General features: G+C 35.0%; 56 protein-coding genes and 1 pseudogene (1 of these 57 cut by a window edge). 17 read left to right on the top strand and 40 right to left on the bottom strand.

Annotation, left to right across the window (positions count from 1 at the left end; translation table 11 throughout):
• Positions 1-90: 90 nt before the first annotated feature.
• From I7X29_RS13025 to I7X29_RS15720, 11 genes and pseudogenes are all read left to right on the top strand, one after another.
• Complete coding sequence (locus tag I7X29_RS13025) at positions 91-426, top strand: hypothetical protein (protein WP_016421157.1); 336 nt, start codon at positions 91-93, stop codon at positions 424-426.
• Positions 427-451: 25 nt separating this feature from the next.
• Positions 452-886: a single-stranded DNA-binding protein gene (locus tag I7X29_RS13020; protein ID WP_198475246.1), complete on the top strand. Its 435-nt coding sequence runs from the start codon at positions 452-454 to the stop codon at positions 884-886.
• A 29-nt stretch (positions 887-915) separates the two neighbouring features.
• Positions 916-1,362 (top strand): hypothetical protein, encoded by a 447-nt coding sequence (locus I7X29_RS13015; protein WP_198475244.1) that lies wholly within the window; start codon positions 916-918, stop codon positions 1,360-1,362.
• Positions 1,359-1,565, top strand: coding sequence for a hypothetical protein (locus I7X29_RS13010; protein ID WP_198475242.1), 207 nt, complete (start codon positions 1,359-1,361; stop codon positions 1,563-1,565). Before I7X29_RS13015 ends, I7X29_RS13010 begins: the two co-directional genes overlap by 4 nt.
• Before the next feature lie 6 nt (positions 1,566-1,571).
• Complete coding sequence (locus I7X29_RS13005) at positions 1,572-1,805, top strand: hypothetical protein (RefSeq protein WP_016421161.1); 234 nt, start codon at positions 1,572-1,574, stop codon at positions 1,803-1,805.
• A 19-nt stretch (positions 1,806-1,824) separates the two neighbouring features.
• Complete coding sequence (locus I7X29_RS13000) at positions 1,825-2,040, top strand: hypothetical protein (protein ID WP_009750742.1); 216 nt, start codon at positions 1,825-1,827, stop codon at positions 2,038-2,040.
• Positions 2,041-2,089: 49 nt separating this feature from the next.
• On the top strand, positions 2,090-2,587 hold the full coding sequence (locus tag I7X29_RS12995; RefSeq protein ID WP_009744764.1) for a PRTRC system protein E: 498 nt from the start codon (positions 2,090-2,092) through the stop codon (positions 2,585-2,587).
• Between the two features lie 26 nt (positions 2,588-2,613).
• Positions 2,614-2,832 carry a PRTRC system protein C gene (locus I7X29_RS12990; protein ID WP_198475239.1) on the top strand — a complete coding sequence of 73 codons (219 nt, stop codon included), beginning with the start codon at positions 2,614-2,616 and terminating at the stop codon, positions 2,830-2,832.
• A gap of 100 nt (positions 2,833-2,932) precedes the next feature.
• The gene (locus I7X29_RS12985; RefSeq protein WP_198475238.1) at positions 2,933-4,096 is read left to right on the top strand and encodes a hypothetical protein; all 1,164 of its coding nucleotides are present in this window, start codon (positions 2,933-2,935) and stop codon (positions 4,094-4,096) included.
• A gap of 1 nt (position 4,097) precedes the next feature.
• Positions 4,098-4,820 (top strand): PRTRC system protein B, encoded by a 723-nt coding sequence (locus I7X29_RS12980; RefSeq protein WP_198475236.1) that lies wholly within the window; start codon positions 4,098-4,100, stop codon positions 4,818-4,820.
• 2 nt (positions 4,821-4,822) lie between these two features.
• Positions 4,823-5,098, top strand: a pseudogene (locus I7X29_RS15720) (ThiF family adenylyltransferase); the annotation flags it as partial.
• Positions 5,099-5,188: 90 nt separating this feature from the next.
• Here I7X29_RS15720 and I7X29_RS15715 read toward each other — a convergent pair.
• Positions 5,189-5,527, bottom strand: coding sequence for a DUF4138 domain-containing protein (locus I7X29_RS15715; protein ID WP_198475258.1), 339 nt, complete (start codon positions 5,525-5,527; stop codon positions 5,189-5,191).
• Between the two features lie 120 nt (positions 5,528-5,647).
• The gene (locus I7X29_RS12965; protein ID WP_198475234.1) at positions 5,648-6,085 is read right to left on the bottom strand and encodes a hypothetical protein; all 438 of its coding nucleotides are present in this window, start codon (positions 6,083-6,085) and stop codon (positions 5,648-5,650) included.
• 384 nt (positions 6,086-6,469) lie between these two features.
• Here I7X29_RS12965 and I7X29_RS12960 point away from each other — a divergent pair, with 384 nt between their 5' ends.
• A complete protein-coding gene (locus I7X29_RS12960; RefSeq protein WP_198475232.1) occupies positions 6,470-7,360 on the top strand; it encodes an IS1595 family transposase in 891 nt (296 codons plus the stop codon).
• 18 nt (positions 7,361-7,378) lie between these two features.
• Here the strand turns inward: I7X29_RS12960 and I7X29_RS12955 are convergent, their stop codons facing one another.
• The 22 genes from I7X29_RS12955 to I7X29_RS12850 all read right to left on the bottom strand — a co-directional run bounded on the left by I7X29_RS12955 (position 7,379) and on the right by I7X29_RS12850 (position 23,658).
• Positions 7,379-7,921: a hypothetical protein gene (locus I7X29_RS12955; protein ID WP_198475230.1), complete on the bottom strand. Its 543-nt coding sequence runs from the start codon at positions 7,919-7,921 to the stop codon at positions 7,379-7,381.
• Positions 7,922-8,098: 177 nt separating this feature from the next.
• Positions 8,099-8,647, bottom strand: coding sequence for a hypothetical protein (locus I7X29_RS12950; protein ID WP_198475229.1), 549 nt, complete (start codon positions 8,645-8,647; stop codon positions 8,099-8,101).
• Positions 8,622-9,401 carry a hypothetical protein gene (locus tag I7X29_RS12945; protein ID WP_198475227.1) on the bottom strand — a complete coding sequence of 260 codons (780 nt, stop codon included), beginning with the start codon at positions 9,399-9,401 and terminating at the stop codon, positions 8,622-8,624. Before I7X29_RS12945 ends, I7X29_RS12950 begins: the two co-directional genes overlap by 26 nt.
• Positions 9,402-9,492: 91 nt before the next feature.
• On the bottom strand, positions 9,493-10,032 hold the full coding sequence (locus I7X29_RS12940) for a hypothetical protein (protein ID WP_198475225.1): 540 nt from the start codon (positions 10,030-10,032) through the stop codon (positions 9,493-9,495).
• Positions 10,033-10,038: 6 nt separating this feature from the next.
• On the bottom strand, positions 10,039-10,629 hold the full coding sequence (locus I7X29_RS12935) for a hypothetical protein (RefSeq protein WP_225883753.1): 591 nt from the start codon (positions 10,627-10,629) through the stop codon (positions 10,039-10,041).
• 8 nt (positions 10,630-10,637) lie between these two features.
• Entirely contained in the window at positions 10,638-11,168 is a 531-nt protein-coding gene (locus I7X29_RS12930; protein ID WP_009413475.1) for a hypothetical protein, read from the bottom strand.
• 6 nt (positions 11,169-11,174) lie between these two features.
• Positions 11,175-11,720, bottom strand: coding sequence for a hypothetical protein (locus tag I7X29_RS12925; protein ID WP_095898473.1), 546 nt, complete (start codon positions 11,718-11,720; stop codon positions 11,175-11,177).
• Between the two features lie 7 nt (positions 11,721-11,727).
• Positions 11,728-12,321 carry a hypothetical protein gene (locus tag I7X29_RS12920; protein ID WP_095899474.1) on the bottom strand — a complete coding sequence of 198 codons (594 nt, stop codon included), beginning with the start codon at positions 12,319-12,321 and terminating at the stop codon, positions 11,728-11,730.
• A gap of 7 nt (positions 12,322-12,328) precedes the next feature.
• Positions 12,329-12,874 carry a hypothetical protein gene (locus I7X29_RS12915; RefSeq protein WP_009414516.1) on the bottom strand — a complete coding sequence of 182 codons (546 nt, stop codon included), beginning with the start codon at positions 12,872-12,874 and terminating at the stop codon, positions 12,329-12,331.
• Between the two features lie 9 nt (positions 12,875-12,883).
• Complete coding sequence (locus I7X29_RS12910) at positions 12,884-13,663, bottom strand: hypothetical protein (RefSeq protein ID WP_198475221.1); 780 nt, start codon at positions 13,661-13,663, stop codon at positions 12,884-12,886.
• A gap of 5 nt (positions 13,664-13,668) precedes the next feature.
• Positions 13,669-14,400, bottom strand: coding sequence for a DUF4280 domain-containing protein (locus tag I7X29_RS12905; RefSeq protein WP_198475219.1), 732 nt, complete (start codon positions 14,398-14,400; stop codon positions 13,669-13,671).
• 114 nt (positions 14,401-14,514) lie between these two features.
• On the bottom strand, positions 14,515-14,937 hold the full coding sequence (locus tag I7X29_RS12900) for a TraQ conjugal transfer family protein (protein WP_198475217.1): 423 nt from the start codon (positions 14,935-14,937) through the stop codon (positions 14,515-14,517).
• 19 nt (positions 14,938-14,956) lie between these two features.
• Positions 14,957-15,526 carry a conjugal transfer protein TraO gene (locus tag I7X29_RS12895; protein ID WP_225883752.1) on the bottom strand — a complete coding sequence of 190 codons (570 nt, stop codon included), beginning with the start codon at positions 15,524-15,526 and terminating at the stop codon, positions 14,957-14,959.
• 5 nt (positions 15,527-15,531) lie between these two features.
• Positions 15,532-16,443: a conjugative transposon protein TraN gene (gene traN, locus I7X29_RS12890; protein WP_198475213.1), complete on the bottom strand. Its 912-nt coding sequence runs from the start codon at positions 16,441-16,443 to the stop codon at positions 15,532-15,534.
• An 88-nt stretch (positions 16,444-16,531) separates the two neighbouring features.
• Entirely contained in the window at positions 16,532-17,938 is a 1,407-nt protein-coding gene (gene traM, locus I7X29_RS12885) for a conjugative transposon protein TraM (protein WP_198475211.1), read from the bottom strand.
• The gene (locus I7X29_RS12880; RefSeq protein ID WP_009389096.1) at positions 17,901-18,206 is read right to left on the bottom strand and encodes a hypothetical protein; all 306 of its coding nucleotides are present in this window, start codon (positions 18,204-18,206) and stop codon (positions 17,901-17,903) included. The genes traM and I7X29_RS12880 overlap by 38 nt, the downstream gene beginning before the upstream one ends.
• Entirely contained in the window at positions 18,203-18,826 is a 624-nt protein-coding gene (gene traK / locus I7X29_RS12875) for a conjugative transposon protein TraK (protein WP_009389087.1), read from the bottom strand. Before traK ends, I7X29_RS12880 begins: the two co-directional genes overlap by 4 nt.
• 28 nt (positions 18,827-18,854) lie before the next feature.
• Positions 18,855-19,841 (bottom strand): conjugative transposon protein TraJ, encoded by a 987-nt coding sequence (traJ, locus tag I7X29_RS12870; RefSeq protein ID WP_009389084.1) that lies wholly within the window; start codon positions 19,839-19,841, stop codon positions 18,855-18,857.
• 10 nt (positions 19,842-19,851) lie between these two features.
• Positions 19,852-20,481: a DUF4141 domain-containing protein gene (locus tag I7X29_RS12865; protein ID WP_198475209.1), complete on the bottom strand. Its 630-nt coding sequence runs from the start codon at positions 20,479-20,481 to the stop codon at positions 19,852-19,854.
• A 40-nt stretch (positions 20,482-20,521) separates the two neighbouring features.
• Positions 20,522-23,011, bottom strand: a complete 2,490-nt coding sequence (locus tag I7X29_RS12860; protein ID WP_198475207.1) for a TraG family conjugative transposon ATPase — start codon at positions 23,009-23,011, stop codon at positions 20,522-20,524.
• Positions 23,001-23,351, bottom strand: coding sequence for a DUF4133 domain-containing protein (locus I7X29_RS12855; RefSeq protein WP_198475205.1), 351 nt, complete (start codon positions 23,349-23,351; stop codon positions 23,001-23,003). Before I7X29_RS12855 ends, I7X29_RS12860 begins: the two co-directional genes overlap by 11 nt.
• A gap of 4 nt (positions 23,352-23,355) precedes the next feature.
• Entirely contained in the window at positions 23,356-23,658 is a 303-nt protein-coding gene (locus I7X29_RS12850; protein WP_198475203.1) for a DUF4134 domain-containing protein, read from the bottom strand.
• Positions 23,659-23,737: 79 nt separating this feature from the next.
• On the opposite strand from I7X29_RS12850, the gene I7X29_RS12845 reads away from it, so the two are divergent.
• The gene (locus I7X29_RS12845; RefSeq protein WP_225883751.1) at positions 23,738-27,607 is read left to right on the top strand and encodes a hypothetical protein; all 3,870 of its coding nucleotides are present in this window, start codon (positions 23,738-23,740) and stop codon (positions 27,605-27,607) included.
• A 4-nt stretch (positions 27,608-27,611) separates the two neighbouring features.
• Here the strand turns inward: I7X29_RS12845 and I7X29_RS12840 are convergent, their stop codons facing one another.
• The 4 genes from I7X29_RS12840 to I7X29_RS15505 all read right to left on the bottom strand — a co-directional run bounded on the left by I7X29_RS12840 (position 27,612) and on the right by I7X29_RS15505 (position 29,879).
• Positions 27,612-28,163: a hypothetical protein gene (locus I7X29_RS12840; RefSeq protein ID WP_198475199.1), complete on the bottom strand. Its 552-nt coding sequence runs from the start codon at positions 28,161-28,163 to the stop codon at positions 27,612-27,614.
• Between the two features lie 2 nt (positions 28,164-28,165).
• Positions 28,166-28,549 (bottom strand): DUF3408 domain-containing protein, encoded by a 384-nt coding sequence (locus tag I7X29_RS12835; RefSeq protein WP_198475197.1) that lies wholly within the window; start codon positions 28,547-28,549, stop codon positions 28,166-28,168.
• An 11-nt stretch (positions 28,550-28,560) separates the two neighbouring features.
• Positions 28,561-29,319 (bottom strand): ParA family protein, encoded by a 759-nt coding sequence (locus tag I7X29_RS12830; protein ID WP_198475195.1) that lies wholly within the window; start codon positions 29,317-29,319, stop codon positions 28,561-28,563.
• Between the two features lie 386 nt (positions 29,320-29,705).
• Positions 29,706-29,879 carry a hypothetical protein gene (locus I7X29_RS15505; RefSeq protein ID WP_225883750.1) on the bottom strand — a complete coding sequence of 58 codons (174 nt, stop codon included), beginning with the start codon at positions 29,877-29,879 and terminating at the stop codon, positions 29,706-29,708.
• 9 nt (positions 29,880-29,888) lie between these two features.
• Between I7X29_RS15505 and mobA the strand changes: the two genes are divergently transcribed.
• From mobA to mobC, 3 genes are all read left to right on the top strand, one after another.
• The gene (mobA, locus tag I7X29_RS12825) at positions 29,889-30,314 is read left to right on the top strand and encodes a conjugal transfer protein MobA (protein ID WP_009750760.1); all 426 of its coding nucleotides are present in this window, start codon (positions 29,889-29,891) and stop codon (positions 30,312-30,314) included.
• A 24-nt stretch (positions 30,315-30,338) separates the two neighbouring features.
• On the top strand, positions 30,339-31,676 hold the full coding sequence (gene mobB, locus I7X29_RS12820) for a conjugal transfer protein MobB (protein ID WP_198475193.1): 1,338 nt from the start codon (positions 30,339-30,341) through the stop codon (positions 31,674-31,676).
• Between the two features lie 65 nt (positions 31,677-31,741).
• Positions 31,742-33,754 (top strand): conjugal transfer protein MobC, encoded by a 2,013-nt coding sequence (gene mobC, locus I7X29_RS12815; protein ID WP_198475190.1) that lies wholly within the window; start codon positions 31,742-31,744, stop codon positions 33,752-33,754.
• 44 nt (positions 33,755-33,798) lie between these two features.
• On the opposite strand, the gene I7X29_RS12810 is transcribed toward mobC, so the two are convergent.
• Positions 33,799-34,347 carry a toxin-antitoxin system YwqK family antitoxin gene (locus tag I7X29_RS12810; RefSeq protein ID WP_198475188.1) on the bottom strand — a complete coding sequence of 183 codons (549 nt, stop codon included), beginning with the start codon at positions 34,345-34,347 and terminating at the stop codon, positions 33,799-33,801.
• Between the two features lie 272 nt (positions 34,348-34,619).
• On the opposite strand from I7X29_RS12810, the gene I7X29_RS12805 reads away from it, so the two are divergent.
• Positions 34,620-35,150, top strand: a complete 531-nt coding sequence (locus tag I7X29_RS12805; RefSeq protein ID WP_198475186.1) for a transposase — start codon at positions 34,620-34,622, stop codon at positions 35,148-35,150.
• Positions 35,151-35,507: 357 nt separating this feature from the next.
• On the opposite strand, the gene I7X29_RS12800 is transcribed toward I7X29_RS12805, so the two are convergent.
• The 11 genes from I7X29_RS12800 to I7X29_RS12750 form a co-directional block, all read right to left on the bottom strand.
• Complete coding sequence (locus I7X29_RS12800; RefSeq protein ID WP_198475184.1) at positions 35,508-35,975, bottom strand: hypothetical protein; 468 nt, start codon at positions 35,973-35,975, stop codon at positions 35,508-35,510.
• On the bottom strand, positions 35,972-37,000 hold the full coding sequence (locus I7X29_RS12795; protein ID WP_198475182.1) for a DUF3289 family protein: 1,029 nt from the start codon (positions 36,998-37,000) through the stop codon (positions 35,972-35,974). Before I7X29_RS12795 ends, I7X29_RS12800 begins: the two co-directional genes overlap by 4 nt.
• An 11-nt stretch (positions 37,001-37,011) precedes the next feature.
• Positions 37,012-37,542, bottom strand: coding sequence for a hypothetical protein (locus I7X29_RS12790; RefSeq protein ID WP_317191539.1), 531 nt, complete (start codon positions 37,540-37,542; stop codon positions 37,012-37,014).
• A 10-nt stretch (positions 37,543-37,552) separates the two neighbouring features.
• The gene (locus tag I7X29_RS12785; RefSeq protein WP_198475180.1) at positions 37,553-38,278 is read right to left on the bottom strand and encodes a toxin-antitoxin system YwqK family antitoxin; all 726 of its coding nucleotides are present in this window, start codon (positions 38,276-38,278) and stop codon (positions 37,553-37,555) included.
• Positions 38,259-39,827, bottom strand: a complete 1,569-nt coding sequence (locus I7X29_RS12780) for a hypothetical protein (RefSeq protein WP_198475179.1) — start codon at positions 39,825-39,827, stop codon at positions 38,259-38,261. The genes I7X29_RS12785 and I7X29_RS12780 overlap by 20 nt, the downstream gene beginning before the upstream one ends.
• Positions 39,828-39,838: 11 nt before the next feature.
• Positions 39,839-40,369 carry a hypothetical protein gene (locus I7X29_RS12775; protein ID WP_317191538.1) on the bottom strand — a complete coding sequence of 177 codons (531 nt, stop codon included), beginning with the start codon at positions 40,367-40,369 and terminating at the stop codon, positions 39,839-39,841.
• 300 nt (positions 40,370-40,669) lie between these two features.
• Complete coding sequence (locus tag I7X29_RS12770) at positions 40,670-41,428, bottom strand: hypothetical protein (protein WP_198475177.1); 759 nt, start codon at positions 41,426-41,428, stop codon at positions 40,670-40,672.
• Positions 41,425-41,703 (bottom strand): zinc metalloprotease, encoded by a 279-nt coding sequence (locus I7X29_RS12765; protein ID WP_225883749.1) that lies wholly within the window; start codon positions 41,701-41,703, stop codon positions 41,425-41,427. The genes I7X29_RS12770 and I7X29_RS12765 overlap by 4 nt, the downstream gene beginning before the upstream one ends.
• Positions 41,669-42,451, bottom strand: a complete 783-nt coding sequence (locus I7X29_RS12760) for a hypothetical protein (protein ID WP_198475175.1) — start codon at positions 42,449-42,451, stop codon at positions 41,669-41,671. The genes I7X29_RS12765 and I7X29_RS12760 overlap by 35 nt, the downstream gene beginning before the upstream one ends.
• The gene (locus I7X29_RS15500; RefSeq protein ID WP_225883748.1) at positions 42,448-43,902 is read right to left on the bottom strand and encodes a zinc metalloprotease; all 1,455 of its coding nucleotides are present in this window, start codon (positions 43,900-43,902) and stop codon (positions 42,448-42,450) included. The genes I7X29_RS12760 and I7X29_RS15500 overlap by 4 nt, the downstream gene beginning before the upstream one ends.
• An 11-nt stretch (positions 43,903-43,913) precedes the next feature.
• On the bottom strand, positions 43,914-45,159 hold the 3' portion of the coding sequence (locus tag I7X29_RS12750; RefSeq protein ID WP_225883747.1) for a type VI secretion system Vgr family protein. Its footprint extends 599 nt past the window's final position; only the last 1,246 of its 1,845 coding nucleotides appear in the window; its start codon lies beyond the right edge, outside the window; its stop codon occupies positions 43,914-43,916.

The following is a 45,159-nucleotide window of genomic DNA, read 5'->3' as shown; positions in this document are numbered from 1 at the left end:
ATTTCAAAAAGACAACCCAAAAGCCGAAAATCGTGCGTATCGTGTCTAAACAAGCCGTAAAGCAGCATAAAACTCCTAAAATGTAACAAGATGAAAAAAGAACCCTGTATCGCAACCAAATTCGTGTCTCACGAAATAAGTCCCTTAGAGCATCTGAAAGACTGCCAAGTCTATCAGCTCCGTGTAAAGCTCAATAGCGGTGAGAAACTCACCCGAACAGAGAAAAATTGGATTACCCAAGCGGTCAATAGTAACTGCTTTTTCAGAAATGCTATCCCCTTATTGGGCTACCGATTTGATTTTTCCGATGTACTGAGAAAGTTCATTGTAAAGCAGTATAATACTTGGTATGAATACTATGCTATCGACCGCACCAGCCTCCGTGCCTATCTTTATGGGCGCATAGACCAAATAGTAGAAATTTAGTAACCTAATAACAAATAGAACGTTTATGAATATCGTAGGAAGACTTACCGAAAATGCACAAGTGCAAACCCTATCAAATGGCAAACAAGTAGTTAATTTCTCTGTAGCAGTGAACGACAACTACCGAAACAAAGCAGGTGAAAACGTACAGCAAACCTCCTTTTTTGACTGTGCTTATTGGCTCAGTACGGGGGTTGCTCCGTACCTTACCAAAGGCACATTGGTTGAATTGGAAGGACGAGTATCGGCACGAGCGTTGCTCAATCGTGAGGGAGAACCTCAAGCAGGCTTGAACTTTCACACCTCCAAAATCAAATTCCACTTTAGCAAGAAAGCAGAAGTAACACCTAATACCTCTGCAAGTGAGACAAATAACGCAAATGCCATAACACCTTTACCAAAGCCCCAAGTCACAACAGGGCAAGTAGCAGAGGAAGACGAGGACGATTTGCCTTTCTAAATGTATAACCCTTTAAAATTGAACAGAAAATGAATATCAGCAAAACACCTACAACACACCTATTGGTGCGTGCCTATACCAATAGCGAATGGGATAGTTGCGACTTTGCCCTTATCACCCTTACCGAGCAATGGCTTGAGAAAGTGAAAAAAGTAGCCCAACAAGTGGCTACCCTAAAGAGCGACCCCGATTTTGTGAACCTTAGTTTCTATGAGGCAAGAACCGACTTTTATACCCTCAGCGATGAGGAACAGCCCGATTTATCCTTTTTGGAAGAACGTACTTGGACTTTTGTGGAACTCACTGAGGAAGAATTAGCCTCTTTCAATACGCCTGAAAGCCGTTTAGAAATCTACCGAAGCATATTTACCCGATACGATGATTTCTATATAAAAGCCTATGGAAAATACTCCTCCGATGAGTATTGGACGGACGACATCCGTTTTGAAGAACTTTTTAAAACCTTTGAAAAATGATAATAACAGACCTCAATGGTGCTCCTATAGAGGTAACCGACCTTGATAAAGCCTTAGCGCAAGCCGATAGCTTTAGAGACTATAAGCATACTGACAACACTCACAAGGCGTTAGACAAGAGGCTAAAAGCCTATTGGCAGGACTTATATATTAAACTAAAGCAACTCAAAGAAGCCCAAAACTCAACCCTTAATAAAACCTAACAGCCTATGGAAAGCGTTTACTTAGTCTATAAAACCGACAGCTGGCACTATATGAGTAGCCGTGTCCTTATGCAAGTATGCACAAGCAAGTACAAAGCAATCGAAGTGATAAAAGCCTATTGCAAGCGGTACAAGCTACCCTTTACTCAAGACGACCTAACCAACTTGCAATGGTACAACCAAACCCAATGTAGCAAAAGAAGCATTGAGTTTGAGATAGAACCCCAAGAAGTAGTTTAACCTAAAAAAGTGTATCTCAATGAAACCACTCAAACAGCCCTTAGCAACCGACACCCAAGCCCTATCCTATATAGGGATAATTATCCGAACTTTTGAACCACTGCACTTTATGAACCTTAGCGACCAAGACCGAGAGGCAACCCTTAAAGCCCGACAAGCCTTAGAAGCTATCGTAAAGGCAAACGGCTACATAGTGAGTTATCACACTGAAAACACTATTAAAAAAGCCCCTTAAAAGATAAGTATATAAAAACAGAAGTATCAATTTAAAAACGAAGTATCCAATGGAAACCCATTTTTTCAATCAAATTGCTCAGTTAGCCATACAAGGCAAACTGCACTTAGTCATAACCCAAGAAGCAAATAGCCAGCTTGTTGTATCGGTATTGCTTGAGAATGAACAATGTTCAGACCCTGCCAAGCACCTTTTGCCTCCCTTAGTACTTAGAGGCACTGCCGAAGAATTAGATGCAGGTTTTTTTCAAAGCATCACCCAACCCTTAGAAGAAACCTCCTCTCTGCTTGTGAATATGGAGCAGTACATCGAGGCGCAAAAGCAAGCTCAAAGGCAATCAGCTATGGAGAAAGAAAAAGCCGAGAAACAACAAAAGAAATACGATGAGGCTATGAAAAAAGTAGCTGATTTAGAAGCGCAGGGCAAGTACCGAGAAGCGTGGTCAAAACTACCTCCTCCCGATGAGTTCCCTAACTATGCTGATAAAATCCGCAAAAAAAGGTCAGAACTATCCACACACTTTGCCCCTACCTTGTTTGAAGAATAAGTATTAACCCCTAAAAAAGTATTGTTATGCTCATAGCTACCCAACTGAAAAGAATGTTTGTCTTTGAAGAAAACCGACAAACTATTCATCTTGCCGACCCTAATCCATTGTGGTCAGTAGAGCAAGTCAAGAATTTTTACAGCACCCATTACCCCCTGCTCACCAATGCCAAAGCAGGCACACCTTACGTAGAGGGAGACAGCGTTGTCTATCCCCTACAAATCACAATGGGTACAAAAGGCTAAATCTCTATTAATTCTAAAGCTATGAGCCTTGTAAAACAGCTTAAAACAAGGCTTGTAGCTAAAATTAAAAACGTTATCAAAAACTAAAAACAAACTAAAAATGTATGCAACAGCAATCCCAACAAAACCTCGCACCCATACAAAGCGAAGCACAGAGAGAACTCTATTGCAGGTTAAGAGAGTTTTCCAAAGCAGTCCAACGCTCCAAAGACCGCTCACAGATACGTCAAGAACAGCAACAAGTAGCCCCGAAAACTCTTTTGCCAATGGTTTTTTAAAGACGACCTTCCCTCCTAAAGTGTATCATTCAAGCAAGCACATCATTTTTAGTGGAGAGGAGCAAGCACAGCTAAAAACCACTCTCAAGTGTTCCCTTGCTCAAATGGCAGACCATTACGGCTTTACTCCCTTTCCCATAGAGCAGTACGACCTTTCTTGTGGGATTGCCTTAGCCCTTTCTTACAGCCAAGAGCAAATCAAAAAGAGAGATACCAAAAGCACTTTCTTTGAACTAAAAGTATTGAAAGCCCCCAATAGCGATGCTTTTTTCTCTTGCGAAGAACGTTTTTATTTGCCTAACGAAGTGTTTTTTGTCCCTCTGCAACCGCTTTATAGACTTCTGAAAGTACATAAAAACAAACCACTTTATGAACTATTTTTATCGGTATATGCCTACCTGAACCAACGTGCTTTTATAGTAAACTATGTACAAGAAGATTGTTTTGTGGCTTATGCCTATGAAATGTTGCAGGATTGTATTAGCCAAGACTATGAAGAAATAGCAGAAAGAGACCACCTCCTACACCTTTTAAAGCAGGCACAACAAATAGGTACTATTCTTTCCAAAAAGATACGCAACCCTTGCCATTTAGACTTTTTTCAAAGGCGTATAGACCGATTTATTCCTAAGAATGATTTAGAAGCCGAATGCCTTGCCCTCTCTCAAGCCTTTTATACCTTGTGGCAGGATTTTCCTAACCACTCTATCTATACCCATTTGCACAGAGCAGAGGACTATGAGCAAGGTGAAGAGGAACTTTTTGAAGTAGAGAAATACCTATCTTTTGTCTATGAAGACCAAAGCGACCTATTCCATACCTATCTTTTAGATTGGCTCAATGGAGAATACTCCCAATGCAGTGAGATAGAACTCCCTACCATTTACAAACATTTCAACAGCACAACACCCCTTGCTAACTTTGATTTTGAACAGCGTTTCTTTCCTCTCTTAACCGAATTTATAACCCTTTTAAACCGCATTTAAAATGAAATATAGAGACCTCACCCCAGAAGTAGGGGAAGTATATCGCCCTACATCAGCACTTGTTTTTTACGAAGATAGTAACCGCTACAACCCACAGAGTTATGTAGAGTACTTACACCTTGATAGCAATGGTAACCCTACAAGCGCACAACCGCTTACCCTCGACCAAGCGCAAGCACTTGCCAAAACGCTCACCTGCCAAAAAGAGCAAGCACAAGCCTTTCTAATCCCTAAAGGTATTATCCCCCGCAGGGTGCTCCATCTATCCCATAAAGGCGAGGGGCAGGCTGTTTGGTACTCTAAAGCACAAAAAAAACAGTTGTTTTTTGCCTCCTCCCTCGCTATAGAAAACAAAGAAGTAAGTTTACCTCCTCTGTTGTGGAAAGCTACCCCCAAGAGCCTTTGGATATATGCCTTAGCCAAAAACCAAAAGCCACACCTTAATACACCTCTGTGCTATGCGCCTTTTTTTAACGTCTATGAAAATGGCAATGTGTGTATGGGGTCAGTGCAGGTAAATGAGCGTAAAACCTCTTGCTTAGAAGACTTTATCACCCAATGGGAAGATTATTTTTTCAATAGCTATTTTTCTCATCAATTAGGCTCATATCCTATAACCAAAATACCCTTAATAAGCCTTTGGCAGGAACTCACTCATAGTAATAAGCCTTTCCCTTGCGAACTGCTCAATCCCAATCATCTCACCTTACAACAAATCCTATAACAATGAAACAAACCCTAAACACCTCAAACAGCCTCAACCCTTTCAACACCTCAGTCCAAGCACACAAAGAGCGGGTACATTTTACTGATACAGCTTTGCTCAACGCTACCAATCCTATTAAAGTACATCTGATAGGAGCAGGAGGCACAGGCTCGCAAGTAGCCACTGCTTTAGCACGTATCAACCACGCTTTGGTTGCTTTAGGACACGCAGGGTTATCGGTAACCCTTTGGGATAATGACCTTGTAAGCCCTGCCAATCTCGGCAGACAACTCTTTTCAGCTTGTGAGTTAGGAATGTACAAATCCACTGCTCTAATAAGCCGTATCAATCGCTTTTTTGGTACAGATTGGAGAGCGCAAATACAGCTATTCAGCACTGAGACCTTTTCCTCTGAAGAAGAAACAATGAGAGGAAGTATTTACCTTTCGTGTGTAGATACCGCGCAGCTCGCTTTGGAGCGTGCCGTTTCGTGCGCCTATGTGGCGCAAAAGATGGCGTTCCTGTTTATAGATGGACTGCATCATCAGATTGATAACAGCAGGCGAATCGCCACGGGTATCGGCAAAGAGGATGTCGGTTTGGGGAGCGCGATGAAAGTCGGTGGGGGACTGAGCAAGTAAGATCCTGCTGATGTCAAAGCTCAGATGTATAGGAGCGGGATTATAGACGATGTCAAAGTTGTAGAAACGTCCGTCCTCGGTGATGACAGAGCGGTTGGTAGCGGTGGTAAAGTTAGTAGTGGCAGCTTAAAAAGAAAAACAGCAAGCGCGGGGCTTACTGTTTTTTAATTGATTTGGTATTCTTAGGCGAATTATACTGATAATTTACTTTTTAGTTGGGTTATACCAGCGAATGGGCATATCCCAATAGAAAGATTTAAAGACTTCTTGCATTTTCACTAAATTAAAATAACCATCGTCCTCTTTTTTAAATGCAAAGAGGTAACCTGAGTAACGAGGTCCATCAAAAGAAAATTCAAAATAGAAAAAATTATTTCTATAGAGTGCGTTTGTATCCTCATCAATATAGTTAATGCATTTTCCTCTACATTTAACAATAACTTGAACATCATTTGCTAACCAACTGTTTTCTTTTTTTAGAAACGAGATGAGAACATTTTCTGTAAGGTCTCCATCTTTATCCTTAAGGAAGTCAGAGTGGAGTACGACATTTGCTCTTAACTTATTATTATATTTTGACAGCACAAATGTTTTATAAAAACCATTTTCTTTTGGGAAATTTCTCAAGTGTTCTTTAGACAATTTCTGAGCAAAAGATAACGTGCTTATTAGAATGAAACAAATACTAATTATTTTTGTGAAATTTATCATATCCTATAGCTTCCTTAACTTTATTAGTAAATTGTTCTCTTTCCTTCAAGGCTAATCTTGCTGGCCCATTGATACATTCTGTTACCATTCCACAATCATCTTTATCTGCATATATGTTTATATTCTCATTTTTAGCATTTACACCACCAAAAGATTTGAATTTATTGAAATTATTTGACCAATACCAACCAGCGGAATCTACTGCAAAATAGAGATTATGCTTTAATAATAATTTAAAAATATGTAGCTTATCTTTTAATCTTTTTGAGGTGTCAAAATATTTTCATACATTTGCATACTGAAAATTAATGTATTATGGAATTATTCAAAGGACAAAGTCTCTTAGAGTTTACTGAACGTTTTAAAACAGACTTAGATTGCGAAGAATACTTAGCTTCCATAAAATGGGAAAAAGGGTATTGTTGCCGTAAATGCGGACATACAAAATACCAAGTTCGCAAAGATTTTTCACGCACTTGCAATATCTGTTCAGATACAGAAAGTCCTACAACTGGGACTTTGTTTCACAAGCTAAAATTTGGACTTCTCAAAGCATTTTATATATGTTTTGAGATGTCAACAACTACAAAAAGTCTATCAGCATCACAAGTTGCTCGCCGTTATGATATTAGTCGACAGACAGCACATTATTTTATGCACAAGGTTCGTGAAGCTATGAAATCCAGTGAGTCACAGAAAATGGATGGCAAAGTGCAAGTCGATGAATTTACCATAGGAGGAAAAGAAGAAGGAAAACAAGGTAGAAGTTATGACGCAAAGAAAAAGAAAGTTCTTTGTGCGATACAACTTAGTAACCAAGGTAAAGTTAAACGTTTTTATGCATTTAAAATTCCTGACTATTCTTCAAAATCACTACGAACAATATTTGATAAACACATTGATAAGACAGCCTATATAACCACTGATGAATGGAAAGGCTATAGACCTATAAAAGACTATAATATAACTCAAAAACCGAGTAATGACGGAAAGAATTTTCCTACATTACACAAAGTAATACACCAAGTAAAATCTTGGATAAGAGGTATATATTCTTGGGTTTCAGAGTTTAATATAGACCGCTATTTAGCTGAGTATAGTTTTAGAATCAATCGCTCACAAAGCAAAGAGACTATCTTTAACAATCTAATAAAAAGATTGATTGAAAGAAAACCTATTTTCCAATCTCAGTTGGTATGCCCTTAACTTGACACCTCAAATTAATTATTTTTTATAAAGAGTTTTCAATTCATTACCGTTTATCGTATCATTGTTTATAATATAGTCTCTTACTAAGTAGAAAATATTCCATTCCTTAGACTGAGGGTTATAACTATAATGTATATGTTTTTTATTTTTAAAGTAGTTAAATGATAAATATACGTATTGGTCAGGCATAGGTATCTCACTTTTATAAGAAAAAGCTTCCTTATTTTGTAAAATAGAGTCAACTTTATTAAATAAAATACCTAAGCTATCAACTATCATATTATCTTTCACTATTACTAATGAAGGTTTTTCATAAAGTTTTTTTTCTTCCTTTCTATTTTTATCTTCATTTGGAGTTATTTCTACATCTTCAATAGTTAATACTTCATTAGTGATGTTATGTATCCATATAGTTTTGTCTTTAAAGTTTAATGTTATAGAATGTGGATATACGTGTTTATAAGAATAAATATTAAAAATGATATATCTATCATCTACTAAATTTTCCTTAGTTTTACAAGAGATTAATAATAATATAAAAATATAAATTCTTTTCATTGGTGATACTGCTATTTTAATCTGTATTTTTTTATTCTTTCATATAAATCAGAAATATTTTTTATAATTCTTATATTTTCTTTAGTAATTTTATTTTAAATTTGTTATCAAGATCAGAATAACCAGTACTTTTATTATGACTCATTTATTTCATATAAATTCTTTCAACTTTCACTTTCATTTTTTTTGAAATTGTGGGTAATATTTTCCATATATAATTGGTATTACAGTTGTTGAGTTTACCTTTTTGTCATAAATATTAGGAGTGATTTTCTTCATTTTCTTCAACATTTTCATCACTCGTTCTCTGCATTCTATACATCCTTTAGGAGAGAGAATAACCCGACTATCTAATATTTTTCCTTTTTTAGACACTAATATTCTTATAAAAAAATACCCTTGAAAAGTCATTTGAGATTCTTGAAAGTTATTTTCATATAGGAAATATTCAAATTCTTTACTTGTTTTAAATAATTGTATCTTTTCAGTTGGAAATAATTGAAATTCATATTTCTTACCATCTCTAATATGCCATAAAGATTTTATATATTTTTTGTTCTTAATGAAATCTTCTGAAATCAAAACACTATCAATATCATAGTTTTTTACAATTAATAGATCTTCTTCTTGTAAAAACACTTCATAAGGAGCTATAGTATGATAAAATTTTTTATCATATTGTAATTTTTGAGCAGAACTTTTATAAAAACTTAGAGTAAGTATCATAATGCTCATCAAAATGCTTAATTGCTTCATTACTTCTATCAATTATTTGTTCTTCAAGTTCATCATTTCTACCAGGAAACCCTTTTCTTCTTTCAGTAGTGTGAGAGTGTTTTTTATTTAATATCTTAAAATACATATGTCCATACGCCTCGTGAGCAAAAGTATACAACATTTGAATAAAAAAACTTTTTTGCTTTTCCCTTCCTTCAAGAAATGATTTATTTATAACTATTTGGTGATGTTCATTCGTAGTTTTCCCCATACCAGATTCCTCATCTGAATATAAAGTTATTCCAAAAAGCCCTTCCCACATACCTTCTAATCCATCATGAAATTGTTCAAAGAACTCTTTTTTAGACAAGTCACCTCCTATTGCTTTATAATCTTCATAATGATCATTAGCCTCTTTATATCTAACAATCCCCATATCAAAGGTTCCTTTGCTTGTTTCATAATGATCATCAATTTTAATCTCAATGATGGTATCACTTTCAGAAAGTTTTAAAAGGCATTTGAAATTCTCACTTAACTTAGGGAGTTCTTTTTCTGCTTTCAGTAATGTTTTTCTATCAATAAAACCATCAGGTGTTTTTACTACATATTTACTTTCTACTTTTATAAGTGTCCATATTACAATATAGTAAGAAAATTCATCGCAAAGAACAATTACATTTCTATCTTTTGGCGGAGCTGCTTTGAGAGTCGTTGTTACGGATTTACCTGTTTCTCTAAGTGTGATTGTTATTGTTGCCATAGGTGTTATTTTTTAGTGTTTATAATAACTGTTAGGGGTATTTGTTCTTTGGTATCGTTTATAAAGACGTAATCTTTTAATGTATCATTTTTTATTTATCATAAAATAACTTCCATTTATCAGCGTTTACAGTGTCGTTAGTAAGAATAAAATCTCTTACTAAATTGAAAATATCTAATTCTTTTTGTGTAGGTCTAAAGCAAGAATAAATTAACTGATTATCTTTAAAATATGTAAAAGATATATAGACATATTCATCTGGCATAGGCGGGTGATTGGAACAAGAAAAGGGCTGTCCATCATTCAAAATGTTATTTATTTTTATAAATAACTTATCTGTTTTTTGAGATATTTTGTTATCTATTACCTTTCCTTTAGGATAAATACTATAAGCGGAAGTCCATTTGATATTATAACTTGGTGGTGGAGGTGGAGGGTTGAATTCAAATATTCCTTCATCTGCAATATTATGAATAAAAATTGATTTATCTTTAAAATCTAAGGTAATACTATGGGAAGGTACTTTTTTTGAAGTATATAGATTAAAGATAATATACCTATCATCAATGACTTCTTTTTTACCACTACAAGCAGCAAGTAACAAAAGTATTATAAGAATATATTTTTGCATACTTAATTATTTAGGTCCTCCTATATTAAAGAATGATAGCCATTTATCTCTATTTATAGTGTCATTTTTCATATTGAAATCTCTCACTAAATAAAAAATATCCCATTCTTTTCCCGTAGGATTAAAACAGTAATACACCCGCTTATTACCTTCAAAATAATTAAATGACATATAAACATATTCATCAGGAGCAGGTTGAGACCTTTTACAAGAAAAAGGAGACCCATTTTGAAGGATAGAATCTATTTTTTCAAATAAGACATTTGTATCAGTGGTCATCTTATTATCAGCTATGAATCCTAACTCATAAATAGTATTATAATCAATTCTATCATTCTTCTGTTTAATAGCTTCTTTAGGTAAAGTCCCTTCTACTACTTCTACTTCATCTTCCACAAATCGGTCAAAGTTAGCTTCATTTATTATATTATGAACAAATACAGATTTGTCCTTAAAATCTAATGTTATAGAATGTGAAGCTAAATTCTTCCCTATATATAAGTTAAAAACTATATATCTATCATCAATAGGTTCACTCTTCTTTTTCTCCTGACAAGCAATAAAAGATAAAAGTATTATAAAAATATATTTTTGCATAATTATTTTCATTTATCATAGAATAACTTCCATTTATCAGCATTTACTGTGTCGTTTTTTATAATATAATCCTGTGTTAAATTAAGAATATGCCATTCCTTGCCGCTCTCGGGGAGAAAAGAATGATAAATTTGTTTATTATCTTTAAGAAGATAAAATGACATAGAAATATAGTCAGCATATATAATTTCATTTTCAGAGTAATTGTTTTTTATATTATTAATATCTATTGTCTTCAAAATAGAATCTATTTCTGAAAATAGATGCGCTGTATTTTTAGTCAATATACAATCTTTTAGAGCATCTTCTCTATTGAGAATATATTGATTATTGTTATTATGTAAGGATTTTCTATCATCTTTTATATTATGTAAAAATATGGATTGATCCTTAAAATTTAAAATAATAGAAAAAGGAGTAACCTTTCCATTAGCTACAAACATATTAAATACAATAATCCTATTATCAATGTATTTTTGAGGTACTTCTCCTTTACAAGAAATAAGAAAGAGAAGAATTATAAAAATATATTTTCGCATAATTAATTATTTTTTATAAAGAGTTTTCAATTCATTACCGTTTATCGTATCATTGTTTATAATATAGTCTCTTACTAAGTAGAAAATATTCCATTCCTTAGACTGAGGGTTATAACTATAATGTATATGTTTTTTATTTTTAAAGTAGTTAAATGATAAATATACGTATTGGTCAGGCATAGGTATCTCACTTTTATAAGAAAAAGGTTCTTTATTTTGTAAAATAGAGTCAACTTTATTAAATAAAATACCCAAGCTATCAACTATCATATTATCTTTCACTATTGCTAATGGAGGTTTTTTATAAAGTTTTTTTTCTTCTATTCTATTTTCATCTTCATTTGAAGTTATTTCTATATCTTCAATAGTTGATATTTCATTAGTTATGTTATGTATGCATATAGTTTTATCCTTAAAGTTTAATATTATAGAATGTGGACATACATATTTATAAGAATAAACATTAAAAACTATATATCTATCATCAATGATTTCTTTTTTACCACTACAAGCAGCAAGTAGCAAAAGTATTATAAGAATATATTTTTGCATAATTTAATTATTTAGATTTTCCTATATTAAAGAATGATACCCATTTATCTCTGTTTATAGTGTCGTTTTTCATATTGAAATCTCTTACTAAGTAAAAGATATCCCATTCTTTTCCTGTGGGATTGAAGCAGTAATACATACACTTATTTCCTTTAAAATAGTTAAATGACATATAAACATATTGATCTGGGGCAGGCATTGCTTTTTCGCACGAAAATGGTGTTCCATCTTGCAGAATAGAATCTATTTTCTCAAATAAAACGTCTGTATCAGTGGTCATTTTATTATCAGCTATAAATCCTAACTCATAAATAGTATTATAATCAATTCTATCATTCTTCTGTTTAATAGCTTCTTCAGGTAAAGTCCCTTCTACCACTTCTACTTCATCTTCTACAAATCGGTCAAAGTTAGCTTCATTTATTATATTATGAACAAATACAGATTTGTCCTTAAAATCTAATGTTATAGAGTGAGACCCTAGTTTTTTTCCTATATATAAATTGAAAATGAGTTGTCTATCATCAATGGGTTCATTTTTCTTCTTCTCCTGACAAGCAACAAGAGGTAAGAGAAGTATTATAAAAATATATCTTTGCATAATTATTTCATTTATTATAGAATAACTTCCATTTATCAGCATTTATTGTATCATTTTTTATAATAAAATCTTGTGCTAAATAAAATATATCCCATTCATATTGTGTAGGTCTAAAACAAGAATAAATAAGCTGATTATCTTTAAAATATGTAAAAGACATATAGGCATCCTCATCTGGCATAGGGGGATGATTAATACAAGAAAAAGGAAATTTCTCTTGTAAAATATTATTTATTTTTACAAATAAGCTATCTGTTTTTTGAGTTATTTTATTGTCTATTATCATCCCTTTGGGATAAATACTATAAATAGAAGTCCACTTGATATTATAACTTGGTGGTGGAGGCGGAGGGTTAAATTCAAACATTCCTTCATTTGCAATATTATGAATAAAAACTGATTTATCTTTAAAATCTAAGGTAATACTATAAGAAGGCACTTTTTTTGAAGTATATAGATTAAAAACTATATACCTATCATCAATTACTTCTTTCTTACCTTTTTCACCACAAGCAGTAAGAGATAAAAGAATTAATAAAATGTATTTTTTCATAATTATTTTCTAATATTGTATTGGTATTACATTCTTATATAAATCGTGATAAGTCTGGATCTTCATTTTAGTGCCATAAAGAAAATTTTTCCAAGCATCATATTGAAACTTATAAGGAGGCTTCTCTGCGTGAGGACGATATATTACAAATGCAGGCATTCTTTTTATTCTTTTTTTATAGAATAAATTCACATAGTGTATAGCCATAGGAACATCTCCCCTACTACTACCTGCCCCTGATGCTACATCATCTTTCCCTTTAGCAGTACCTGGATGGCTATGAAAATGAATTTTTAAATCAAGGTCAGTATAATTTTCAGGTGGAGGAAGAACTCCTGGAGATTCTGAGTAATTAAGTGTAGCTAAAACATACAAAGATTTTTTAGTAGTTCTTTTTTCATAATTTAATAAAGCCCACTCTGCTTCAATAGAAGCATCACATACAAATTTAAACAATTTATAAGCATCATCTTTATTAGAGATTGTTATATAAACCCCGTCTTTTATTCCCCAATAAGTGGTATCGCTTTTGTATGGGTTCTTCCTTTCAGCCAACTCTTCTATCACCTTCCCTTCATTAAGTGTAATAAACATATTCTTCACACCCTTATCCCAATTAGCCTTTGTATGTAGTCTATACATATTATGTCCATTAGTTTCAGAAACTTTTGTAATATACCCTTCTTCATCTACTACAAAATCTTTTATTTTTGGAGGCGGTGCAGCTGCTTTAAGAGTAGCCGTTACGGATTGTCCTGTTTCTCTAAGTGTGATTGTTATTGTTGCCATAGGTGTTATTTTTTAGTGTTTATAATAACTGTTAGGGGTATTTGTTCTTTGGTATCGTTTATAAAGACGTAATCTTTTAATGTATCATTTTCTAAGATGTTGCCCTTGTATTTGAAGTCAAGATCTTTATTATCGAGGTTGAAATCCATTGTTAGTCCTGATAAATTCTCGCCTTCAATCACTAAGTAAACGTCTTGCTCATCCTCTCCCAGGTCTATTTTATTACCTTGTAAGTCTGTGAAATAGGCTTCTATAATATCTGGTTTTGTAAATATATCATTTACGAACTTACTAAAATCCATAAAAGGATTGATAGTATCCATTTTAATAGAATCTGCATTAAGGAGATTGCGGTTTGTTATCTCAGCCACCTGCCCGTGGTTGATGATGCTGATACAGTCTTTACCACCTATGGGGCAGGTGGCTTTGCTGTCCTCTAAAAGGGGGTGTCCGTTGTTTTCCTCATAAGTAACGTTCTCATAAGCACCGCTCCACTGAGTTACCATTGCCTGACAGGGTTTATAGCCCCCACCTGGCAGTGGTTGCATCTGACATAGTCCAAAGGTGTTTTTCTCAAAAGTAGCTCCTATATCGGCAGTTGTGGCTACCAATTTCTCTTGTGGCTCTTCCTCATTGATAAAGGCTTTGGTCTGGGTAAGTACCTTTAACTTATCGGGAGCATTGCCAAATTGACATTGGCAGGTTGCTCCTTGGCATACTAAATGTTTCTGTGTCATATACATTGTTTTTATTAATGCTGCAAATGTAAGCATTATTTTTGAATTGGCAATGAAACAAAAAATATCCCTACAAGAATCTTCGTCTTATAGGGATATGTAATAACGTTTTCATTACTTCTGCACTTGCAAGGAGCATTCTATTTTCTTTTCGTTGCCGAAGCTGTCGGTGAGCCAGAGGGTAAAGGCGTGAGATCCGATGCTGTAGGCGGTGTAATAGAGTCTGAAAACCTTTTGAGCAATGGGATAGCTGTCGTTGGGGATAAAAGGCGCACCTTTCTCAAATCTTAAATCCCCTTTGCCTTCAAAGGAGAAGTACCGCAGAGCGTAGGCGTTCTCGGCATATACCTTTGTGGGGTGTATCTCCAAACGCAGTTCAGCAGTACCACCGAGAGGTAGCTGTTTAGGGATGGGCAATACCTTTACCTCAAAAGGAAAATTTTGTTGTACGTCCAACTCTTTTTTACAAGAGGTGAATAGGCTCACACATAGCATTGCAATGAGTCCTATTACAATTTTCTGATTTATTTTCTTCATCGTATTGTCTTTTTAAAGGTTAAAACATATAGCGCAGTCCTACAGTAGCACAAGGACGCAGTAGCTCAAAGGAACTTCCCCACAGAGCTGCTACCTTGCCAGAGCAAAGCACTAAAAAGTGATCACTTAGGTAAGTCTCTACCTGCAAGCCAATTTGTGAGCCATAGAGAAAATGGTTTTCATTCTTTAGCAAAGCCCCATCAGGAAGGAGGCTTTTGCTGTGATTGACTACCTCATAGCCCAAAAGAGCTTCTGCTCCTAAGTTCAAAGCCACCGTTTTACTGCTGTCACTGATCAAGGCAAAGCTATAACCTCCTGCACCTATATACCTCTCAACGGGTATATTCAGACTCTTGTAAGGGTACAATCGCCTTTGATATTCAAGGGAAAAATGCTTGTAGTTACCCCTTTTAGCATTGATACTATAGCCCAACTGCACCCCAAAATCATCAGAAAAAGAGGAAGTAAAAGCCTCTGCAGGTGCAACCCAAGAGAGCGAGATACCTTTTTGCTTGGGTAACAATCGCTGTGCTTGGGCAATGGAGCCTCCTAAAAAGCACAGACAAATACAAGTGATAATTCTTAGCATTGGCATTAGAATTTAAGGTTAAACTGTTCAATAGGGCGAGCGGCTATAATCTCCTCGTTGGTGATAAGGAACGATTGGTAACGAGAGCCGTTTTTTTCAAAGATTTCTACCCGCAAAACCTTGTCATCAGAGAGGGTGAGTTGGTCTAACATATACACCGAGCGGGCTTCTTTATGAGCCTTTAGTAGCGATATAGGTTGGTATACACGCAAGGGATCAACAGGCACTTCCTGTACAATGCTCTTTTTGGTAGTCTTCTTATCAATGATTTTAAAAGTGATAAAATCTACTTCAAAAGGCAGGTTAGAACGATTGGACAATTGCACATCTACATAGAGTTTGCTATTGTGTACATAGATGCCTTTTAGTAGCCATTGTATACCTGCATTCTCCGAACCTATATGCTTGATATAATTCTTTTTCTGATGGTAGATAGACGACATAATAATCTGTGCTACCGCAGGTGATTCCCAGCCTGTATCAGAGAAGAGAATATCCGATTTCACATTGTTGCCTTGGGGCATTCCTCTACCAAAATCAATGGTAAGAGGTTGTGGCGTGGAGTGATAACTTACCTCAAAGCTATAAAAGCCTCCGTCTTGAGTGATGACCGATAGGTTGGTGCTATCGGTAAAGTCTGTTTTAGCTGCCTTCACCCTTAGTACATTCTCGGCATCTTTCACCTTGTCAGCTACTAAGTTTTCACTGCCTAAATCCACATAGCGGATAGAAGCAGGAAAGATAAGATGGGTTGTTTGGTCATAAGCCACCTGCAAAGGATATGGCACTACCTTTCCTGATTGAGCTAAAAGTTCCTTTTTCTCAGTACTGAGGGCTGTGTTTTCCTTTGCCTCATTCTGGGCTTGCATGGTAACAGTAAGCATTGTTACCGATAATAATAAGTGTAATTTACGCATAAATAAATGATATTAAGTGTGTTTAATAGGTTGAAAAATAAATAATTGTGTTGTTTTGTGCTTTGTGTTTATGGGTTTGTCTGAAAGGCTATTTCTTAGAGATGAGTAGGAGCTGATAACCTGCTTTAACCCTTATGGAAGGTTGTGCAATTTTTTTAGAAAGATAAGACGTACCTCCTTGTACGACCCCTTTGCTCAGCTCAGAGACAATTTGGTCTTTGGCGGAAGAGCTAAAGGTAAAGCTACTCCCTGAACTTTTGCTCATTCCTGCTGCTATTTCTCTAAAGGCATTGGCATCGGAAGAAGCGGGCAGGTATAACCCTTGTTGCCCATCGATGTCGTAGGCAGCTATAGAGACAGGAATCACTTTACCCTTGTATTCTAGGGATTTTACGGTGAGTAACAATCTATCACCACTCACTTTAGCAGAGGCTGTAAGCAGTTCTCCTTTAGGAATGAGTACGCCTGCTACTCGTATAGGCTCTAAAAGTCTTAGCTGCACCCTTGAGTTTTCTCCTAATAGCTGTTCGATATGTGTACAAGCGCGAATGCTATTCTTTAGGATACTACCTTGTGGCTTAAAGCTCTCGCCATTGAAAAAAGAGGTCTGTTGCTCCTTTACCCATTCTTGCAGAGCCTCCTTCTCGGACTGCTTGCGGGGCAAACGACTGACTACCTTTTCCTCTGGAGTATAGACAGGAGCAATGTTTTTACTCTGTTCTGCATTATCAGCTTCGCTACTATTGTTTCCCTCGCCCTCTTGCGAGCCTGCACCCCCCATCATTGAAGGTTTCTGTTGTCCTTTGGGCAAATATCTTGAAGCCATTTCATAAGACTTTTCCATCAATGCCATTTGGGCATCTATAGAGGTAGGATCTTGCTTATTGGAGAGTTGAGACTTAAGAGAGGCTATCTCTTCTTTGAGTCGTTGTTGCTCCTCGTAAGCACTATTGTCTTGGTAGAAACTGCCTAAAGTCTGGTGAATATCGCGATAAGACTGAGCGGAACGCTCAAAGGCATTAGGGGTAGCCTTGCGATAACGCGGAGTGGGTTCTTCTTCCTCCTCGATAGCTTCAGGATATTCCTCGCCTTCGTCTTCTTGCCAATAATCAGACAGTGCATTGAGAGAGGCTTTTTTATCAGCTTCTTTTTCTTCTAAGAGGGCTTCTTCGTAGGCTTTTTCCTTGTCAGAAGGCAAGAGAGTTTCGGTAGCTTGTGGTATTGCCTCATTGATACCTACTTGTGTTTGCTCTTGCTCACTTCCGCCACCAAAAAGCAGATACATACAAGCGAGGAAGATTATCCCCATTAGGGCATAGATGACAATTTTCTTGAGTTGTTGTTTTTTAGCAAGGGCTTTTTCCTCATTGCGCTCTTGGAGGGCTTTTTCCTCTTCTTCACTGACCAAGAAACTTGGTGTAGAAGAAGGAGCGTTAGCCTTATCTGAGGCAGGGGTATTACCGTTTTGCTCTGGAAGGGGTGTGTTCTTTTCCATTATTAAGTTGTTTAAAAATTAACGAATCCTTTTTTGGGGTATTCCCCTCAGTAGGTACAATAGCCTTGTTGTCAATATGCTGTATGGCAGGGGCTTCGCCTTGGTGGTACTCTTGGTAAGCGTGCCATAGTATAAAAAGAGTAAGTAGCGAGTAGACTGCAAAAGCTAAGAGTACCAAGCGTTTTCTTTGTGAGGGTGAAAGTCCCTGACAATAGCTTTGGGTTTGCTTTTTTAGAGAATGTATCTCTCTTTGGATCTTGGCTATCATCTCTCTACGGTTCTAAGGTCTTTGTTTTCTATTACATTGAACTGTTCGATGATAAATCCTTGAGGGTTGTTATCAGAACGCACGGAGTTAATCAACCTGCAAGAGGTAATAAGACTCCTTTCGGTGATGTTGCTGGCGCGGGTGATGAACTGTTTGGCAAAGGTTTCCACCTGATAAGGATAGCTATTAAAGTTACAGCGCACGCTATCGATGACTACCCTTTGGAGGATATTGCCAGAGATGATGCGGTTGTAATAGCCTTTTTCAGCCAAATCTTTATAGTAGTTAAAGGCAGATTTATCAGCCATAAAGAAGGCACGTTTGGTATTGTCTTCAATTGCTTTTTTATCGGGGGCTAAGTTGAAGAAGAGTTCGTGAAACCTGCGCACGTGTTCTTTAGCTTCGACAGGGCGATTGATTTTCTCATCTTGAGAGAGTGCCAGCATTAGTGATTTACCATTGTCTAACACATAGATTTTCTCGCGCTGTTTTTCGGCAAAGTAATAGGCATAGCCTACAGCGAAGATACTCACGCCTGAGCAAAGCACTGCAAAGGCTATGGCATACATACGGATTTGCTTGAATCCGTTTTCGATGTTTCTAAAGATTTTAAATTCCATTAATTTTAGTATTCAATTAGACTTGTTTTTACTTCATTAACCTACCTGTAATATTACCTGAAAGAGAGCCAGCTCCTGCACCTGCTATATTACCCGCATTAGAGGTAGCTTGGTTTACATTTCTACCATAATTACCCATACCTCCTGCTTGTATAATCCAACCTGCCACAGTAGGAATGGTAAAATAGCCTATAATACCAATGACCATAAAGATAATGTAGGCTGTGTTGGTAGTATCAGGAATGAAACTCGGGTCGGAGAGTTGTTCGATGTCTCGTTGTAAAATAAGGGATTGGATACGTGCTAAAATAGCACTGAACAAATCGGATACAGGAAGCCATAGATAGACACTTACATAGCGGGTAACCCATTGTAGTAAGGTAGATTGAAATCCATCCCATACCGAAATGGCAAAGGCTATAGGTCCTAAAATAGACATCACCACAAGAAAGAAAGTGCGTATGGTGTCAATCACTAAAGCGGCTGCTTGAAAGAGCATTTCGAGTAGCTCACGAAACCACGATCGGATGCTTTGCTTGAGGTCATACATCCCTCTTTCAATATACATTCCTGCCATTACAGCCATATCTTCGGGCATCCAACCTAATTCATCAATCTTTTTGTCAAACTCTTCATCCGAGACGAGATAGGCAGTTTCGGGGTTGCGCAATTGTGCTTCTCGCTCTAATCGGTCTTTTTGCTCTTGTAGTTTGTGCAAATCGAGTGTTTGTCCTTCTAAGATGCTATGGGTACCTGTTACCACAGGGCTTAACACTGTATTCATTGTTCCTAACACCAGAGTAGGGAAAAATATCACACACAGCCCTATGGCAAAGGGACGGAGCAAGGGATACACATCCACAGGTTCGGCACGGGCTAAGGCTTGCCATATACGCATTGCCACATAGAACAGTGCTCCTAAGCCTGCCAAGCCTTTGGCTATGGCAGACATCTGAGCTGTTAGGGGCATCATCTCGTCGTATAAAGTACGAAGTATTTGGTGTAGATTTTCCATTTATCAGTTTTTACCAGTATTTGAGTTCTGTTCCATAGAGTGAGAGTACCTTTTGCGCATCGTTTTGCTTCTTAGCACGTAGGTAGCTTACTGAGATGTTTTTCTGGGTGTAGTAGCGTACTAAGTTATAGTACTCTTTCACTTCCTTATGCACCTTGTCGATAATGTCCATACGCTCTTTGTCGTTCATAGAGAGTGAGGAGCTATTGACAATTTGTTGCAGGTCTTTGAGTAGCTTAGAACTTTCACCCAAGAGCTTGGAGTAGCCATTGGCAATAGCCGACAATTCTTGAGAGGAGAAGTTAGGGTCTTGGCTCATCTTCTTGAAGTTGGTTACATACATCTTGGAGATGTCGCCCACCAGTAGCACCGTTTCTTGTACTTTGCGGGCATCTTTTACCAAGTTATTTACCTTTTTTAGAGCATCATAATACTCCTTACCTTGGGTGTAGAGCTTTTCTACCTCTCGGAAGTTGTTGAGCATATTCTTAGCTGTTGAGGAGGTTTGCACTATCTGTTGGGTAGTGTTGATAATGCTCTGAGCAAAATTAGTCGGGTCAGTTACTACCCATTGTGCGCTTAGTTTGGGGCTTGCCAGCATAGCTATAGCAAAAAGCCCCGTTAATAACATTTTCTTCATTGACTTTAATTATTATGATTTACGTATGATTATTAATTTATTACAGTCCATTAGCCATTTGTACGATAGCTTTTTCCAAATTGCCGTCTAACTTCTCGGAGAGTTCCATCACTTGGTGTTTTTCGCTCTCTTCAGTGGTGTAGGCAAAGTATTCTTCTCGGCTTACTTCTGTAGCATATACCGCAGAGTGTGTGCCTCCTAAGCCTATCCACACTTCTTTGTATTTGCGACGAGAGTCGTTAGAGAGATTGATAGATAGGATTTGCGATTTCTCTTTCTCGGTAAGTCCTAACATCGCTTGGATAGCATCGAACTTGTTCATATACTTGCGCTGGTCAAGCAATATCTTGCAATCGGAGTTGTTGATGATAGATTCCTTCACGATAGGTGAATGGATAATATCATCTACCTCTTGGGTTACAATCACTGCCTCACCAAAGAACTTACGCACGGTTTTGAATAGGTACTTGATGTACTCCGCCATTCCTTCTTTGGCAATCGCTTTCCACGCTTCTTCGATGAGAATCATCTTGCGAATACCCTTCAGGCGCCTCATCTTGTTGATAAACACCTCCATAATGATGATAGTAACCACAGGAAAGAGTATGGGGTGGTCTTTAATCGCATCAATTTCAAAAACGATAAAGCGTTTGGAAAGCAGGTCTAACTCCTTGTCAGAATTGAGCAGATAGTCGTATTCACCTCCTTTGTAATAAGGCTCTAACACGTTGAGGAAGTTAGCCAAGTCAAAGTCCTTTTCTCTTACCTGCTTCTCTTGTAATATAGCTCGGTAGTCATTCTTGATATACTCATAAAAGCCATTGAAAGAGGGCGTGTGCGAGGGATTGTCTTTTACCAATTGCAGGTAAAGGTTTACTGCATTGGAAAGGGCTACCTCTTCCGCACGTGTAGGAGGCTCATTGTCTCGCTTCCAAAGGGTGAGTATCAGTGTTTTGATACTCTCTCGCTTTTCGATGTCAAACACTCCATCATCAGTATAAAAAGGGTTAAAAGCAATGGGATTGTCTTCGGTATAAGTAAAGTAAATCCCATCTTTGCCTTTGGTCTTGTGGTGAATAAGCTCACAGACCCCTTGGTAGGAGTTCCCTGTATCTACTAAAACGATATGTGTACCTTGTTCGTAATATTGCCGCACTAAGTGGTTCGTGAAAAAGGATTTGCCACTACCCGAAGGTCCTAAGACGAACTTATTGCGGTTGGTGATAATCCCTTTCTTCATAGGTTCATCGGAGATATCCAAGTGGATAGGCTTGCCTGTGAGTCTGTCGGCCATCTTAATCCCAAAAGGACTGGAAGAACTTTGATAGTTGGTCTCCTGAGTGAAAAAGCACAAAGCAGGCTCTATAAACGTGTAGAAAGTCTCTTCACTGGGAAAGTCGGCTGCATTGCCAGCTATACCTGCCCAATAGAGAGTTGCCGTATCAATGGTGTTATGGCGAGGCTTGCACTCCATTGAAGCCAAAGCGCTACCCACATCGTTTTTAATGCTCCTAAGCTCTTGTGGGTTGTCCGACCACGCCATCACATTAAAGTGCGCTCTGATGGAGGAAAGTCCGTAAGAGTGTGCCTCATTGAGGTATTGCTCGATCCATTCTTTGTTGATTTGGTTGCTACGGCTGTATCTTGAAAGCGAGTGCATATTGCGTGCTGACTTCTCAAACTGTCTAAGATTTTCTTCCGAATTGTCCAAGAACAGATATTGGTTGTAGATATGGTTACAACTCAGTAGCAAGCCCACAGGGGCTGCAAAGGATAAACGGCAATCGCTCTTATCGGTAGAGAGTCGCTCGTAACGGCTATCGGCTTGTACCTTAGAGGGCAAGTCTTCTGTATCTGATAAGGTATGCACACAGAGTCTTTGGTTACCAATGCGCATTTGTTCGGCAGAGAGGCATATATCTTGCAGGCTCTCTTTCTCATCGGTGGAAAGACTGAGATATTGCTCAAAGAGTCCCTTTTTGTGAGGAGTGCCTATATAGTCTTCTGTTTTTAGCTGATGGAGCTTTATTAGGTTAGAGTCGTTTAAAATACGCTCTAACTGCGCTACCGCTTCCAAAAATTGAGTGGCGTGTTCTCGGTTAGTGAGCTCCTTAGGCAAGAAGTTCCCTTTGCAAAGGGAGGAAAAGTTGCTTTGGGCTCTCATTCGGTTTTTGGTGGTTTGGGTGATGAACAGGTAGCATCTGTGATTTAAGAACGGACGTTCGTTAAAATGCTTTTCGTACGAATGAGAGAGAAAACTCAGGTTCTCTCCTTGCAGTTCAGGTTCATATTGTTCCTTGATAAACCAGTCCTGTTTGTGGATAACGGTATACTGTGGCAATACTTTGATAGCCTTATGCCAAAGTGAGTGGAGTATCTCATAGTCCTCACCCGAAATGGTAAAGAGCTCTGGAAGCTGCACCTCGAAGCCGATGCTGATGTCGGCTTCTTTGGTGAGCAAGCAGTCTTGTTCTATGGCAAGAATAGGGAATTTACTCTCTAAGGTGTTGATTTTAGAACTATTTCTCATTGAGGGTTGTTTTAGGTTTAGGGTAACGAATAAATTGGCGTGGCGATCTTTGGTGACGTAGGTATTTGGGGTGGCGTTTGCGAGCTGCTTGTTTCATCAGGCCGTGTTCACCGTATTTCTGGTTTAGTGAAAAAGTCTGCCAAACCACAAGGCTGACCATACTAACGCCTACCCCCAAGCATACAAAAGAATTGACTCCTAGCGTGTAGAGGATCATCACCAAGATGAGCACCGAGAGCAGTCCTCCTGCAAAGATGAAGAGGTACTGCGCTTTAAGTCCTTTGAACTCTACACTTCTGCCGATGCCTTTGTTGATAGAATAGCTATTTTTTGTCTCCATAAGTTTATAAGAAGAACGAACGCAAGATCGTAGCCGCTACAATTAGGAAGATACAAGCCCCAAACCAACTGGCAGCCGTTTTGCTGGTATCGGGGTCGCCACTACTAAACTTGTTATACACTTTCACCCCACCGATGAGTCCCACCACAGCCCCTATGGCATAGATGAGCTTGGTAGCTGGGTCAAAATACGAGGTAACCATACGAGTAGCTTCGTTGATACCTCCTACGCCATTGCCCTGCGCTAAGGCAAGGCTGCTAATACATAAAAATGCTGCTGAAAGCAGGATTTTGCTGAGTGATTTCATAAAATGTGTTTTTAAAATTCGGGGCAAAGGTAGGGGAATAGGAGATGAGGAGAATGAAAGTGGTAGGGTTTGGCTTAATATGGTTGTATATGGAAAAGTTTTTGTAATTTTGCAGGGTGAAATTTTAACAATTAAAGACTTTATGAAAATAACAATATTCTATTCATGGCAATCAACAACAGATCCAAAATATAATAAGATTTTTATTAAAACTTGTATAGAGAAAGCTACAAAAGAAATAAAAAAGAAAAATCCTTTTAAATCTATTGACTTTGAGTTACAAGAAGGAATAAATAAAAAGCCTGGCTCCCCATCTATCGCAGATACAATAATGGATGAGAGGATACCTAATGCTGATATTTTTATAGCAGATCTATCTATAGTGAATTATTTGCCATGTTGGAAAAGAATTTTAAAATTAGAAAATAATAGAAAATCCTTTCTAAATAATAATGTCACTTTAGAATATGGAATTGCATATAATGCATTGGGAAAAGAAAGAATTATAGGTATAATAAACACTTCTTATGGTTCTTCAGATAAACTGCCCTTTGATATACAACATAGAAGATATCCTATTGAATACAAATATTCTAAAAAAGATAAGAATGAATCTGATATTAAAGAAGAATTAATTAACAACTTAAAGGTAGCGATAAGGGATATTATACAACATATTCTTGAAGAACAAAAAAATAAATATAGACCTTTCAAAACTTGGGAACAATGGAAAGATGAGATTAATATACAAAGTGAGTTTATAGAGAATAAGAAGACAAAAGAAATTAGAGATATTATAATGAAGGAAATTGATAATCCTAATAAATCACCAATTAGGATTACAGGTCTTTCAGGAATTGGAAAAACACGAATTTTATTTGAGATATTTAGAAAAATAGAAGGTGATGAAAAAACTATTCTACTCTCAAATAGAGTACTCTACTTAAATTATGATGATTTCTCAAATAATCATCTTGAAATTATTAATACGATAAATAGAGAAAAGTCAGACGCTATTTTAATTATAGATAATTGTAATGCAGATGGTTATGAAAAATTTATTAGAAATTTAAAAGGGTTCAAACTATCCTTAATTTCTATTGATTCAAATCCTGAAGAGAATTATGAAGATAGCCAATATATTAAAATTGGGAACGAAGATTTATTGGACTCCATAGAAGATATTATAAAGGCTAAATCAGACAATTTAGAACAAAGTACAATAGAAATAATTAAACAAATTTCACAAGGAGTACCTCTTATAGCTATTCTATTGTGTGAAAATATTGTAAATGGGAAACTAACGAAAGAACCAGATAACAAAGGATTATTAGATAAGATATTAGGTAAGAAGGGTGAAAAATGGAGGTATATTTTAGATTCTTGTTCTTTATTTAGGAAGGTTGGTTATGAAAATGAAAAGAAAGAACAATATAATTTTATTGTTACTAATGAAAATCTAACAATCTCTAATAATAATCATATTGTAAGACTTAAGGAATCTGAGGAAGCCGTCAAATATTATATTAAAAGAGGAATTTTTGAAAAAAGAGGTCGTTATTTATCTATAAGACCGTTCTTTTTGTCAGTTCTATTAGCAAGTAAATATTTGGAAAGTATCAGTTCAGAACATTTTCACAATATTATTAAAGATATACAAGATAAATTAGAAAAACCTCACAAAGAAGAACTTATGAACTATTTATCAGAACAAATTAGATATTTAGGATATAACACAGATATCAGAACAATCATTGATAATTTTGTAGGGGATAAATCTTATTTTGATAGTATAGAAGTTTTAAATACTGAGTTGGGTTCACGCCTCTTCCGTTCATTTGTAGAAGTGAATCCAGTAGCAATATCTGATAACCTTTATAGACAATTTAACAATAAAAAAACAGAAGAGCTATTAGAATTTAAAGAAGGAAGACGAAATATAATATGGACATTAGAAAAGCTATGCTTTGGTAAGGAAACGTTCGCTAATAGTACTAAAATATTGTATAGACTTGCGGTTGCAGAGAATGAGTCGTGGGCTAATAATGCAACAGGACAATTTCTGCAATTATTTCATATTTACTTAGCTGGGACAGAAGTTTCTCTAAAGGAGAGATTAAAGATTATCAAATGGGGGTTAGGTATGAAAGACGAAAAGTTTACCCAATTAGCTATTAAAGCAATGGCTTCTGGTTTAACAACTAACCATTTTGCAAGAATGAAAGGTGCAGAAAGGCAAGGAATAGATGAAATAAAAGATTATGTCCCTACATATGATGAAATATCAGAATACTATAAGAGTATATTAGATGAACTTATCAATCTTATTAGAAGTGAAGGTATATATATAGATGAAGTAAGTAAAATTATTGCTGATTCCATTAGAGGTTTGACTAACATAGGTTTGATAGCTATAGTACTACCATATATAGATGATGTTATCGCTATAAAAAAAGGAATTTGGCAAGAAGGATTAGATAGCATTAGAATGACCTTAGCTTTTGAAGGTAATAAAATATTAGAAGAACATAGAACGCACTTACAAAAGATTATAGAAGAATTATCAAAAGATTTTATGACTCGTTTTAGAAGTTATGATAAGTTCTATGATAAAAACTACTCTCTTGAAAAGTTTGAAGAGAAAGAAAAGGAACGAATGTATTCTTTAGCCGAGGTTTTTATGGAGTTTAAAGAAGTAGAGCAAAGAGAACTTCTATCTAAACTCTACAAAAGAGAGCGAGGGATCTATGTAATATATCAATCATATTTTGGCAAATCAATAAGTGATTTTTTTAATGATAATATAGATAAAAGTGAAAAATTTATTAATATATCATTATCAATAGCAGAAGAATTAGGCGAAGAATTGTTTGATTATTCAATTCTATTAGGCTTTATTGAGCAATCAGAAAGAGAAATTAAGAAATATTTTTATCAAAAAGTAGGAGAAAAATCGTATTTAAATTATCTTCTGTTTATTTTTGTTGCTAATGATGAGAAAGGAGTTGAGTACTTCGATCAATTATTTAAATTAATAGATAATCACCCTCAATTGTTTAGTTATTTAGGGCATTTAAAGTATAGGATGGCTTTACAAAAACTCAGTATACAAGAGATTGAATCTTTACAAAATAAGCTATTAAATTATGAGATACAGGGGTATATAATGATTTTTGAGCTATTAAGTTCTATTCGTACTCAAGATACTGAAAAACAAATTGTCATAGATGGTTTTTTGAAAGAGTGTATATATAAAATAGGAGTACAATGGAATAATAACATTGATAACTTTCAATATTTTAATCATATAAGAAGTATTCTTAAAAATGAAGAAAAAGATGAGAAATTATGTTCATTTGTTATAAATGATATTATCAATTATATAAACTGGGATACTGCATTTAGTTTGGAACCATATAGAAGCATATTTGAAATTGCATTGAGTGATTATTTTGATAGCACTTGGGCTATTATATCCTCTGCTATAATCAATGAGAATGATGGATATATGAAATTCTGGGGAATAAAGCAACTGTTGGGAGGATATGTTAGTAACATATATACAAAAAAAGATATATTATTTAACAATGATAATGTTGAAAAAATTATAGACTGGTGTAATAAAAATCAACCTATTGCACCTACTCTTATTGCTGAATTAGTTCCTATATATAACGAAGACCGAACTGAATGGAATCCTATTGCAAAAAGATTAATAGATGAATTTGGAAATATAAAAGAGGTTCTTGACAGATTAGGGGCTAATATGAATAGCTTCTCGTGGTCAGGTTCTATTGTACCCTTACTTGAATCTAATAAAAAATTACTTGAAAGTATTGTGGACAATAGTAATCCTATGGTTTCAGAATGGGCGCGACAGAATATAAACGAGTTAAGCAAGCGAATTATTCAAGAAAAAAAGAAAGATGAAGAGTATTTTATAACATAAAAGATCACACAAATTCCCTAATATCAAACTCCATTTTACTTTCCACGGTTTTAGGCAACGCCTTCTCCAAGAGCGCACTCACTTTAAGAGTTGCTTGGGGTAAGGCTTTTTCTATGGCTTCTAATAGACTAGTGCCCTCTACCTTTTGCAGTAGCTCTATGTTCTCGGTGGTAACCTCTTCTTTGTCCTCAGAGAGGAAAGTAGCTACTTTTTCCAAGTCCTCAAACGAAAGCCCCGTAGCAAAATCATTGTCCTCTTCCTCTGTTCGATAACTGCGTAAATCCTCTTCTTCATCTTCAAGGTCTATGGTAGGTTCCTCATCCCATTCTGTCAGAATATCCTGTTGCTCTTTTTCTGTTAAGGGGATAGCTGTAGGGACTACCTTTGCAGGAGGCACAAATCTACTTTCCCCCATTACCGAAGTTGAAGGAGCTGTTTTGGGTATAGGGGTAGCTTTAGGTTTGGGAGTTCTCTTTTTAGAAAGTGTTATAGGTATTTTGTCCGATAGCAACAGCAAAATCACCACGATAAGTAGTAAAATGATAATCTTTTCCATTGTTAAAATATAGGTTTGTATTTCTGTTCAAAACTCTGTGTAATTTCCTCTTGGTACTGCTCAAAATGCGCTTTAAGTACATTGTCCAAATAGTTGTATAGACTGATCTTGTCTTCTCCTATCACCTGTACAATACGGGCTATTCGCTGGTGAAACTCAGGGCGTATATACACCGATTTTCCTTCCCTTGCTGAAGTCTCTCCCTGCTCAAAAAAATAACTTTCATACTCATAGAGTTCTGCCTTTTTCTTTTTGGCAGGAGCTGGTTTCTGGGGTGCTTTCTCTGTCTCTATCGGAGCTGTAGCAATGGCAGAGGCAGGCGTGGGTTGCTTGCCTGCCATTAACTCCATTAGTTCGTTTTCGTCTATAGGTTTTGCTGTTTTCATATCTTTAGGGTTTATTGAATAATCTGTACCAACTCATTAATAAAGTCGTCCAAATGACAACCACTCATCAACTTCTCATCAGCAGGCATTAAAGTAGAACGGAATACCAATCGTTGGTTTTCTGTGCCGTCTTTTCTGAAACGCTTGCTATCAGATATGTAGGCTTGCATCAGGTTCAAACCTAAATCAGCGATCACTTGCTCATAAATCTTATACAAAGGTGACTTCTCTCTTCCATCTACCTGATTCCAAAACAAATGCACGCTTTTAATAGTACTTTCGGTATTCTTTGCGATGATATTGGAAAGTACCTCAGTAAAACTCAAAGTACTTTCAATTACTACTCTATCGGCAGTGATAGGAGAGAAAATGTGATGCATTTGTGCCAGCAAGGTCAATATTCCTGCGGTGTTTACTGTCCCTGGCATATCAAAAAGTATAACCTCTATAGGGAAAGGTGTCTCTGTGATAAGCTGTTGTGCCTTTTCAAGAGCTTCATTGGGCTTACATTGTATTATGGGGTATGCCTTTTTGTTTAGCTCACTAAACTGTCTATGAGCAGCTTTCTTAAAATGCTCGTTGTTCATCACTGTTTTGAGGTCTTGTTCTCGCATTCGGTGTAGGCTGTATTGTGGATAATCACAATCCATCACTGCTACATTGTAGCCCATTCGGTAGTGTAGCAAGCTGGCTACTAAGGTGGTAAAGGTACTTTTCCCTACCCCTCCTTTCTGGGTGGAAAAGCTAATGAATTTTGTCATAGATGTCATATATATGTGTTTAAATATGTTTGTAATTCAATAAGTATATAAGTGCATAGCTATTCAAATACAACTATCTGTATTTAAGTAATTATCTCTGTAACTATGCCGTTATATAAGTAATTAACTAATTATCTGATTGACTAATTACTTGCGTATGTACATACTTCTGTAGCTTTATAGCTTTGTAGCTACATAGCTACCTAATTGCATTTTTACATTCGTACATACTTGCTTTGGTATGCGGGTGCAAAGGAACATACAAATATACATATAGCCTTATGTAGGGTTGTAAATGGCTTTGTAAGGAAGTGATTGACTTTATGTTACATACAAATCCTTTGCTAAGAAATCACTTGTTTTGCACCCTGAAATCACTTTACCCGCTCGTAGTGTTAATTTCTCTCTTTATGGTTAATTAAAATTCGACCGTTAGGGAGAATTTTCTGTTCACCCGAACAGAGCAAGTTGTGTTTTGAGGCACGCATTAGGCGTGTAGGCACCTCAAAACCACTTGCCCTTGCAGGGAGCTTAAAACGCACTCCGAAGTCGTGTTTTTTTACTAACACTGAATTTATATGACCTTACAGAAAACAACTCACAAACGCTCCACAGGTAGAAATAAAAAGATAAACCCTGCTTCTTTTAGATATGTTTTTCGATTGAATGAAGAAGAAAACAATCAGTTTCTCTCGCTTTTCGAGCAATCAGGAATGAAAGTCAAAGCGCATTTTATCACCTCTTTGCTTTTTAACCGAGAGATAAAAGTGGTGAAAATTGATAAATCTGCTTTAGATTATTACACCAAACTCACTGAACTCTATGCGCAATTTCGTTTGGTAGGGGTGAATTACAATCAGATTGTAAAGATACTCTACCGTAATTTTTCGGAGAAGAAAGCGGCTGCTTACCTATATAAATTGGAGAAAGAAACTACCCAATTGATTGCTATCTGCAAACAAATATTAGAACTTTCGCAGCAAATGGAGCAAAAACTAAAGTAGTTTTTAAGAAGAAAACAGCAGTTTATGATAGCAAAAATACATCGAGGGGCGCAGCTGTTAGGAGTACTTTTGTACAATCACAACAAGGTAGCTAAAGGACAAGGTGAGGTGTTATACGCTCAAAAAGTGATACAACCTCTGCAAGGAAGTGTAGGCATTTCGGAAGTGTCTCGTTCTTTTGCGCCTTATCTCTATGCCAACATAAGGACAGAAAAACCTATCCTGCACATTTCCCTCAACCCCGATCCTAACGATAAGGTGAGTGATGAGACCTTTGTAAAGTTGGCTACTGACTATATGCAGCAAATGGGCTTTGGCGACCAACCTTTTGTGGTTTACAAACATTCGGATATCGAGCGCAAACACATTCACATCGTATCGCTGGGGATAGATGAAAACGGCAAGAAAATCCCTGATACTTTTGAAAAAATACGTTCAATGAAAGTATGCCGAGAGTTGGAAACGAAATACCAACTTATCCCTGCTATCACCAATGATTCACAGCTAACAGATGATGAGTTCTTGCCTTTGTCTAAATTAATACCCTTAGATTACCGACAAAACGACCTTAAAAAGGAGTTGGTACATATTGTAAAACAATTGCTAAAACACTATCATTTTGCCTCGTTAGGAGCATTTAACGCCTTGCTCAATCAGTTTAACATAGCCGTAGAAAAGGTAGAAGGCGAACTGCAAGGCGTTCCTAAAAAGGGCTTGGTGTATGTGGTATTGGATGAGAATGGTAACAAAGCAAGCCATCCTTTTAAAGCCTCCAAGCTCGGCAAAACACTCAGCTTACCTTATATCGAAAAACACTTGCAAAAGGAACACGAATACCTAAAAGGACAAGACACCATTTCCTTAAAGGCACATATCATCTTTGCCAAAGAAACAACTCATAGCAAAAGTGAATTTATTCAAAAACTAAAAGCTAAAGGTATTGAGGTTGTCTTTCGTGAAAACAAAGAGGGGAGAACCTACGGGGTAACCTTTATCGACCACAACAGCCGATGTGTGTATAATGGATCTCAGCAGGGGAAGGAGTTTTCTGCCAATGTTTTTCATCAGTGGCTAAAATCGTTAGAAGAGCCTGCTCCTGCTTTAACCTCTCAGGTAAATATGCCGGCTGTAACTCATTATGCAAGTAAAAATCACAACAATACTAATACTGTTGAAGAGGATACTTTTTCTGACACTTCTTGGACACATTACCAAGAGGATTTTGGCAAGGACTCAGCCTTAAATGCTTTCTTTACTCTTTTCTCTTTGGATGATCAAGGGGTAGATTACGAAGAAGAGGATTTTACCAGAAGAATGAAACGTGCTACTGCCAAACGGAGAAAAATGAAAAACAAATCTTAAGTGTAGCCAGCTCATTGGCTCAGCTAAGTATAAAATATTGACAAACACTAAAAACAGAAACAAATATGCAAAACGATGATGATTTAAGAGCATTAGCCAAGATTATGGCTTTTATGCGTGCAGTAAGTATTCTCATAGTACTAATGCACCTCTATTGGTATTGTTATGGCTTTTTCCAAGGCGAAAAGTGGATATTAGCCGTAGTAGATAGAATCCTGACCAACTTCCAACGAACAGCAGGACTGTTCTCTCACCCGCTATACACCAAATGCTTTGCCCTCCTGCTCTTAGCTTTGAGCTGTTTGGGCACAACAGGCGTAAAGAATGACAAAATTACTTGGCGAAAGATTTACATCGCTCTGGGAATAGGAGCTACTCTTTACTTTGGTAACTTTTGGATTTTGTACTTGCGACTTCCTGCTTCAGTGGTTGCCTTTTTTTATATCCTTACCCTATCTTTGGGCTACATAGCGCTCCTTATGGCAGGTTCGTGGATGAGTCGCTTGCTAAAAGACAATCTTTTAGACGATGTTTTTAACAATGAAAACGAGTCGTTTATGCAGGAAACTCGACTGATGAAAAACGAGTATTCTGTGAATTTGCCTACTTTGTTCTACTACCGCAAGAAGTGGAACAAAGGCTGGATCAATGTGGTAAATCCTTTTCGGGCGACCATAGTGCTGGGGACTCCTGGTTCTGGTAAATCTTATGCTATTGTGAACAACTACATCAAACAACAGATTGAAAAGGGTTTTGCAATGTACATCTACGACTTCAAGTTTGATGATCTCTCTACCATTGCCTACAATCACTTGCTAAAAAACTTAGACAAGTACAAGGTAAAGCCTAAGTTCTATGTGATAAACTTTGATGATCCTCGCCGTAGTCATCGTTGTAACCCTATCAACCCCAACTTTATGAGCGATATTTCCGATGCCTACGAGTCTGCTTATACCATTATGCTCAACCTTAACCGCTCGTGGATACAAAAGCAAGGGGATTTCTTTGTAGAGTCGCCTATCATTCTCTTGGCTGCTATTATTTGGTTTTTGAAGATTTACAAAGAGGGTAAGTACTGTACCTTTCCACACGCCATCGAGCTATTGAACAAGCCTTATGCTGATGTCTTTACCATTCTCACCTCGTATCCTGAACTTGAGAATTACCTATCGCCTTTTATGGATGCTTGGCAGGGAGGAGCACAAGACCAATTACAGGGACAAATAGCCTCAGCTAAAATACCACTTTCAAGGATGATTTCTCCGCAGCTCTATTGGGTAATGACAGGTGATGATTTTTCGTTGGATATCAATAATCCTAAAGAACCTAAAATCCTTTGTGTAGGCAACAATCCCGATAGGCAAAATATCTATTCAGCTGCCTTAGGTTTGTACAATTCACGTATTGTAAAACTCATCAACAAAAAAGGGCAACTCAAATCCTCTGTGATTATTGATGAGCTGCCAACGATATATTTTAGGGGATTGGATAACCTGATAGCCACTGCCAGAAGTAATAAAGTAGCAGTGTGTTTGGGCTTTCAAGATTTCTCACAACTTACCCGTGATTACGGAGATAAAGAAAGCAAGGTAATACAAAACACGGTAGGAAATATTTTCAGTGGTCAAGTAGTAGGGGAAACTGCTAAAACCCTTTCTGAACGTTTTGGAAAGGTATTGCAGAAAAGGCAATCTACTACGATTAACCGCAATGATACTTCCACCTCTATATCCACGCAGTTGGATAGTCTTATCCCTGCCAGCAAGATTGCCAACCTCACCCAAGGGATGTTCGTTGGGGCAGTCTCTGACAATTTTGATGAACGCATTGACCAGAAGATATTCCACGCACAGATAGTTGTAGACAACGCCAAAGTAGCCGAGGAGACCAAAGCCTACCAGAAAATCCCCGAAGTTCTCTCCTTTACCGATGCCAACGGCAACGACACCACCAAAGAACAAGTAGAAGCCAACTACCGCCAGATAAAGTTAGATGTCATTGAAATCATTGAACGCGAAAAGGAACGCATCGCCAACGACCCTGAGCTGAGGCATTTGGTGGAGAAAGAAGGAGAATAAACAAAAAAAGGCTATCTGCTTGAAAATTGGATAGCCATATTCTCTCAATAGCAAGGTTCATTTTTATTAAATAAGCAATGAGGAAAGCGAACATCTACGGAATCGCTTAATTGGTATGCCTTAATACTATCTATTTTTCCATTTTCATTGTAATATTTCCACTCGCCGTATTTATAGTGGTCCACAACTTTTCCTTCTTCTCTTATTTTACCTTCTTTATAGTAATAATCCTTCCAATAACCATTCCCATTTGTAAAATATGTCCGATATAATATTTGTCTATCTGTATTATATACTATATATTTTCCCGCCATTTTACTTTTCTTATAATAGATTTCTTTTAAAGGCATATCTGGATTTATTGTATATGTACCTTCTAAATATCCATTTATGATTTTAATATATTCAAGTTCAATTCTTTTATTATCTATATAAAACCATTTATATATATGATAGTCAGAAGGAACTATTGTATCATTTACGCGTAGGAATTTTCCGTTGCTATTAAAATAATAATCCCTAACAAAATGATCTACACTTATGTCATGCCCTGTAGCTCTCCTATCTATAATAATTACATATTCAGGAGGCAACCTATATATTATTATAGGTTTGCAAGCACAAAAGGTAAAAAAAAAACAGATATAATAATTTATTTTTTGGCATAATATTTCTTAGCTTCACTTTGCATTATATCAATCTGATATTTATTAAAAAACTTCTGATCATTGAGATCATAATCCATTATATTACTTGTTTTCTTCTGTATAAATTTATAAATGAAGTGATTTAAACTTTTAAAAAATTTGAGTAATCCAAATATTTTATGTAATATTGTGGTGAAAATCAAAAATATAACACATATATGGATTACTCGTTTGCAAAGATAGACAAAAATGATTTCACGACCAAATTTTTACCTTACATCCCTACTAATAAAAGAGGTTTTACATCTAAATTTAACATGTATGACATCTTTAGGTGTATTGTTCATAAAGCAAAAACAGGATGTCAATGGAAACACTTATTTGTTGATTTAGAATGTGTTAAATATCCTTTTTCATGGCAAACTGTTTATTATTATCACTCAAAATGGATAAAAGCAGGAGTTTATGAAAAGGCTTTTTTTGCCATTCTGATAGAATATCAATTGCTATTGGACATTGAGAAATTGAACCTCGATGGCACTCATACATTAGTGAAAAAGGCAACTGAGAGTGCTAAATACCAACATCGCAAGAAAAGAAGAACTTCTAATGTTCTTGTTCTGACCGATGGGCGAGGATACCCTATAGGAATAGGAGATATTATTAGTGGAAATCATAATGATCTGTATGATATAATAGGTCAATTTTCTAAGATAATGAATCAAATAAAAAATGTGGTATTTGTGTAGAAAATAGTTATCTAAACGCTGATAAAGGGTTTGATTGTAAGAAACTTAGAAGAGCTATTCATCGTAGAAAGATGTTTCCTAATATCAAAGAGAATCCTAGAAATTGCAAAGGAAACAAACGAGGTAAAAAGCGTTTTTTTGATGAAAAGGTTTACAAAAAAAGATTTGTAAATGAACGTTCTTTTGCCTAGATTGATAGTTTTAGAACTCTACTCATTCGATTTGATGTATTAGATTCTCATTGGTTAAATTGGCATTATCTTGCCTTTGCATTGGTCTTACTAAAAGTTTAAATGAGTTTAATATGATATTTTCTAATACCTATTTTAACTAAACTACAGTATAAATAACTAATACTTAATCCAAAATCTCTTTTCTTTCATACATTATCTCTTTTTTATTATATACAATAATTTTCTTAATATAATTTTTATTCTCATCTAATATGAACTCAACTAATGCGATTAAATCTCTATCGTAAATTAAGCCATTATCGCTAATTTCTTCGGTATCATTCAAGTTAATTCTCCTATACCACCATCTTTTAGCATAAAAAAAGCAATATATCTCTGCTCTTTTCTTTTTCGCAATAGATGAAATATAACTATTATCAACAAAATCTTCTATTTCATATGCTACCTTGCTATAATCCTTATGGGTATAGTTTTTTATTTCATAGTAGAAATAATTAAACTTGTAAGATGAGTTTTCATTCATAATCTGTAAAATTCTAGCATTGTAAGATTTATCCATTTCGGATATTTTGATATTTTTACTACAAGAAAAAAACAGAAAAGAAATAATAAAATATACAAGATAATTCATAGCAATATTTTTTCAGAGTTTTCAACTTTAGTAATAAAAGGTACATAACCTCTAAAATGTTGCAATACAAACCATTCCCAAAAAATATTGTGGTCCCAAGCAATCCAAGGACTTGGAGCTCTTTTTTTCTCTAAATCAGGGTAGTCTAAGCCAAAATGATCAAAGTAAATAAAATTTAAAGTTAAATAAGTGTACTTATGGTTTGGACTCCAAGGATAAATCACTTCTTTAATTTCTTTTATCCATATTTCATACGCCCAAATATCATTTAGCATAATTCCTAATCCACTCATTTTGTCTGGGAATCTAGGACTATCAATTTCTTTGTCAACCAGTTTTTTATATAATATTCCTTCGCCATCATTTGTTATTTTCATATTTGAAACAGCATAGTCAATTGTTAAAAACTTTTTTATTTCTTCTTTGACCTCATTTATTACAGCATTTTTGAAATTAATATGATTTGAGTGTTTATTTACTTCTATATCTAATCGCTTATCTGAAAACTCATATGTGTTACTTTTGTTAGTTTTCATTGTATCAACCATTTTTTTTGCAACATCTTCTAAAACTCCTTTAGAATAATATTCTATATCACTTTTAAAGTCCTCAAATAATTTTTTACTCGTTTTTTTACAAAATTCGCTTATTTTCCGAACTACTTTATTAGCTCTAGCCAAGGCAAAAGCCTTATTTTGGGTATGATTAAAGTTTTCTATATAAATCTGTTTCCATAGTTTTTCAAACCCTTTTTCATCTTCAGTATAATCACCATACATCAAATCCAAGTGAGGCTTCCCCTCCATATTTTTTCCCTTTCTTCTTTTACCTCTAAGAATCAAAATATCTTTATACAGAACTTTTTCATTTATTTTTCCTCCTTCATAAGCCCCTACAATGGTTTGAGGGCTTGTCCATTCATTTTTACCACCTGCACTGAAAGTTAAATCACCTCCAAAGGTATGAAATTCTATATCTCCATCACTTGAGATGTTCATTGTTCCTTTTACAATTCTTGTTCTCATAGTATTATCTTTTAGCCTTGATTATTATATTCTCCACTCTTCTTTTTAAGAGAGGTAGCAGAATTTATTTTCATATTGTTAGAGCTATCTACAATAGTCTCTTTTGCTGTATATTGGCTACCTCCTTTTGAATGGCTATGTAAATCCCCCTCAATCACCTCAGTTAAAGCACCATTTACATATACAAACATATCTCCACAACTATCACTTCTCTTAGCCTTTCCAGCCGTTTCAGTGATATTTACATTAGCATCAAAATCAATACTATCACTTGCCTTTAAATTGATGTTCTTAGCTGTGATATTAATAGTCTCAGGAGCAGAAATCTCAATGTTTTTGCCTTGAGTATCCAACTTAATCACATTGCCATTCTTATCAGTAAGCAAGATGCTCTCATCTTCGGTAAAGATGAGCTTATGTCCACTTTTGGTATGAATCGCCTTTACGCGGTTATCAGCATTGTGATACCCACTTTTTGCCTCACCATTATAATGCGCTCCAAGCACAAACGGACGTTCGGCATTACCTCCTTCAAAATCCACTAATACCTCTTCACCTACTTCTGGGATAAGGAAGAATCTTATTTAAAGTGTCTTTTATTCTATCATTTAAATAAAGTAATTCCAATTTATAAGTGGTATCCTTATCTCTTTCTATCCATATACCCTCTTTTTTGTTATTTATATAGATACCTTCTGTGTAAATATTGAAAAAGGGAATATCTTCTTTCCATAATTTTTCTTTTTGGTTATTTACATACATTCCTTTTTTTAAAATATAGCCTTCAATATCCCATTCTTCCCAATATCCTTCTTTTTTACCACTTATATATGACCCTCTTCCTAATGGTTCTATCCAATAGCCTTCCTTTTTTTCTTCTGAACTTACATAGCCTTTACCATAGAATTTAATAAATTTATTATACTTTGTAGTGAAAATAAAGTTATAAGGATACATTATTTTTTGTCTATAATCTATACATTGATAATATCCATTAATTTTATCATTTACAAAATTAATATACAAAATGGTATCATTATTTTGTGTGATAATTTTAAAAGGACCATTAAATTTTCCTTTCTTTAAAGAAAAAGAGAAGCCAAATTTTGGATAAGAAAAAATACCTGTTTCCTTCTTTTTAATTTTATTGTCTACATTTTCTTGTATTTTTAATACATTTAAAAGTTTATCATAAATTATTTTTTCTCCACAAGACAATAATGTTACACATACAAAAAAAATAAATAAAAATTTACATCTATATATGTTTGAATTCATTATATAATTTTTTTATAATCTCAAATTGATATTCATAGAAACAATATTGGATACTGCTATAATCCATTATGTTATCAGTTATGTTATTTCTTTCCATTTTCCCTTCAGCGTTTATCTTAAATGGATTTTCAAAAAAAATAGAGTTGTAATCCTTCATTTTTTCTAAAAATAATTTCATTTTTTTATTTTGTGAATTAGAAATAATTCTATCCAATATTTCTGTATCATTAAAAGTATGCCAAAGTCCAACTTTATGTCCCATTTCATGTAATAAACTGTTTTGAGAAAAATCATAAGTCATCAATGAAAAACTTTCAACCATTTCGTATATTACAGCAGCACTTGTATCTACTGGTTTTATAGGACTAATGAATACTAAGACATAATTTTTTAATTGCTCTTCTTCTATTCCTCTTGATTTACAATAGAATTCACGAATAAGTTTATGATATGTACCTGATTTACCATTATTTATTTTACTTTTGTCTTCAGAAATACAAGCTGCAAGTTTATTTTCATCTTCTAATGATAGTAACATATCTTCTATCTCACATTCTTCTGAAAAAACAATACCTAACCTACAATAACTAGTCTCAACCATAGCTTTATGAAATTCCTTGAGATACTGATTTTCATTATTATTTTCTGATTTTATACGTTCATAATTACTGTTATATACTTGAGTATTAAAAATTTCTCTTTTATTTAAAATTCTATCAGTATCTTCTAAAGAAGTTCTGACAATTTTAATGTATTTAAACTTTCTCTTAGATTTAATTACTGTGTTATTAGGTTTTACTACAATAACTCCTACAACTTTATTTTTAGTATTTAAGAATTTTATCTCTTTTTCTTCTTCAAAAATAGCTTTGCTTTTAATTATAAAATTATGTAGTATAATTGTATTATTTGATGTGTCTAAATTAAACATTTCAGTATCATTAATCTTTTGAATTGTATTTTTGAATGCATATTTTAATTCAAAAGTAGTGTTATTTATTCTCTTTCCATCATTTGTGAATCCAGCATCAAATATGGTATTGTCATATTCTAGTAAAATTTTCTCTTTTTTGATCTTATTAATGTCATTAGATACTACACAGATAGGTATAATTGTATTCCTTTCTGTCTCTTGATCTTGATTATTTATGATTCTTAAAATAGCAGGATAGTAATAAGTTTGATTATTAAGTTTAATTGATTTGTAAAAAGACATAAATTCGTTCTTATTCTTTGTACATTTACTGAATAAATTTTCTATTCGATGTTCCTTAGTAAAAGGCTCAAAATTCCATTCAATGTTATAGTTTAAGCTATATTCTTCATTATTAGAGATAAAAGCATGAATGATAAAATTCATATTATTTTCATCCTTTTTTTCCAAAAAATTCTCAACATCAATAGGTTCATAAGCCCCTATAATAGTTTGAGGACTTGTCCATTCATTTTTACCACCTGCACTGAAAGTTAAATCACCTCCAAAGGTATGAAATTCTATATCTCCATCACTTGAGATGTTCATTGTTCCTTTTACAATTCTTGTTCTCATAGTATTATCTTTTAGCTTTGATTATTATATTCTCCACTCTTCTTTTTAAGAGAGGTAGCAGAATTTACTTTCATATTGTTAGCACTATCTACAATAGTCTCTTTCGCTGTATATTGGCTTCCTCCTTTTGAATGGCTATTTAGATCCCCCTCAATCACCTCAGTTAAAGCTCCATTCACATACACAAACATATCCCCACCAATATCACTTCTCTTAGCCTTTCCAGCCGTTTCAGTGATATTAACATTAGCATCAAAATCAATACTATCGCTTGCTTTTAGGTTGATGTTTTTAGCCGTAATATTAATAGTCTCAGGCGCAGAAATTTCTATATTCTTACCCTGAGTATCCAACTTAATCACATTGCCATTCTTATCGGTAAGCAGGATGCTCTCATCTTCGGTAAAGATGAGCTTATGTCCACTTTTGGTATGAATCGCCTTTACACGGTTATCAGCATTGTGATATCCACTCTTTGCCTCACCGTTATAATGTGCCCCAAGCACAAAAGGACGCTCAGCATTACCTCCTTCAAAATCCACTAATACCTCTTCATATTTTTATCAATCTTTCTCTATTTTAGCAAGTTGTTTTTCATAAACAACCCAATCAGAACAAGCTTTTTTCCCTTTTTCATTTTTCATTGTATGATAGGTTATAGTAGCTCTTATTTTTATTTTAGCTTCAGGTGTATTTTCTAATATGATTATTTTTATTTTTGCAATCCCATTCCATTTCCTCTCTATTAAATCTTTTCATCATTGTCTTACGGCTTCCGAGGCAAAACTTCGTGTGCAGCGATTTGCTCATCAGCATTAGAAGCTGCCAACTCAAAAATTATATCACGGCTCTGTAAAGATATAATCAAGGTTTTTATAATTCTCCCCAAATGCTGCTTTATATCTTTTTGCGTTCTCTTGTTTTGAAATCTGTTTTCCAGAAATTGCATCTATAAAATAATATAGATCACAATTTCTTTCTGAACAAACTATCAGATGACTATCCTCTTCTTTTTTTTGTTTTTCTTTTTTTGCTAATTCTATATATTTCTCTAAACATTTATCTTCTGGGTAACCATCTTTTATCACAACTTTCCACACATTAGTTTCTTGTACATAATATAATTGAAATCCAAAATAATTTGTTCCTCTAATATCAACAATTCTACCTTTTCCAGTTTTAAGGTTGATATGTCCTTTCTTTTCCAAGAATTGTAAAATATAAGGATATTTAATTTTCTTGAATTTCTTATCTTCATCTACAATTCTTTTAACGCCTTTTTTATTGTAATAAACAGATTTTCCGATAAGTACATTTTCTCCTATAAAATGCTTGATGCTTTTAATTTTTCCATTCGGATAATAATCTTTACGGCGTGTTATAAAAGAAGGGGAGGGCAAACTTTCCTCTATATATCCCCCTTCTTCTTTGTCAAAATCTATATCATAAACTCTGCACCCTTCTTTCATATATATATCTCTCAATAATACCCCTCTTTTATGTTCAAGCTCTTTAGCGAGCTTAAAATCAAACGTTTCATTTTTAGGTTGTGCTATTACATAGGAAGCATACAAATATAGTAATACTAAAAATACTCTCATAATTGCTCATTAATTATTCTATTTAATATTTCTTTTATTGCGGGGTTTATTAATTTCCATTGCCATTGATAGAGAGCAACTCCATTGTTCTGATAATCCATCACATTATCTGTTTGTTGCCCTTTATAAATAAAGTCATCACTATTCTTTTCAAAAGTATGATCTAACCCAATACTATGCAAAACTTCGTGTGCAGCGATTTGCTCATCAGCATTAGAAGCTGCCAACTCAAAAATTATATCAAGGTTCTGTAAAGATATAATCAAGTTTTTCATCGTTTTCACCAAACGCTGCTCTATATCTTTTTGCGTACTCTTGTTTTGAAATCTGTTTTCCAGAAATTGCATCTATAAAATAATGTAGATCACAATTTCTATATGAACAAACTATCAGATGATCCTCTTCTCTTTTTTGTTTTTCTTTTTTTGCTAATTCTATATATTTCTCTTTTTTTGCTAATTCTATATATTTCTCTAAACATTTATCTTCTGGGTAACCATCTTTTATGATAGCCTCCCACATATTCATTTCTTCTACATAAAGTAATTGAAATCCAAAATAATTTGTTCCTCTAATATCAACAATTCTACCTTTTCCAGTTTTAAGGTTGATATGTCCTTTCTTTTCCAAGAATTGTAAAATATAAGGATATTTAATTTTCTTGAATTTCTTATCTTCATCTACAATTCTTTTAACGCCTTTTTTATTGTAATAAACAGATTTTCCGATAAGTACATTTTCTCCTATAAAATGCTTGATGCTTTTAATTTTTCCATTCGGATAATAATCTTTACGGCGTGTTATAAAAGAAGGGGAGGGCAAACTTTCCTCTATATATCCCCCTTCTTCTTTGTCAAAATCTATATCATAAACTCTGCACCCTTCTTTCATATATATATCTTTCAATAATCCCCCTCTTTTATGTTCAAGCTCTTTAGCGAGCTTAAAATCAAACGTTTCATTTTTAGGTTGTGCTATTACATAGGAAGCATACAAATATAGTAATACTAAAAATACTCTCATAATTGCTCATTAATTATTCTATTTAATATTTCTTTTATTGCGGGGTTTATTAATTTCCATTGCCATTGATAGAGAGCAACTCCTTTGTTTAGATAATCCATCACATTATCTGTTTGTTGCCCTTTATAAATAAAGTCATCACTATTCTTTTCAAAAGTATGATCTAACCCAATACTATGCAAAACTTCGTGTGCAGCAGTTCGCTCATCAGCGTTTAACAAGCAAAAAGAGTACTTATTCCTATCATCTGTGAAACCCGCATTTTTTTCTGATCTCTCTCCTACAAGAAAAATTTTATAATAATCATTGTATTTATCTTTAAATTTCTCATTATAAAACTTCAATATATGATTTTCAAAAGTTCCCATATTCATATTCATATTCTTTAAATAATATATTCTATCTTCTTTGTTAAAATAAGTACATTCCTCTTTAAACTTTTTGTTCTCTTCCTTATTTTTATACTTACAAACTAAATTTTCATAAGTGATTTTAGGGTCTATCATTGCCTGATTAAGGAAGTTTCTCAGAGATTCTTCCCCACCCACAAGTTTTCCTTTTTTATCACTAATACTTGTTTCGGTATAGATTATAACAATTTTAATTTCTCTTCTAACTTTATAAGAATTAGGGAGGATAAGCATTGCGCCACACAATTTGCCGTCCGCTTTTACTAATAACTTTTGAGGAGTATCAAATTCTTTATTACAACAAATTGTAAAACAATCCTTCTTTAGATAATTTAGATTCCCATTTTCTAAACTTATTTTATTAAGATCTAACTTAGGTCTCTCTAATGTTAAATATCCTTTATCCTCTACAAAAGAATTTTCAAATTCAAAAGTAATATTTTTAGCTTTCTCTTTTCCTTCAAATTTTAAACTAAATGTAGCTTTTCGCCCTTTCCATAATGTTAATATAGGGACAACATAGAAAGGTAATTCCTTTGCAGGATTCTTCCAAGTGATTTTAAACCGAGAGAAAGTTCTAGTCAGCCTATTAAACATTTCTTTGTCTTTTATAAACTTATAACTATAATAATCCTCCGGCGTTACATTCACAGGTGTACCATATTCTTCTACGTTCTTAGGTGTTCCACAGCTATCTATTTCACCCCCAGAATTGGGAATGGGGATATAATATCTACCCAGTATACAGTACAACGGGTTATCTCCGCTTCTCCCTGTATCTCCTGTTCGTATCCAATCAAAACCGTATTCTCCTTTCCAGTTTGAATGAGGTCTAAATTCTACAAGACATTTACTTTTTACTATTGGTATAGAGGTTTTATTTGGCAACTCCATTGGCTCATAATCTCCTACGATAGTTTGAGGACTTGTCCATTCATTTTTACCACCTGCTCTGAAAGTTAAATCACCTCCAAAGGTATGAAATTCTATATCTCCATCACTTGAGATATGCATTGTTCCTTTTACAATTCTTGTTCTCATACTATTATCTTTTAGCCTTGAGCACTATATTCTCCACTCTTCTTTTTAAGGGATGTAGCAGAATTAACTTTCATATTGTTAGAGCTATCTACAATAGTCTCTTTCGCTGTATATTGGCTTCCTCCTTTTGAATGGCTATGTAGATCTCCCTCAATCACCTCAGTTAAAGCACCATTTACATACACAAACATATCTCCACAAATATCACTTCTCTTAGCCTTTCCAGCCGTTTCAGTGATATTAACATTAGCATCAAAATCAATACTATCGCTTGCTTTTAGGTTGATGTTCTTAGCCGTAATATTAATAGTCTCAGGCGCAGAAATTTCTATATTCTTACCCTGAGTATCCAACTTAATTACATTGCCATTCTTGTCAGTAAGCAAGATGCTCTCATCTTCGGTAAAGATGAGCTTATGTCCACTTTTCGTATGAATTGCCTTTACGCGATTATCAGCATTGTGATACCCACTCTTTGCCTCACCATTGTAATGTGCCCCCAGCACAAAAGGACGTTCTGCATTACCTCCTTCAAAATCCACTAATACCTCTTCTCCTACCTCAGGGATAAAATAAAAGCCTTTACCCCCTCCTGTATAGGGTTGCACTACACGTATCCAAGGGGTCATTTCATTGCGTTTTGCCTGCCATAAGAATTGCACGCGTACACGTCCCATTCCTAAAGGATCGTTGTTGTCTTTTACAATTGCTGGTTGCTGCTCTGAGTGCGGAAAAGCATTCTCATCAAAATCAGCAGGGGTACGCATCATCGGGATTCCCTCAAAGGAATTGTAATACTCCATACCACTATGATAGTGCGATATTTTTATGACCCTATAAGTCTCCATTGCTCGGGCATTGATGTCAGTAAGACACGCAAAGGTATTCATCCTGAGACGTGGGTCACGGCTTTGTCCCTTTACTTTGAGCAACAATTCGCGTTTGTCTTTCTCTAAGCGTACTACATCCTCTAAATCTACACTTGATTGCTCTAATGAAGTAGCCGAGTGATATTTTTGAGGTATTTTTTTGTAGATTTTTTTAGAAGCATTCTTTGCATCGGTTTGTATAGGGTTATTCTTATACTCATTAGCAGCATCTCGTGAGTCATTATTTTCAGATGTTCCTTGATGTATATTGTAGTTTATATACTGAAAATCCTGTGGTTTTACCTCTAAGAAGAACTCTTCATCGATCAGGTTCAGGTTCTCACCCAAATCAATGGTCTCTTGGAGTTTATTACCAAAGATAAGTTTA

It is taken from the genome of Capnocytophaga periodontitidis (genome assembly GCF_016126015.1).
Classification (GTDB): domain Bacteria; phylum Bacteroidota; class Bacteroidia; order Flavobacteriales; family Flavobacteriaceae; genus Capnocytophaga; species Capnocytophaga periodontitidis.
The sequence above is the reverse complement of the archived record's forward strand: the minus strand, read 5'-3'. Positions and strand labels throughout refer to the sequence as shown.

Coding starts and splice junctions, on each gene's coding strand:
- I7X29_RS13025 (WP_016421157.1), top strand. CDS start 91: ATGAAAAAAGAACCCTGTATCGCAACCAAATTCGTGTCTCACGAAATA.
- I7X29_RS13020 (WP_198475246.1), top strand. CDS start 452: ATGAATATCGTAGGAAGACTTACCGAAAATGCACAAGTGCAAACCCTA.
- I7X29_RS13015 (WP_198475244.1), top strand. CDS start 916: ATGAATATCAGCAAAACACCTACAACACACCTATTGGTGCGTGCCTAT.
- I7X29_RS13010 (WP_198475242.1), top strand. CDS start 1,359: ATGATAATAACAGACCTCAATGGTGCTCCTATAGAGGTAACCGACCTT.
- I7X29_RS13005 (WP_016421161.1), top strand. CDS start 1,572: ATGGAAAGCGTTTACTTAGTCTATAAAACCGACAGCTGGCACTATATG.
- I7X29_RS13000 (WP_009750742.1), top strand. CDS start 1,825: ATGAAACCACTCAAACAGCCCTTAGCAACCGACACCCAAGCCCTATCC.
- I7X29_RS12995 (WP_009744764.1), top strand. CDS start 2,090: ATGGAAACCCATTTTTTCAATCAAATTGCTCAGTTAGCCATACAAGGC.
- I7X29_RS12990 (WP_198475239.1), top strand. CDS start 2,614: ATGCTCATAGCTACCCAACTGAAAAGAATGTTTGTCTTTGAAGAAAAC.
- I7X29_RS12985 (WP_198475238.1), top strand. CDS start 2,933: ATGTATGCAACAGCAATCCCAACAAAACCTCGCACCCATACAAAGCGA.
- I7X29_RS12980 (WP_198475236.1), top strand. CDS start 4,098: ATGAAATATAGAGACCTCACCCCAGAAGTAGGGGAAGTATATCGCCCT.
- I7X29_RS12960 (WP_198475232.1), top strand. CDS start 6,470: ATGGAATTATTCAAAGGACAAAGTCTCTTAGAGTTTACTGAACGTTTT.
- I7X29_RS12955 (WP_198475230.1), bottom strand. CDS start 7,921: ATGAAAAGAATTTATATTTTTATATTATTATTAATCTCTTGTAAAACT.
- I7X29_RS12950 (WP_198475229.1), bottom strand. CDS start 8,647: ATGATACTTACTCTAAGTTTTTATAAAAGTTCTGCTCAAAAATTACAA.
- I7X29_RS12945 (WP_198475227.1), bottom strand. CDS start 9,401: ATGGCAACAATAACAATCACACTTAGAGAAACAGGTAAATCCGTAACA.
- I7X29_RS12940 (WP_198475225.1), bottom strand. CDS start 10,032: ATGCAAAAATATATTCTTATAATACTTTTGTTACTTGCTGCTTGTAGT.
- I7X29_RS12935 (WP_225883753.1), bottom strand. CDS start 10,629: ATGCAAAAATATATTTTTATAATACTTTTATCTTTTATTGCTTGTCAG.
- I7X29_RS12930 (WP_009413475.1), bottom strand. CDS start 11,168: ATGCGAAAATATATTTTTATAATTCTTCTCTTTCTTATTTCTTGTAAA.
- I7X29_RS12925 (WP_095898473.1), bottom strand. CDS start 11,720: ATGCAAAAATATATTCTTATAATACTTTTGCTACTTGCTGCTTGTAGT.
- I7X29_RS12920 (WP_095899474.1), bottom strand. CDS start 12,321: ATGCAAAGATATATTTTTATAATACTTCTCTTACCTCTTGTTGCTTGT.
- I7X29_RS12915 (WP_009414516.1), bottom strand. CDS start 12,874: ATGAAAAAATACATTTTATTAATTCTTTTATCTCTTACTGCTTGTGGT.
- I7X29_RS12910 (WP_198475221.1), bottom strand. CDS start 13,663: ATGGCAACAATAACAATCACACTTAGAGAAACAGGACAATCCGTAACG.
- I7X29_RS12905 (WP_198475219.1), bottom strand. CDS start 14,400: ATGACACAGAAACATTTAGTATGCCAAGGAGCAACCTGCCAATGTCAA.
- I7X29_RS12900 (WP_198475217.1), bottom strand. CDS start 14,937: ATGAAGAAAATAAATCAGAAAATTGTAATAGGACTCATTGCAATGCTA.
- I7X29_RS12895 (WP_225883752.1), bottom strand. CDS start 15,526: ATGCTAAGAATTATCACTTGTATTTGTCTGTGCTTTTTAGGAGGCTCC.
- traN (WP_198475213.1), bottom strand. CDS start 16,443: ATGCGTAAATTACACTTATTATTATCGGTAACAATGCTTACTGTTACC.
- traM (WP_198475211.1), bottom strand. CDS start 17,938: ATGGAAAAGAACACACCCCTTCCAGAGCAAAACGGTAATACCCCTGCC.
- I7X29_RS12880 (WP_009389096.1), bottom strand. CDS start 18,206: ATGATAGCCAAGATCCAAAGAGAGATACATTCTCTAAAAAAGCAAACC.
- traK (WP_009389087.1), bottom strand. CDS start 18,826: ATGGAATTTAAAATCTTTAGAAACATCGAAAACGGATTCAAGCAAATC.
- traJ (WP_009389084.1), bottom strand. CDS start 19,841: ATGGAAAATCTACACCAAATACTTCGTACTTTATACGACGAGATGATG.
- I7X29_RS12865 (WP_198475209.1), bottom strand. CDS start 20,481: ATGAAGAAAATGTTATTAACGGGGCTTTTTGCTATAGCTATGCTGGCA.
- I7X29_RS12860 (WP_198475207.1), bottom strand. CDS start 23,011: ATGAGAAATAGTTCTAAAATCAACACCTTAGAGAGTAAATTCCCTATT.
- I7X29_RS12855 (WP_198475205.1), bottom strand. CDS start 23,351: ATGGAGACAAAAAATAGCTATTCTATCAACAAAGGCATCGGCAGAAGT.
- I7X29_RS12850 (WP_198475203.1), bottom strand. CDS start 23,658: ATGAAATCACTCAGCAAAATCCTGCTTTCAGCAGCATTTTTATGTATT.
- I7X29_RS12845 (WP_225883751.1), top strand. CDS start 23,738: ATGGTTGTATATGGAAAAGTTTTTGTAATTTTGCAGGGTGAAATTTTA.
- I7X29_RS12840 (WP_198475199.1), bottom strand. CDS start 28,163: ATGGAAAAGATTATCATTTTACTACTTATCGTGGTGATTTTGCTGTTG.
- I7X29_RS12835 (WP_198475197.1), bottom strand. CDS start 28,549: ATGAAAACAGCAAAACCTATAGACGAAAACGAACTAATGGAGTTAATG.
- I7X29_RS12830 (WP_198475195.1), bottom strand. CDS start 29,319: ATGACATCTATGACAAAATTCATTAGCTTTTCCACCCAGAAAGGAGGG.
- mobA (WP_009750760.1), top strand. CDS start 29,889: ATGACCTTACAGAAAACAACTCACAAACGCTCCACAGGTAGAAATAAA.
- mobB (WP_198475193.1), top strand. CDS start 30,339: ATGATAGCAAAAATACATCGAGGGGCGCAGCTGTTAGGAGTACTTTTG.
- mobC (WP_198475190.1), top strand. CDS start 31,742: ATGCAAAACGATGATGATTTAAGAGCATTAGCCAAGATTATGGCTTTT.
- I7X29_RS12805 (WP_198475186.1), top strand. CDS start 34,620: ATGGATTACTCGTTTGCAAAGATAGACAAAAATGATTTCACGACCAAA.
- I7X29_RS12800 (WP_198475184.1), bottom strand. CDS start 35,975: ATGAATTATCTTGTATATTTTATTATTTCTTTTCTGTTTTTTTCTTGT.
- I7X29_RS12795 (WP_198475182.1), bottom strand. CDS start 37,000: ATGAGAACAAGAATTGTAAAAGGAACAATGAACATCTCAAGTGATGGA.
- I7X29_RS12785 (WP_198475180.1), bottom strand. CDS start 38,278: ATGAATTCAAACATATATAGATGTAAATTTTTATTTATTTTTTTTGTA.
- I7X29_RS12780 (WP_198475179.1), bottom strand. CDS start 39,827: ATGAGAACAAGAATTGTAAAAGGAACAATGAACATCTCAAGTGATGGA.
- I7X29_RS12770 (WP_198475177.1), bottom strand. CDS start 41,428: ATGAGAGTATTTTTAGTATTACTATATTTGTATGCTTCCTATGTAATA.
- I7X29_RS12765 (WP_225883749.1), bottom strand. CDS start 41,703: ATGAAAAACTTGATTATATCTTTACAGAACCTTGATATAATTTTTGAG.
- I7X29_RS12760 (WP_198475175.1), bottom strand. CDS start 42,451: ATGAGAGTATTTTTAGTATTACTATATTTGTATGCTTCCTATGTAATA.
- I7X29_RS15500 (WP_225883748.1), bottom strand. CDS start 43,902: ATGAGAACAAGAATTGTAAAAGGAACAATGCATATCTCAAGTGATGGA.